Origin of the sequence: Pseudoalteromonas sp. SCSIO 43088 (genome assembly GCF_023650795.1) — a bacterium.
In the GTDB taxonomy this organism is placed as follows: Bacteria; Pseudomonadota; Gammaproteobacteria; order Enterobacterales; family Alteromonadaceae; genus Pseudoalteromonas; species Pseudoalteromonas shioyasakiensis.
Genome location: NZ_CP072675.1, coordinates 115,343 through 173,013, shown reverse-complemented (window position 1 = coordinate 173,013; position 57,671 = coordinate 115,343). Strand labels below are relative to the sequence as shown.

The 57,671-nt window shown below is 42.1% G+C and carries 39 protein-coding genes, 3 tRNA genes and 3 rRNA genes (2 of these 45 running past the window's edge); 19 read left to right on the top strand and 26 right to left on the bottom strand.

What is annotated here, in order from left to right; genetic code table 11:
* Positions 1-832, top strand: partial view of a hypothetical protein gene (locus J8Z28_RS00825; RefSeq protein WP_055199361.1) — the 3' portion only. It extends 200 nt beyond the left edge of the window; the window shows 832 of its 1,032 coding nt (coding positions 201-1,032); its start codon lies off the left edge, out of view; it ends in the stop codon at positions 830-832.
* A 26-nt stretch (positions 833-858) separates the two neighbouring features.
* Here J8Z28_RS00825 and J8Z28_RS00820 read toward each other — a convergent pair whose 3' ends face one another.
* Both J8Z28_RS00820 and J8Z28_RS00815 read right to left on the bottom strand, forming a co-directional pair.
* Positions 859-1,071: a hypothetical protein gene (locus J8Z28_RS00820; protein ID WP_054563926.1), complete on the bottom strand. Its 213-nt coding sequence runs from the start codon at positions 1,069-1,071 to the stop codon at positions 859-861.
* Positions 1,072-1,114: 43 nt separating this feature from the next.
* Positions 1,115-2,179, bottom strand: coding sequence for a potassium channel family protein (locus J8Z28_RS00815; RefSeq protein ID WP_054563927.1), 1,065 nt, complete (start codon positions 2,177-2,179; stop codon positions 1,115-1,117).
* A gap of 145 nt (positions 2,180-2,324) precedes the next feature.
* On the opposite strand from J8Z28_RS00815, the gene J8Z28_RS00810 reads away from it, so the two are divergent.
* Both J8Z28_RS00810 and J8Z28_RS00805 read left to right on the top strand, forming a co-directional pair.
* The gene (locus J8Z28_RS00810; RefSeq protein ID WP_062564690.1) at positions 2,325-3,278 is read left to right on the top strand and encodes a chemotaxis protein CheV; all 954 of its coding nucleotides are present in this window, start codon (positions 2,325-2,327) and stop codon (positions 3,276-3,278) included.
* Between the two features lie 115 nt (positions 3,279-3,393).
* Entirely contained in the window at positions 3,394-4,707 is a 1,314-nt protein-coding gene (locus J8Z28_RS00805; protein WP_062564689.1) for a short-chain fatty acid transporter, read from the top strand.
* Positions 4,708-5,369: 662 nt separating this feature from the next.
* On the opposite strand, the gene J8Z28_RS00800 is transcribed toward J8Z28_RS00805, so the two are convergent.
* Entirely contained in the window at positions 5,370-6,386 is a 1,017-nt protein-coding gene (locus tag J8Z28_RS00800; RefSeq protein WP_062564687.1) for a metalloprotease, read from the bottom strand.
* 175 nt (positions 6,387-6,561) lie between these two features.
* Between J8Z28_RS00800 and J8Z28_RS00795 the strand changes: the two genes are divergently transcribed.
* On the top strand, positions 6,562-7,782 hold the full coding sequence (locus J8Z28_RS00795) for an EAL domain-containing response regulator (protein WP_062564686.1): 1,221 nt from the start codon (positions 6,562-6,564) through the stop codon (positions 7,780-7,782).
* Here J8Z28_RS00795 and J8Z28_RS00790 read toward each other — a convergent pair.
* Positions 7,779-8,843, bottom strand: coding sequence for a hemolysin family protein (locus tag J8Z28_RS00790; protein ID WP_054563948.1), 1,065 nt, complete (start codon positions 8,841-8,843; stop codon positions 7,779-7,781). The genes J8Z28_RS00795 and J8Z28_RS00790 overlap by 4 nt on opposite strands.
* A gap of 144 nt (positions 8,844-8,987) precedes the next feature.
* Here J8Z28_RS00790 and J8Z28_RS00785 point away from each other — a divergent pair, with 144 nt between their 5' ends.
* Both J8Z28_RS00785 and J8Z28_RS00780 read left to right on the top strand, forming a co-directional pair.
* Positions 8,988-11,483, top strand: coding sequence for an alpha/beta hydrolase family protein (locus tag J8Z28_RS00785; protein ID WP_250659706.1), 2,496 nt, complete (start codon positions 8,988-8,990; stop codon positions 11,481-11,483).
* A gap of 165 nt (positions 11,484-11,648) precedes the next feature.
* Positions 11,649-12,353: a response regulator transcription factor gene (locus J8Z28_RS00780; protein ID WP_062564684.1), complete on the top strand. Its 705-nt coding sequence runs from the start codon at positions 11,649-11,651 to the stop codon at positions 12,351-12,353.
* An 8-nt stretch (positions 12,354-12,361) separates the two neighbouring features.
* Here the strand turns inward: J8Z28_RS00780 and J8Z28_RS00775 are convergent, their stop codons facing one another.
* The 10 genes from J8Z28_RS00775 to nudE all read right to left on the bottom strand — a co-directional run bounded on the left by J8Z28_RS00775 (position 12,362) and on the right by nudE (position 25,150).
* Positions 12,362-13,873 carry a YifB family Mg chelatase-like AAA ATPase gene (locus J8Z28_RS00775; RefSeq protein WP_062564683.1) on the bottom strand — a complete coding sequence of 504 codons (1,512 nt, stop codon included), beginning with the start codon at positions 13,871-13,873 and terminating at the stop codon, positions 12,362-12,364.
* Positions 13,874-13,911: 38 nt separating this feature from the next.
* Complete coding sequence (locus J8Z28_RS00770) at positions 13,912-14,526, bottom strand: trimeric intracellular cation channel family protein (RefSeq protein ID WP_054563935.1); 615 nt, start codon at positions 14,524-14,526, stop codon at positions 13,912-13,914.
* Positions 14,527-14,596: 70 nt separating this feature from the next.
* Positions 14,597-14,968, bottom strand: coding sequence for a hypothetical protein (locus J8Z28_RS00765; RefSeq protein WP_062564682.1), 372 nt, complete (start codon positions 14,966-14,968; stop codon positions 14,597-14,599).
* A 53-nt stretch (positions 14,969-15,021) separates the two neighbouring features.
* Complete coding sequence (locus J8Z28_RS00760) at positions 15,022-18,525, bottom strand: COG1470 family protein (protein ID WP_156426456.1); 3,504 nt, start codon at positions 18,523-18,525, stop codon at positions 15,022-15,024.
* Between the two features lie 296 nt (positions 18,526-18,821).
* Positions 18,822-22,808 carry a hybrid sensor histidine kinase/response regulator transcription factor gene (locus J8Z28_RS00755; protein WP_062564680.1) on the bottom strand — a complete coding sequence of 1,329 codons (3,987 nt, stop codon included), beginning with the start codon at positions 22,806-22,808 and terminating at the stop codon, positions 18,822-18,824.
* A gap of 409 nt (positions 22,809-23,217) precedes the next feature.
* Positions 23,218-23,294 (bottom strand) — tRNA-Met (locus J8Z28_RS00750).
* A 155-nt stretch (positions 23,295-23,449) separates the two neighbouring features.
* Positions 23,450-23,526: transfer RNA gene (locus tag J8Z28_RS00745), tRNA-Met, on the bottom strand.
* Positions 23,527-23,572: 46 nt separating this feature from the next.
* A tRNA-Met gene (locus J8Z28_RS00740) sits at positions 23,573-23,649 on the bottom strand.
* A gap of 138 nt (positions 23,650-23,787) precedes the next feature.
* Positions 23,788-24,585, bottom strand: a complete 798-nt coding sequence (gene cysQ, locus J8Z28_RS00735; protein WP_054563939.1) for a 3'(2'),5'-bisphosphate nucleotidase CysQ — start codon at positions 24,583-24,585, stop codon at positions 23,788-23,790.
* Complete coding sequence (nudE, locus tag J8Z28_RS00730) at positions 24,578-25,150, bottom strand: ADP compounds hydrolase NudE (RefSeq protein WP_171037179.1); 573 nt, start codon at positions 25,148-25,150, stop codon at positions 24,578-24,580. Before nudE ends, cysQ begins: the two co-directional genes overlap by 8 nt.
* Before the next feature lie 61 nt (positions 25,151-25,211).
* Between nudE and yrfG the strand changes: the two genes are divergently transcribed.
* Positions 25,212-25,868 (top strand): GMP/IMP nucleotidase, encoded by a 657-nt coding sequence (gene yrfG, locus J8Z28_RS00725; RefSeq protein WP_062564679.1) that lies wholly within the window; start codon positions 25,212-25,214, stop codon positions 25,866-25,868.
* On the opposite strand, the gene J8Z28_RS00720 is transcribed toward yrfG, so the two are convergent.
* Positions 25,869-26,489 (bottom strand): dUTP diphosphatase, encoded by a 621-nt coding sequence (locus J8Z28_RS00720; RefSeq protein ID WP_062564678.1) that lies wholly within the window; start codon positions 26,487-26,489, stop codon positions 25,869-25,871.
* A gap of 133 nt (positions 26,490-26,622) precedes the next feature.
* Here J8Z28_RS00720 and J8Z28_RS00715 point away from each other — a divergent pair, with 133 nt between their 5' ends.
* A complete protein-coding gene (locus J8Z28_RS00715; protein ID WP_062564677.1) occupies positions 26,623-27,252 on the top strand; it encodes a peroxiredoxin-like family protein in 630 nt (209 codons plus the stop codon).
* A gap of 32 nt (positions 27,253-27,284) precedes the next feature.
* Here the strand turns inward: J8Z28_RS00715 and J8Z28_RS00710 are convergent, their stop codons facing one another.
* On the bottom strand, positions 27,285-27,653 hold the full coding sequence (locus J8Z28_RS00710) for a YacL family protein (RefSeq protein WP_250659705.1): 369 nt from the start codon (positions 27,651-27,653) through the stop codon (positions 27,285-27,287).
* A gap of 122 nt (positions 27,654-27,775) precedes the next feature.
* Positions 27,776-28,000: a hypothetical protein gene (locus J8Z28_RS00705; protein ID WP_054554878.1), complete on the bottom strand. Its 225-nt coding sequence runs from the start codon at positions 27,998-28,000 to the stop codon at positions 27,776-27,778.
* Positions 28,001-28,259: 259 nt separating this feature from the next.
* Between J8Z28_RS00705 and uvrD the strand changes: the two genes are divergently transcribed.
* The 4 genes from uvrD (at position 28,260) to J8Z28_RS00685 (ending at position 34,475) form a co-directional block, all read left to right on the top strand.
* Positions 28,260-30,425 (top strand): DNA helicase II, encoded by a 2,166-nt coding sequence (uvrD, locus tag J8Z28_RS00700; protein ID WP_062564675.1) that lies wholly within the window; start codon positions 28,260-28,262, stop codon positions 30,423-30,425.
* Positions 30,403-32,472 (top strand): GNAT family N-acetyltransferase, encoded by a 2,070-nt coding sequence (locus J8Z28_RS00695; RefSeq protein ID WP_062564674.1) that lies wholly within the window; start codon positions 30,403-30,405, stop codon positions 32,470-32,472. Before uvrD ends, J8Z28_RS00695 begins: the two co-directional genes overlap by 23 nt.
* Entirely contained in the window at positions 32,435-33,559 is a 1,125-nt protein-coding gene (locus tag J8Z28_RS00690) for an ABC transporter substrate-binding protein (protein ID WP_156426455.1), read from the top strand. Before J8Z28_RS00695 ends, J8Z28_RS00690 begins: the two co-directional genes overlap by 38 nt.
* 67 nt (positions 33,560-33,626) lie before the next feature.
* On the top strand, positions 33,627-34,475 hold the full coding sequence (locus J8Z28_RS00685) for a CZB domain-containing protein (RefSeq protein WP_055199374.1): 849 nt from the start codon (positions 33,627-33,629) through the stop codon (positions 34,473-34,475).
* A gap of 697 nt (positions 34,476-35,172) precedes the next feature.
* On the opposite strand, the gene rrf is transcribed toward J8Z28_RS00685, so the two are convergent.
* The 5 genes from rrf to rhlB all read right to left on the bottom strand — a co-directional run bounded on the left by rrf (position 35,173) and on the right by rhlB (position 43,547).
* Positions 35,173-35,287 (bottom strand): 5S ribosomal RNA (gene rrf / locus J8Z28_RS00680).
* A gap of 220 nt (positions 35,288-35,507) precedes the next feature.
* Positions 35,508-38,390, bottom strand: a 23S ribosomal RNA gene (locus tag J8Z28_RS00675).
* Between the two features lie 278 nt (positions 38,391-38,668).
* A 16S ribosomal RNA gene (locus J8Z28_RS00670) occupies positions 38,669-40,209 on the bottom strand.
* The 16S, 23S and 5S rRNA genes sit together here, the layout of an rRNA operon.
* A gap of 521 nt (positions 40,210-40,730) precedes the next feature.
* Entirely contained in the window at positions 40,731-42,224 is a 1,494-nt protein-coding gene (gene gppA / locus J8Z28_RS00665; protein ID WP_062566225.1) for a guanosine-5'-triphosphate,3'-diphosphate diphosphatase, read from the bottom strand.
* Positions 42,225-42,272: 48 nt separating this feature from the next.
* Positions 42,273-43,547, bottom strand: a complete 1,275-nt coding sequence (rhlB, locus tag J8Z28_RS00660; RefSeq protein ID WP_054554680.1) for an ATP-dependent RNA helicase RhlB — start codon at positions 43,545-43,547, stop codon at positions 42,273-42,275.
* 90 nt (positions 43,548-43,637) lie between these two features.
* On the opposite strand from rhlB, the gene trxA reads away from it, so the two are divergent.
* From trxA to J8Z28_RS00645, 3 genes are all read left to right on the top strand, one after another.
* Complete coding sequence (gene trxA / locus J8Z28_RS00655; protein ID WP_054554679.1) at positions 43,638-43,964, top strand: thioredoxin TrxA; 327 nt, start codon at positions 43,638-43,640, stop codon at positions 43,962-43,964.
* Positions 43,965-44,143: 179 nt separating this feature from the next.
* Positions 44,144-45,403: a transcription termination factor Rho gene (gene rho, locus J8Z28_RS00650; RefSeq protein ID WP_062566226.1), complete on the top strand. Its 1,260-nt coding sequence runs from the start codon at positions 44,144-44,146 to the stop codon at positions 45,401-45,403.
* A gap of 164 nt (positions 45,404-45,567) precedes the next feature.
* The gene (locus J8Z28_RS00645) at positions 45,568-46,818 is read left to right on the top strand and encodes a methyl-accepting chemotaxis protein (protein ID WP_062566227.1); all 1,251 of its coding nucleotides are present in this window, start codon (positions 45,568-45,570) and stop codon (positions 46,816-46,818) included.
* Here the strand turns inward: J8Z28_RS00645 and J8Z28_RS00640 are convergent.
* Positions 46,791-49,625 carry a tetratricopeptide repeat protein gene (locus tag J8Z28_RS00640; RefSeq protein ID WP_082710957.1) on the bottom strand — a complete coding sequence of 945 codons (2,835 nt, stop codon included), beginning with the start codon at positions 49,623-49,625 and terminating at the stop codon, positions 46,791-46,793. The genes J8Z28_RS00645 and J8Z28_RS00640 overlap by 28 nt on opposite strands.
* 158 nt (positions 49,626-49,783) lie before the next feature.
* On the opposite strand from J8Z28_RS00640, the gene J8Z28_RS00635 reads away from it, so the two are divergent.
* Positions 49,784-50,365 carry a DNA-J related domain-containing protein gene (locus J8Z28_RS00635; protein WP_062566228.1) on the top strand — a complete coding sequence of 194 codons (582 nt, stop codon included), beginning with the start codon at positions 49,784-49,786 and terminating at the stop codon, positions 50,363-50,365.
* Between the two features lie 9 nt (positions 50,366-50,374).
* Here J8Z28_RS00635 and dbpA read toward each other — a convergent pair whose 3' ends face one another.
* Positions 50,375-51,763: an ATP-dependent RNA helicase DbpA gene (gene dbpA, locus J8Z28_RS00630; protein WP_055199234.1), complete on the bottom strand. Its 1,389-nt coding sequence runs from the start codon at positions 51,761-51,763 to the stop codon at positions 50,375-50,377.
* 187 nt (positions 51,764-51,950) lie between these two features.
* Here dbpA and J8Z28_RS00625 point away from each other — a divergent pair, with 187 nt between their 5' ends.
* Positions 51,951-52,907 carry a tetratricopeptide repeat protein gene (locus tag J8Z28_RS00625; RefSeq protein ID WP_062566229.1) on the top strand — a complete coding sequence of 319 codons (957 nt, stop codon included), beginning with the start codon at positions 51,951-51,953 and terminating at the stop codon, positions 52,905-52,907.
* Between the two features lie 278 nt (positions 52,908-53,185).
* On the opposite strand, the gene J8Z28_RS00620 is transcribed toward J8Z28_RS00625, so the two are convergent.
* Both J8Z28_RS00620 and J8Z28_RS00615 read right to left on the bottom strand, forming a co-directional pair.
* Positions 53,186-55,144, bottom strand: a complete 1,959-nt coding sequence (locus J8Z28_RS00620; protein WP_062566230.1) for an alpha/beta hydrolase family protein — start codon at positions 55,142-55,144, stop codon at positions 53,186-53,188.
* Between the two features lie 110 nt (positions 55,145-55,254).
* Positions 55,255-56,160 carry a DUF808 domain-containing protein gene (locus J8Z28_RS00615; protein WP_062566280.1) on the bottom strand — a complete coding sequence of 302 codons (906 nt, stop codon included), beginning with the start codon at positions 56,158-56,160 and terminating at the stop codon, positions 55,255-55,257.
* Between the two features lie 113 nt (positions 56,161-56,273).
* Between J8Z28_RS00615 and J8Z28_RS00610 the strand changes: the two genes are divergently transcribed.
* Both J8Z28_RS00610 and ubiD read left to right on the top strand, forming a co-directional pair.
* The gene (locus tag J8Z28_RS00610; RefSeq protein WP_062566231.1) at positions 56,274-56,561 is read left to right on the top strand and encodes an MliC family protein; all 288 of its coding nucleotides are present in this window, start codon (positions 56,274-56,276) and stop codon (positions 56,559-56,561) included.
* Between the two features lie 85 nt (positions 56,562-56,646).
* On the top strand, positions 56,647-57,671 hold the 5' portion of the coding sequence (ubiD, locus tag J8Z28_RS00605; protein WP_062566232.1) for a 4-hydroxy-3-polyprenylbenzoate decarboxylase. 442 nt of this gene lie beyond the right edge of the window; 1,025 of the gene's 1,467 nt are visible here — the first part of the coding sequence; its start codon is at positions 56,647-56,649; its stop codon lies beyond the right edge, outside the window.

Sequence of the window (57,671 nt, the reverse complement as noted above, 5' to 3'; positions counted from 1 at the left end):
GCCTTGGGCTTATAAGCTCGCGAAAAAGCAAGATGTGAATATCATCGCCTTTCAACATTTAGGCATTAGCAACTGGTTTAGGCACCGTAATCTGTTGTTTTTTATTGAACAGCTAGCACCACTGATTGGCGGGTTCAAAGAGCGGTTAGGTTATGGATTGAGTCGAGGAGGCTTTGCCGTTGGCGCCTTTGCCAATCTATTAAAGCTAGACAAGGTTTTACTCTTTCACCCAGTTAGCACAAAAAACAAAGAAAAAGCGCCATGGGATGACCGTTCAAGTACCGACATCGCGCAAAAATTTGATTGGAACGGTGACTACCACGATTTAGATTTAGGCCATGCAAAGGGTTATATTATTTACGACCCAACGAATCGCATCGACCGAGCTCATGCTAAACGTTACCCACAACTAACCCACTTACGCGTGTTTGGTATGGGCCATAGTGTTCATGCAACATATTTAAATAAGTTTGGCTTTTATAAAGATGTTGCTGTTGATTTTATTAGCCACCAGCAAGTTGATATAGCCCAATTCCGCCAGCAAACCAAAACGCTGCGCTTTAAAGAAGATTATTATCGTCGTCTAAACAAGGCAAACAAGAGTTCGCCACATCGTTTAGCCTTACTAAGCACCGCGCATACAATTTTAGCTGAAGAAAAAGCCGAGCACATGCAAGAGCAAAAAGATGCGATTGATGTGCAACCGCTGATTGATGTTGCAATCAAACATCAAGATGAGCACCCAAACGATGCAATTAAGGTCTTAGAAGTGGCTCAGCAACTCTCACCCGATGATCCTGTGATAGATCATAAACTAAAACAGTTGAAGTGACACAGCTGCTGTCAGCTTTAGGTCAGTTAACCCTTAGGTTTTACTTTGCGATGCTTTTTGACCCGCCCGTGTTTAGGGATGATTGTTAAGTACATTACCAAAGCTAACCACGAAAAGAAGATGATACCTATTAACCAAGCATTCTTTTCGTGGCCTTGAGTGCGTTTACTATTGAGCACAATGACCACAGGTAAAATGTAGGCACTGAGTACAATAATTAAAAACACAACTTCGTTCATAAATACCAATTCGCTTAATTAAAAGTATTATTGCGGATTGGTACTATACCAACGCTGACCAATCAACTTCGTCGCTCAAAACACGCTCCGCAGCTATATAATGCAAAATATCTCCCTCACTTACTACATAATCAAGTGGCGGGTTTAAGTCCATATTTTTTGCACTCAAATTATGTGCGACACCCAGTAATATAGCATCATGACTATATTTAAAGTGATGAAACAGCTTGCCAAACTCCATTGCTTGCACGCCTTTTGGAATTGGTAAACTAAATTGAGTATCCCCATGTAGTGTCGATAACAGCTCTTCTTGCACACGACTTGAACCAGGGTCTTGCATTGAGCGCACTAAGATCTCGGCTGACTTAGCACTGCTACATTCTACATTGTGGCAATGCTCATGTAGCATTTCGATTTTAGTTTCATCAGTAAAGTGCGCGCTAATGTGGCACTGTTCATTGACCAACTTGCTAATGCGCAGGGCTGTTGTAAACGTTTGGTCATCATCTTGGCCATCAATGATAATTTTGTCGGCGCGATCAATGGCAATTCTTTTCAACTCATCTAAGTCAGTAAAGCTACTTAGACGAGCAAAATCAACCATAGGATTTGCTAAAAACGGATGTTCCATTTGTTCAGTAACCGCCAATAAAATACGACGATCTAAGCGTTTATGATCGGCCAATATATAGTCAACCATCTTTTTAGTACGTGTATCGTGCCAACCAAAGATAATAATGTGATTGTTTATATGTGCGAAGCTTTTATCACCCGTCATAGCGCGCCTAATTAAATAAGTTACTGTTTGCCCTGTCTTTCCTAACAGAACGCCAAATAATGCTAAACCAAAAGGTATTTGCAGCAATGCGACAATCCAACGGCCAAGCTCGGTGCTTGCGCTAAAATCGCCATAACCAACTGTAGATGTAGTTACTACATAATAATAAAAATAAGTACTAAGTGGTGTGAGCGCTTGCTCTCCTGCAAGCATAAGCAGCCACCAAATAAGTAGCATATGCAAAAGCGTAGTAAATACCACAGCCTGCCAACTTACTTGATCAATGTGACTGCGAATAAGTACCACTAAACGATTAAATATATGATGCATGATCCTTGCGATTTATAGTGGAGGAAATTATCGATACGGTACTGTAATGCTTGCATTTTGGCAACTGATGGAAAATTACTAATGCATGTCGATGAAAAATGATAGTAGACTATACTATCTCTGTATTAGGTGTTTAGGGTGAAATATGTCAGGTGTTCTTGCTTCCGTCGATAAGCGTACGCAACTGGTCGGTGAAAACCGCTTAGAGCTTTTACTATTTTACCTACACAGTCGCCACTTATTCGCTCTCAATGTGTTTAAAGTTAAAGAAGTGGTGAAGTTACCGCAAATTAGCAAAATTCCCCACGCCCACCCTAAAGTTTCTGGGGTTGTAAATATTCGTGGTGAATCAATTCCGGTGATTGATTTGCGCAGAGCGATAAACATGCCTGAAGCTAAACACATCGAAGATACAAACCTCGTTATCACCGAGTACAATCGTACCGTGCAAGGCTTTTTAATTGGTAAAGTTGATCAAATCATCAATATGACATGGTCAGATATTATGCCGCCACCAACTGCAATTGGTAAAAATCATTACCTAACAGCCTTAACGAAAGTAAAACGCGATGGCCAAGAGCAGCTGGTTGAAATTATCGACGTAGAAAAAGTGCTCGCAGAAATCGTTGAGTACGAAGTCCAAATATCTGAAGACATTCTTGATAAAAGCATCGTGAACGAATTTGCAGGCCGCAAAATTCTTCACGCCGATGATTCGCCAACTGCTCGTAAGCAAGTAAGCGATACCTTGTCGCAACTTGGCATTGAAATCATACCTGCTCGTAACGGGCTTGAAGCACTCGAAATGCTAAAAGGCTGGGCTGATCAAGGTAAAGATGTAGAGAAAGAATTACTCATGGTGATCACCGATGCTGAAATGCCAGCAATGGATGGTTACCGTTTAACACACGAAATTCGTAACGACAGCCGCATGAAGAACCTACATATTGTGCTTAATACCTCTTTGAGTGGTAGCTTTAACCAAGCTTTAGTTGAGAAGGTTGGCTGTAATGCGTTCTTATCAAAGTTCCAGCCAATACTATTAGTAGAAGAAGTTCAAGCCCGCTTAAAAGCCGTGCTAGAGCAAGATTCACAGTAAGCGCATTTAGCATCAGTTTTTAAAGGCATAAGCTAAAGCAACGACGTCGCAATTTGCCAACCATCGTTATTCATGATTTATTGGCATTATCGATTCGACGACAACAATAAAAACTATGCTAAATCGCGTTGCTAAACCATTCACTAAACTAGTAGAGCGTTATCTACCCGACCCGTTTGTATTTGTTATATTACTCACCTTGCTGAGCTTTATCGTTGCGAGCCTCTTTACGCCGTCAACGCCCACGCAAGTGCTCGCGGCTTGGGGTGGTGGATTTTGGAACCTATTACAATTTGCCATGCAAATGCTGCTAGTGTTGCTAACGGGCTACATGCTAGCGAGTACCCCAGTGATGCGCAGTATACTCAACAAACTCGCGACTCTTGCCAACAGCCCTGCCAAAGCGATTATACTCGTTACGCTCGTGTCTTTATTGGCAAGCTGGCTAAATTGGGGCTTTGGTTTAGTGATTGGCGCTTTATTCGCCAAAGTAATTGCGAAACATACCCGCGTTGATTACCGTTTGTTAGTGGCCAGTGCCTATTCAGGTTTTATTGTTTGGCATGGCGGCTTAGCCGGTTCAGTGCCGCTAACAATCGCAACCGATGGCCACTTTGCAGAGCAAAGTATTGGGGTAATAGGCACCGAAAACACAATTTTTTCGGCATTTAATATCGCTATTGTTGTGGGCTTATTTATTATCATGCCGCTGGTAAATCGCTATATGTTGCCGAGCGAAAAAGACAGTGTTTATGTTGACCCTGCAAAGCTTGAAGATGAATCGCAGCAAGCAGATATGCCTACCCGCCCTGCCGAAGTAATAGAGCATAGTCGTTTGCTTGGTATGGGGGTAGGTGCCTTTGGTCTTGCCTATTTATTCTATTATTTTGTGCTTAACGGAGGCGGCTTAAACTTAAATAGCGTGATCGCAATATTCTTATTTAGCGCAATTTTACTGCATCAAACACCGCATAATTTACTTAGCAGCTTACAGCAAGCAATCCCTAGTGGCGCTGGCATTGTGATTCAATTTCCATTTTATGCGGGGATCATGGCGATTATGGTAAAAACGGGACTTGCTCAACAAATTTCTGAAGGATTTATTGCCATTGCAACAGCCGAAACACTGCCTTTTTGGAGTTTTTTAAGTGCAGGGTTTGTGAATATATTTGTGCCATCAGGCGGCGGCCAATGGGCAGTGCAAGCGCCGATTGTTATTCCAGCCGCACAAACACTTGGCGCGGATATGCCACGGGTTGCTATGGCTGTCGCATGGGGCGATGCTTGGACTAACCTTATTCAGCCGTTCTGGGCACTCCCCGTACTTGCTATTGCCGGCTTAAAAGCAAAAGACATCATGGGCTTTTGCCTTGTGCAGCTGATCATCACCGGCGTGTTTATATCGTTAATGCTGAGTTTTTACCCTTAAAAGCTTTATAAACATCACCTATTAGAGAGGGGCAAAAGCTCATAGCGAGAGCCCCTCTTCAAAACGGTTTGTTAACCAAAGGTAACCAAAACTCTCATTCGGTCTTAAATCACCGCTGAATCAGTGCTTCATTCTACCAAAACTACAGTCTATCACTTAAAGTTAGAATCACTGCTCTCGCTTCTTTTATCTCTTTTTAATACAAAACAAACGATCTTAGAAACAACAAGGTACACTAAAATAAACGCAGATATATCGATAAAATAATCTACCAAGCTGCTACTTTTTGAAATAGAAAAATCAAAACTAAAAAAAGCAACTCTGGTTATGATGTAAGTGATAAAGAAACTAAATAAAAACTGCTTCATGAACAAAACAATCTCCATTTAATTTAATAGATAATGTCTGTGCTAAAGTGATTACACATACTAACTGCTCACTTTGTTGCACAGTCGCCTCCCTTCTGAACAAGCTCATGGCAAAGTCCTTTTAATGTTCCTCTTGGGTTTAAGATTAGCTAAATATTCTAGTTTCTATAAATCGGAACTTTCTCAAATAGTATCCTTATTTAAATTTAATGCTTAGTCATTTAAATAAGGATTTATATGCACTAACGTGAATTTAAGCACTAAGCTGAATATAACTTAGTACTTAAATGTTAATTAACTTGCTAATATCTTCATTGGCAAACTTAGGATTGGGCTTTGTGAGTCAGCAAAGTGCATCATCACCGCAACGTGCCCTGCAACAACCAGTGCGTACATTACCGCTGAAAAACCTTGTCCATAAGTATCGAGAGGGATGAGGTGTGAGTAGTGACGTCCGCGCCATTCAAAGATAATCTCAAGAGCCCCTACAAATAAGAAAAACACCAGTAGCATCAAGCCAAAGGTGTAACTTAACCACAAGCCAAATAACACACCTAATAAACACACACTAAGGCCTATCCATGAACGCATCGAAAAACTAATGCTTTTAAGTACATGGCCGCCATCTAGGGGCAGAATAGGTAACAAGTTAAATAGGTTTAACAGTGCACTGAGTACCGCCACCCCGGCGAATATTTCCATTTCAGTGGCGTAGTAAAGCACTACTCCCAGCACAGAGGTAATTAAGCCAAAAGCGGGCCCCATGAGTGAGATCACCACATCTTGCCATCTGGTGGTAATCTTATCATCAGAAACAGCCAAACCACCGACAAAGGGAATAAGGTAAATACCTTTAGTTTTAATGCCAAAATATTTCATAGCACGCACATGACCATATTCATGCACCACCAAGCAAGCAATTAGCATCAAGGCAAATTCAATGGAAAATAACCACGCATAGCCTGCCACCGAAGCCCCCGCTAAAGCCGCTTTCACGACTTTTGCACTTTTGAATAATTTAAAGCCCAGTGCCAGCAAACCAATAATGCCGCGTTTTGGTTCAGCTTCTTGTAACTCAGGTAAAGCAAGTTGGCTCACCTGCTGCTGGTTAACAAAGATTGCTAAGCTTTTTTCGTGCACTTTACTAGTATCAAGACCAATACGCTGCCCCTGAAAATCAAACTCATAAAGATCTGACTCTGGGTTATCGAAGGCGATTGCTTGTTGTTGATGAAAAAGCTGAATTAACTGTGAGCCGTTTAAATGCAAAATAAAGGTTTCGTCTGCGAGGCTCAGCTGAAGTCTGACCATAGTTCTTATAAATACGAATAAAAAGTGCGGCTATTATACTGAGGCCTTACAAAATTACGAATTTCCTTTAGGTACAAGGAGGTATATTTTTCGCACCACAAAACAAGCAAAAAACATGACGAAACACCGTTTACCTACTACTTTTAACTATAGCGTTCTTGTTCATGGAGTGAATATGGTGAAGTCAAATAGACACATTCTCGTAGTGGATGACTCAAAAGCCATCCTGATTGTTATGCATGCCATTTTGAATGAGCTTGAGGTTCCGCACATCACAACCTGCCTAAGTGCAGAAGAAGCTTTAGAAAAAATTAAAAAAGCACCTCGATTCTTTGATGCTATTTTTACCGACCTCAATATGCCAGATATGGATGGTATGGAGCTTATTCGCCACTTAGGTGCCATGAAGTACCAAGGTGCAATTGCCATTATTTCTGAGATGGATCCTAAAGTTATAGACCTTGCCGCAGACCTTGCTCGTAAGCATAACGCTCACTTAATTGGTAACGTCACTAAACCCGTGCAACTTAATCAAGTGTATTTACTACTGCAAAAGCTTGAGCACTTTGCTATTCATGTTGAGCGTACAAAAACCCCTATTTCTGAGTCGCTGTTACTACATGCCATCAGTCATAATGAAATTATTCCGTTTTATCAACCTAAGATAAATCGCCACGATAATCGGGTTGAAAGTATTGAGGTGCTTGCCCGTATCAACACAAGCCAAGAAGAGGAAATTATCTTACCGGAGCGCTTCATTTGTATCGCTGAAGACCTAGATTTAATAAACCTTATTACTTTTCAATTATTTGAAAAAGCCACTAACGATTTTGCAGAAATCAAAGAGCAGTTTGATCCCAACTTAAAACTGGCGTTTAACTTATCCCCTTCGCAACTCGAGGACTTAAGCTGCCCAGATAAACTGGCTTTAATACTGCACCTTAACAATCTAACACCCAGTGAAGTGATTTTAGAAATTACCGAACAGTATGCTCTTCGCAGCACTGCACAACTCGAAACACTCAACCGTTTACGAATGCGCGGTTTTGGTATTTCACTTGATGACTTTGGGACTGGCTTTACCAATGTTCAGCAGCTAAAAACGCTGCCGTTTACCGAAATTAAGATCGATCGCACCCTGATCAGTAATATTGAAACCGATCAGTTTTCCCAGGTGATTGTTAGTAGCTTGGTGAATATAGCGATACAAGAAGATCTCGCTATTGTGGCCGAAGGGATTGAGCGAGTTGAAGAGCTTGAATACCTCGACCGCTACAAAGAGTTTATTTTAATGCAGGGCTTTTTGCTGTGCCGCCCGAAAGCTAAAGAAGACTTTTTAAATTGGTCACTTTCATGGCGGCAAATGGTAAAAACTGCAGCAGGACATCGCCGCTAAGGTTTACGCTTATCGTCACTGACGATGGTATTACTCGATGCTAAACGTTGTCGCCAACGCTGTTTGGCGACTTTTTGCATATTGGCTGATTGATCATGTTCATCTACAATCTCGAGCCCCATTAATGCTTCAATTAAGTCTTCAAGGGTGACAATACCTTGTACATCACCGTATTCATCCACGACCAAACAAATATGCGTGCGCTCAGATAGTAAGGTTTCGAGTAAGGTCGGCACATGCAAGGTTTCTGGTACGGTGTAAATAGGCTTAACAAGCTTGCTAATTTTATAGTCTTCACCCAGGCGATGATAAGCCAGCATAATGTCATTTTTATGCACAAAACCAATAATATCATCACCATTTTTGTCATAAACCAATACTCGAGAGAACGATGAAGAACCATGCTCCGCCAAGTATTGGTTTACGGTTAAGTCTTTATGTACTTTAAAAAGCACCGTACGTGGTGTCATTAAGGTATCGAGTTTGGCATGACGAAAGTGCAGCAGGCTACGAATGATTTCAGATTCATCTTGCCCAAGCGCTCCAGACTCAGTACCAATATCAGCCATGGCTTCAATTTCTTGGCGAATATAGTAGGCTTCATCATAATTACGCCCTAAAAAGCGCGTTAAAATGTCTGCAAACCACACAAAGGGTTTTAGAATAAACACCAACCAAATTAGGCTCACACTAACAATGGGTGTTAACCCTCGCCAATAATTAGCTCCTAATGTTTTAGGAATAATTTCAGAAAGCACCAGTACCAATAACGTCATAATTGCAGAGGCAACGCCAACCGCAGCATCTGAAAACACCACCGCAGCTTGTGCGCCAACGCCAGCGGCACCAGCAGTGTGCGCTATGGTATTTAACGTAAGTATTGCCGCCAACGGTTGGTCTATATTGTCTTTAAGCTTACCAACACGTTTTGCCAATTGTGGTTGCTGTTTTCTGAGCATGGCAACATAACTTGGTGTAATACTTAACAGTACTGCCTCCATCACTGAGCACAAAAACGAAACCGCAATGGCAACAAACATATAAACAAGTAACAATGTCACTGTAAGCCCTCTTAAAAAGTTAACCTGCTCACCATAGCAATTGAAAACCACAAGCTCAAACCCGACTGCAATCTAACGCAGAGCACTTTTTGGGTAATTTGCAGCGTGCTATATTGGTTTAAATTACCTTCAACAGGCGAAACTATGACACTTTCAACTACTTGGCTAAGCCAATCAGCCAAGCTAAAAACAACATTCAGTGCCTTAGCGTTATGTGCGTTAAGTAATACAGCGATGGCCGCTGCCATTGATAAATCAGCGGTGCAATTTATTGGCCCTCTTGGCGCAGATATGCAACTTAAGCCATATCAAACGGATCATCGCGATGCCATTATTGCTAACCTATTACCTAGCTTGCAAAAAAGCACCGATAGCATACGCGTTTTTGGTAATGAGCTTGACTGGCAATCATTCGACAAAGTGAGTGCGCTAACACTTGGTGGTTTACAGGCACTCAAATTTACCGCCTCAACTGAACGTTTTAGCCAAGGCTCATTAACACTTAAAGGCATTGAGAACGCACAGCTATTTATTGATGGTGAAAAGCAAACAGAAAAAAATAAAAGCTATGAGCTAGCTTTAAGCCAAGGCGATCATCAGTTTGTTATCATCACTGAGCAAGTAGCCAACTGGAATGAGGTTGAACTTGATTTTACGGCTAAGTCAGAACTAGATACTGTGCAATTTAGCGCTAAACAACAACACGGTTTGTCTGCTAAGCAATTATTTGATGCGCCAACAGTCAGTTATATTTCAATGGCACCAAATGGTGATTACTTCATTACTAGCCAACGTCATTACGAAGATGCAACCGCTAATCAAGCGCAATATGTTACTGAACTTAAAGACGCAAAAAACAATACACTTTATCGCTTTGAGTCAGCCCAACCAAGTAACATTACTTGGAGCCCAGATAGCAAAAGTTTAGTGTATTTATTAAATGGCGAGCTTAAGCGTTTAAACCTAAAAACCATGCAACTTAGCGTCATTGCTAAAAACCTCTCTGGTGCGAATAGCTTTCAGTTTTTTGATAACAACAGCTTAATTTTTAGTTGGTCAAAGTCTCCAACAGACAATGGCAAGCTCACTAAGCATTACCAAGGCCTGCAAGACCGTTGGTCTTATGCTCGCACTACATCGCAAGTATATTTACTCGATATACCAACAGGTCTTAGCAAAATCTTAAGCCAAGGCCCACTTAGCCATTCACTTGAAGATTTTGACACTAAAAGCGGTCGCGTCTTAATGAGCCGCTCAGCACAAGCAATGCAGCTATCACCACAGCCAGCAACAGAACTTGTTGAGCTAAACCTAGCTACATCGGCTCTTACGGTACTTGGTCAATACAATACATTTAATCAGGCTAAATATACTGACGACGGAATTTATGTCACTGCCGGACCAGATTTTAATAATGGCTTAGGTCGTAACCTTCCTGAGGGGATGCTTGCTAATAACTATGATGGTCAACTTTATTTACTCAGCCGTGACGGTAAAAAAGTAACCCCTTTAAGTAAAGAGTTTAACCCGGCTATCGGCCAGTTAAACGTGCTTAAAAACGGTGATGCACTGATTAAAGTTACCGAGCAAGATACTGTACAACTTTATCAATTCGACTTAAGCAAAAAGCGTTTTAATAAAGTGAATACGGGCTTTGATGTTGTTGAGCAAGTTAGCTATTCACACGAACGCACCCCGCGCATTTTGGTTACCGGCACCACAGCGTCAACACCTCAGCAGTTAAAACAACTAAGCTTAGGTAAGAGCCGCGCTAAAGTAATGTGGGACTCTAAGCCAATTGGCTATGAAAATACGCAAGTAGCCTCATTGGAAGAGTTTAACTTTACTAATAAAGATGGCATTGAAATTAAGGGTCGCGTTTATTTACCGCATGATTTAGATAGCAATAAGCAATATCCTGCGCTGGTTTATTATTATGGCGGTACATCGCCAGTAACTCGTGGTTTTACCGGTCGCTACCCATTTAACCTATGGGCTGAGCATGGCTATGTTGTTTACGTTGTACAACCTACTGGCGCAACCGGCTTTGGCCAAGAATTTTCGGCTAAACACGTCAACGCATGGGGTGAATACACCGCCAACGACATCATCGACGGCACAAAAGCCTTTTTAGATAAATATAGCTTTGTAGATAGTAAGCGTGTAGGTAATTTAGGGGCCTCTTACGGTGGCTTTATGACCATGCTACTCGCAACTAAAACAGATATGTTCAGTGCATCGATTGCCCATGCAGGGATTTCAAATATCACCTCGTACTGGGGCCAAGGTTGGTGGGGTTACTTATACTCAGCTGAGGCATCTAAAAATAGCTACCCGTGGAACAATCCTACACTTTATAGCCAACACAGCCCGGTGTTTCATGCTGACAAAGTAACAACGCCGTTATTACTCCTTCATGGTGATTCGGATACCAACGTACCGGTTGGTGAAAGCCACAATATGTACACGGCATTAAAGTTATTAGGTAAAGATGTTGACCTGATTGAGTACAAAGGTGCAGATCACCAAATTTTTGCTCGTGATAAACGCTTCGACTGGTGGAATACCATGTTGGCTTATTTCGATAAAAACTTAAAAGATCAGCCACAATGGTGGCAATACCTTTATCCTGAAAAGTAGTTTAATCACTTGGCTGAGTACTGTGTGAGTGCTCAGCTTTCACCCTTTTCAACTATAGCTAAGCCATTAAATTGTAAGAAATAGTTACAAACCTCGCCAATACACTTCTCAGCCTTTGCCATACAGTGCTAACATAACAACAAATCAAGTGTGAAATTAAAGCGAATGACTATTCAAGTTTTATTGGTTGAAGACGACGAACTACTCGTTAAACGCATTCTTAATCATTTCAAAGAAACTGAGTTTAATATTGAGGTAGATTCAACGGGGGCCGATGCATTAAGCATTGTGCAATCGCGTGCTTCAACTAAAGAAGCAGTTTCTCTAGCCGTTATCGACATTGTGTTACCAAAACGCGATGGACTTTTGCTTGCCAAAGAACTTAATGCACTGACTGATATTGGCGTTATTGTGCTGTCTAGTCGTGACTCGCAAGCTGACCGTATTGCTGGTCTTGCACAAGGTGCCGATGACTATATTTGCAAGCCGGTTGACTTACTTGAACTTGAACTAAGAATGCGCGCTCTTTTTAAGCGCATAAAAGGCTCTCAGCAAGATGATGAGAGTGAAGAGTTTATTGAATATGCCGACTTTAAACTGCACCCAGATAACCGCACATTAGTGACCCCTAATGGTGAAGAGTCTCGTCTTACCGAAGCAGAGCACAAGGTACTTATTTGCCTTATTGCAAATGCGGGTAAAGCGACATCGCGTGAAAAAATTTCCGAAGAAATAGGTCAACCAGATTGGAGCCCAAGCGATCGAACCGTTGATGTGCTCATTGGCCGCTTACGTAAAAAATTAAGCGATGAAAAAGACCAAAAACGTATCGTTACCGTTCGCGGCAAAGGCTACATGCTCTCTATTTAGCAAGCTTACTAATACTGCGTTAATTGGCTAATTAACCGTTCAAAGGCGCGATAATTCAACGCCTCTTTTAATTCACTCAAGGTAATTGCTGGCTGTGCTTTCAAGTCGCTAATTGTGCGTGCAACTTTAATAACACGATGATACGAGCGTGGTGACAAAGCCAGTTTTTCGCTGGCTTTTGCTAAAAACTGCAGCTCAGCAGCTGCCAACTCACAATGAATGCTCATTTCTTTATTATTCAAGCGCGCATTCACTTTGCCTTGCCGATTAAGTTGAATTGCATAAGCTCTTTCAACTCTGGCTCTTACTTGTTCACTGCTTTCTTCTACTTGCGTGCTCTGTAATTGGCTACTGGTGAGTCTCGGCAGCTCAATTTGTAAATCAATCCTATCGATAAATGGTCCAGATACTCGAGATAAATACCGCAATACTTGATCTGGCGTTGCACGCTTATCTGTATGGCTTCCTGTGGGGCTAGGGTTTAATGCGGCGATCAGCTGGAATTGCGATGGAAATTCCATTTGTCGTGCCGCTCGCGATATAGTCACCACGCCCGTTTCCATTGGTTCACGCAGTGAATCGAGCACTTTTCTCTCAAATTCGGGCAACTCGTCTAAAAACAAGACGCCATTATGGGCAAGAGAAATTTCCCCCGGTTTAGGATTCGAAGAGCCACCAACAAGAGCCACAGCAGAGCAAGTATGATGTGGATTTCTGAAGGGTCGCTCACGCCAATTCGATAAATCAACCGATTGACCAATTATCGAATATAACGCGGCAGTGCTAATTGCTTCATCATCCGACATGGTTGGCATAATCGTAGGCATACGCTGGGCAAGCATTGACTTGCCAGTACCTGGAGGGCCAAGAAACAGTAAATTATGGCCACCAGCGGCTGCTATTTCGAGTACTCGTTTGGCACCAGGTTGGCCTTTCACATCACTTAAATCGAGTAGCGAGTCACGCTGCGACTGCTGCTCAGGATAGCTAATATTAAGTGGCAGGGGTTGCTGATTTAATAAGTCATTCCAAACATCTTGTAAGGAGTAAACGGCTTTTCGAGAAACGCCCGACACAAGACTTGCGAGATTGTCGTTTTCGGCGGGTAAGAAACAACAGCGACCCTGCTCTTTCGCTCCTAACACCGAAGGTAAAATAGCATTGACCCCTCTTACCTCACCATTTAAAGCCAACTCTCCGTAAAACTCATAACGATGAATATCAGGGCAGCTTATTTGCCCAGAGGCGACTAAAATACCCACAGCAATAGCCAAGTCAAAACGGCCACCTTCTTTAGGTAAATCAGCAGGCGCAAGGTTGACGGTTATTCGTTGATCTGGAAAACCAAACTGAGAGTTTTCGAGTGCGCTACGCACTCTATCTTTTGACTCTTTGACTGACGCTTCAGGTAAGCCAACGATATGAAAAGCTGGCAAGCCATTTCCTAAGTGTACTTCTACAATCACTTCAGGAGCTTGCACACCCACTTGTGCACGAGAAAATATTCTAGCTAAAGACACGATCCATGATGTCCCTATCATTCATCCTTAAATTAAGTTTAGTCGGGATATTTAAAAACGTGTAATGTCAGTTGCCATTTCATTGCAGCTAAACGCAGTGATAAGGTCATTAGCATGGCTAATATCATAGCTACTTCGGTCACTAAACCCAGCGAAATACTTAATGTATAAACAATGCCACCAGCGATACAAGCAATGGCATAGAGCTCGCCCTTTAATAGCATCGGCATATTTCCAGCCAGCACATCACGGATAACACCGCCAAAACAGGCTGTTATTACACCCATGATAATCGCGGTGGTATCTGGCATACCTGCTAGCATGGCTTTTTGTGTGCCCATCACCGCAAAAAATGCCAAACCGAAAGCATCTGCCACTTGCAGCGCATTAAGTGAAATAGAACGCTGCTTATTGATTAATCGAGTGGTGACAAATACAGACAATAAAATAGCCCAGAAATAGCTTTGATCATGTAGCCAAAATACAGGAACATCTAAAATAACGTCGCGTACAGTCCCACCGCCAATAGCAGTGACTGTGGCTAACACAACAACCCCAAAGCCATCCATTTTCTTGTTGTACGCCAGTAGCGTCCCAGAAACTGCAAACACGGCTACGCCGAATAAATCAAACCAATGGTAAAGTTCAGTCATGTTTGTAACTAAAAAGTAATGTTAGTGCCGTTGTAACATAAACTTTTCAATCTTTTAAGCGAAGTTTCGATTACTCGCCTTTTTCGACCAGCTCAATAAATTTTAAACTCTGCATCATAACGCTGTCTGCAAGTGTGGAGTCTGAAAAATAAGATTCCTTCTCAGTGGCTTTACTTGGCGCAGCTAATAAGATGTTGTAATCATCTTCTAACTCAACCCATAAGCTTCGTTCTTGAGCATTTAATTGCGCATGTTTCTTACGAACATTGTCGGCTTCATAAAATGCCTCTTGTGCTTTTAAGAATGCATCTTGTGATTCTTCGCTCATATCTTCACTTGAAAACAAGCTATTACTTAAATCACTAATGTCTTCTTGCATTGCATCCATCGTTTGGCACCCACTAAGGGTAAGAAGTAATACTGAGAAATATAACGCTTTCATAAACTAACTCCTCAAAAAAGCCCAGTAGCATTGCTGCTACTGGGCTCAGAAAATTACTGCTTAATTAAACTGCCCGATACAAAAGTGTGTAACTCGGGATCATCATTATCATCGTAGGTTTCAGGTACTTCGAAACCTAGCGTTGCTACACTAAAACCACCTTCAATGGTTATTACGGGTGTCATAGTCACACCATAGCCATAATTTTGCGTAGCTGTTGGTTCGCTATACATCATCAACGACCCAAGATCTAATACCCACTCTGCTGAGCGCACTTCACCATCTAACTCAAATGTTGCAGTACCATCATTACTTATAACAACATTAGAGGTTTCTAAACCACTGCCATCATCAGCCATAAAGGTAAATACATGTGAGCCAATAAGATCTGCTTCAGTGAAAGCTGCTTGATCAATAACTCGTGTAACGCGTTCGAAGAGGCCAAAATCATCGCCGTCTTTGAACTGTATAAAGTTACCTTGTGGCTTCACAATAAAGTAAGGGTCAGCAAATTCAATTGGGTCACCATAGGTTTTTACATAGAAATCAACCACTACCTTTTGAGTTTCTGCATCATAGGTGTAGTAACCACCTGATATACCTAACTCATCAAACTCAGTATCATGAGCAAGCTCTAAGAAAGTGCCATCCTCTTTAAATACAGCAATGAAGAAATCTCCATCGTAAGAGCCATATGTATAACCCCCTATTAGCGGGTTTGATTCACTGTAGATTCTACTTAGCGTAATAATACCCTCACCTTCGATATCGAATGTCAGCGTATCTCCATCAACACTGGCAACAATACTGCCAGCATCATCTATACCGAAACTACCATTGGTATCTTCCGTAATAGTGACATCAAAAGCGCCTGTTGTTTCATCCCAAGTAAAGTCACCAATTTCAAAACCAGGGAATGCGGTATCATCATCAGGGTCGTCCATTCCTTGAATTTGTAACCATTTTCCATCACGAATAATTACCGCGACATCAGGCTCATCAGCAAGCTGCCAAGCCCCATCTAATGGATGATCCGTTGCTGGACGCTCTACAACAACTTGCTCTTCAGCCATTGCCTTATCAAAGTACCACGCTTGTTTAGCATCTTCAGTACAACTACCTGCTTGCTCATACACGCAAATAGTTAAGAAGTTTCGATCAAAGTCACTCACTTCAGCCTTCATGCTATCAAATAGTAATTTCCCTGACGCTAAACTGTAGTCGTATTGATTGACCACTCCAAGGTAAGTGAAGGTGATTTGATGGCTATACTCAGCCGTCATCTCATCATAAATAGTCGCTATTTTAATGGTTTCTACACCTAACTCTCTTGGTGAATAAAGTTCAATGTAGTTAGTTGTAATTGGGTAGCCATTATTATCAAAACTTGCGTTTTCTTCTAACCAATAAGGTGCGAATTTAGTTACCCCATACTCATCTGACACAGAGAAGTTACGTAGATGAGATGAATAATCTTCGACACGCTCCGAACCATCATAGTTAAAAAAGCGATATTTACGATAGGTAAAGTTTTGACCATTGTTAGTGGCTAATAATCGCTGTGAGAACTCACTGTATACTTGGCAAACTTCCCCTTCAGGACAAATTGGCTGAACACCATTGCTCGTAAAATAGTTATATCTTAAGAACACTCCCTCACTGCTTACTTGCCAAGAACGGAAGTTTTGATTCAAGTTAAAGTTCATTAAACCATCATCATACACATCATAGTGGAGGTCTGTTTGAGGTGAGTTATAGCCTTGGTAAACAGTCCATTTACCCAATAGGTCTGGCTTAGTAAATGAAAGCTGATTATCTCTCACCATTAAACCTGTGACTGTACGCGAGCTATCGTCCGCTTTAGCTTCGAGTGATGCCGCAAATTGATAGCCCACTTGTACATTTTTAACGAGCCAAATAGCGATGTCGTAACTAATAGTTTCTGCATTATTGCTTATAAGCAGTCGATTCCCATCAACTTGCCAAGTCACACTAACAGGCGCGTTATCGTTATCAATGAGCGTTCCTGTTCCACCAGAAAGTAACTCAACACTTACTGCACTACTATATCCACCAAACTCGCTTAGGTTATCAATAACCCAATTACCAATAAGTTCATCAGCTGTCACAGCAAGTGTTTGCTGTTGTTCAATAAGGGTGGCGTTATAGTTCGATTCTGTAGTTCTATATACAACATCTGAACTGGTTATGCGTGTTTCGCTTTTACGGAAAAACTCAACCGTTCTGTTTGCATCGTTTTCAAGAAGAATAGTTAGGTCTAACTCAACTAAGTACTCACAAACATCTAGCTGTTCATCGTTTCCATCAGTAACCACAAAGCAACTCATTAATGCTGGCTCAGCCAAAGTAATTGTGATGTCTTGCTCTTGTTGAGACCAACTAAAGTCAGTATCAACATCCAGTAAACTGACATACCCGGTACCATCATTATTAAACTCAAACTGGCCAACTGAAGTTCGATAATATTGTGGCTGCATTAATAAATAGTTGCCGGTCAGATTATTGATTGTTTGATCAACTAATTCATCATCATCTTTAATCTCTTCTTTTGTAGAGTCAATTAATCCTGGGTCTTGGCTTTCAACTGTATTTATAAAGTCATCAATTTGTTCAGCGCTAGATATTAAATCAAGGGTCGAATCGACACCCTCAGGTAGTTCGTAGTCATCATTATCTACAATGATCTTGATTAACGCTGCAAGTAGCAGTTTTTCGTCAGCATCAACAGCGAGTAAAGCTTCATCTAATGCTTGTTCAGAATCGATGTTTGTACCGTCGCGGCTTAACAGTGCAAACTCTGCAGTACTGACATTAGTAATGTTTACGCCAAAGTTTTCATCTTTGCTTAATGTGCCATCGGCTCCTGCTTGTGAAACAAGCGTTGCGATAGACTTCAGTTGGGATACAAATTCAACGCCCGGATCAATGGAGTTATTACCCAACGCCACCAGCTTAACCAGTTCATCAGCATCTGAGTCATCAACCTCAATGTTTACGCTATAGCGGCCTTGTGCATCAGCGGTAATCTCAAATTGTTCATCACCAATCTGCACCACAATACTTGAGTTGATAATCGGCTCATCGGTTACAATACCGGTGATCGTTACGCTGAGCACTTTACGTTTAAGCTCAATCGTTACTGTTGCTGTGGCGGTTGCACCATCATCATCGGTGACTGTCAGTGAAACAACGACATCTGCATCATCTTCGATCTCAGGCGCGGTGATCGTAAGTGTACTTGTATCGCTGCCGGTAAGTGTTAGATCTGGACCTGATGTTTGCTGCCATGCGTAACTTGCAATTGTGCCATCACTGTCTGTTGCTGTCGCTTGTAGGACTAATTCACCACCTTCTGTTACGCTGCTATCACTACTAATAGATACCGTGGGATTTTTGTTTGTAGCGACGGGAGGGGTATCATCATCGTCATCACCACCTCCACCGCCTCCACCACAAGCGGTTAAAGCGACAAGACTTGTCGCTAGTAATAATTGCTTTAGATACTTTATGGAATGAAAATTAGGGGGGCTCATCATGCTAATCCTTACATTGTGTGTTGTATTCCCCTAAAAAGAGGCAACTGCATGCACAGTTGCCATAACTCAAGGGAAGCAAAACCTATTTTGAACATGAATAAAGGCGGGATCTCAGTGTCGTCCTTAACCATAATCTGAATTCAGTCATGTTTGCCCGTCAAATATGAACACCCGAGATCCCATCAAAGCGGTTCATTTTACGTTAAGGTTCAAGGGTAGATTAGTTACAAGAAATAAGTATGCTGAATGCCGACAAAAATGTACTCAAATACGACATTTCAATAACAAACAACGAGTTATACATAATGGCATTGGTATTCTTTCGCCGTCATACCATATTTTGCTTTGAAAAATTTAGAAAAATACGAGCGTGACGAAAAGCCCACATCGTCTATTACTAAGCTTATTTGTCGCCCTTGCCTTAGTAATTCAGCAGCTTTACTCAGTCGATAATTACGTAAATACTCACTGGGAGTAATGTTTAATAGAACTTTTAACTTACGTTGTAATTGACGCTCACTAAGCGCTAATTCTTTCGCACAATTCACCATAGAGAAGCCTTGTTGCTGGTAATGCTCAGCAACATACAACTCAAGCTTTTCAAGCAGCTGTTTGTCACGAGGGTCAACCACAACCGGTTGCTTTGTCTCAACATGATCAGGTGCATCCATAGTTTGCTGTTGAGAATATAAATTGACCCAATGTATCCAATTCTCAACCTTTAAAAAGAGCTCTTCTCTATCAAATGGTTTAGTGATCACATCTAGCGCATGCTGTTGCAAACTACTTACTCGGGTTTCATAGTCTCCCTTGGCGGTCAAAATAATCACCGGAATATGACAAGTAACGGGCGAATTATGTAATGAATCTAAAACAGTAAAGCCATCGACTTTTGGCATCATTAAATCAGTAATAATTAAATCTGGTACTTGGCTCAGCGCTATTTGCAAACCGACCTGACCATCTTCAGCTAATAATACTTGATAGCGGTGCTGTAACTCTGTTTTTAGGTAATGACGTAGCTCGTCATTATCTTCAATAATTAATACACTCGCTTTGTCATGACTCACTTTTGATTTTAGGCTTGTACTATCAACAGGAACTTGCTCTGCAAATTGTGCTGTTTTAAATGCGAGTTTAAAGTTAGTTCCTTCTCCTAAACGACTTGCCAACACAATATTGCCTTTGTATTTATCGACCAGACGTTTAACGATAGCTAAACCTACACCACTGCCTTCTACATTTGCATGACTACTTACTCTGTAGAAAGTATCAAACACCTTGTCTTTTTCAGCATCTGCGATGCCTTTACCTGTGTCTGTCACTTCTATGTAGGCAAGCTCACCTGATGCGCTTACGATTAAGCTGACTTGGCCTTGCTGAGTATATTTAAAAGCATTGCTTAATAGATTAGTAAGAATCGTGATCACCCCTTCTCGGGTGCTTTCAATAAATACAGCCTCTTCAATATCAACCTTAAAGTCGATAGGCTTTTCACCTAATACAGCAAACTGCCCCGCGACCTCTCTGGCTATTGCCGATAATGATACAACTTTAATAATCTCTTCATGGCGCTCATCATAGCGAGTCAAGGTTAGTAGCTTATCGACCAAGTTTTCTAAACGCCGACTATTACGCAATACCAAATTCAGTTGCTCACGCTTTTCAGTATTTCGCTCATCTGCTATGAGCTTTTGCAACGGCGCAATTAACAAACTCAAAGGAGTACGTAATTCATGGGATGCATGTGTGAAAAAACGCACTTTATTTTCGAGTGAATCACTCAGAGCGTCAGCTTGCTGTTCGATTAGCATTTTTTGCTCTGCGATTTCGTCAGTGCGTTCGCTAACAATTTGCTCCAGATAATATTTTTGTTTGCGTATACGGCGAGTCCAAAGCACTGTGAATAACCACACCGTCGCCAACATCAGCATGGCTGCTAGCAAATAAAACTCACTTGTTTGCCACCAAGGCGCAAGAACCGTTATGTTTAACAGTAATGGGGTGAGCGCATTTGCCCCATTTTCACTACTAGCATTAACTTTCAACTGATATTTACCAGCAGGAAGATTAGTGTAGTCAACAGATAAAAACGACCCTGTAGCTTTTCGCCATTGCTGTTCAAAGCCTGCTAACTGATAGGAGTACTGGTTAGTCTGTGGCTCAGAGTAGTGTAGGTAACCAATCTGAAAATGAACCCGTTTAATTCCCGCAGGAATAGTCACTGAACGGCTTTTTTCTATTTGGTATAAGCTGCCTAAACGGCTGACTCCCTGATTTACCACATCCTCATCATCAAACTGCAAACTAGTGAGTGCTAATTGCCCGCCAATAGTATTAACTTCAAGGTCAGCAGGATTAATGACACTAACCCCTTGAGTGCCACCAAACATCAAACGGCCATCACGGGTTTTTAAATAAGCACCGGCATTAAATTCATTACCTTGTAAGCCATGTCGAGCTTTATAATTTTTTATGCTCATGGTTGCAGGGTCTATTTTAGCGAGGCCGTTGTTAGTACTTAGCCAGACCCTATCTTCATTGTCTTTTAGCAACGCATAAACGACTTGATTAGGAAGGCCTTGAGCGACATTAAGCTGATGAACTTGCTGGTTGCTCAAATCAATAATATTTAAGCCGTTCGATGTTGCGAGCCACATTTGCTGATCAATTTTTAAAAACGCTCGCACTGTATTATCAGATAAAGCCAAGTCGCCTTTGCGATAATTAGTGAGGGTATCGGTTGCAGCGTTATAGTGATAAGCCCCATCACCATCTGTGCCTATCCACAGTTCTGCTTGCGAGCTTTTGTATAAACTCGTCACCCGCGCCGTTGGAATTACAAGTTGTGTATTCGCTACAGGCTGCGCAAAACTAATAAATTTGCCGCGCTGCCTATCAAAGCAAAACAACCCCCCTCCATTAGTGCCGACCCAAACATTATTTTTCTCATCGACTAAAAGGGCATATATACTGTTTTCAGTTAAGCCATGCCCGCCTTCATCTGCCCGAAAGTGACTGATGCTGCCATCGGTATGCAAAACATCAATCCCTTGCTGCCAGCTGCCAATCCATATATCGCCATTACCATCTTCGGCGATGGCTTTAATTGCATTGCTACTGATTGAATACGGTGAACTTTCGGTGGTTATGCGATCTAAACGATTTAATTGCTGATCAAGAATATCGATACCGCCACCCCAGCTGCCATACCAAATACGTTGCTTTGAGTCTTCAAATAACGCCCACGCATCGTTACTTGAAAGTGGCGTTGGCTTTTTTAACTTACTAAATTGCAATGATGCTGGGTCGAGCTTACTGATCCCATGTGCAGTACCAAACCACATAATGTCGCTACTGTCTCGGTAGATACTATATACCCGGTCATGAGCAAGACTATATTTATCAAACGGGTCATGCGCTAAAACGGTGAAGCTTGCATCAATAGGGTCGTAAACATTAATTCCGCCGCCTCGCGTTGCTAGCCAAACTCGGCCTTGGCTATCAAACTCAATATCACGAATTTCATTATTACTAAGCCCAGAATTATCATCATTAGAAGTCAACCACTGAGTTATTGTTTTGGTGCTTAGAGTAATCTTATATAAGCCGCCGCCCTGACTTGCCAACCAAATACTGCCATCGGCGGCCTGTTTGATAGCAAAGACACTAGCATGAATGTTTACTGGCTCAGCAAAGCCAGAAAAAACAGTATTAATTTGTTGTTTATTAATAAGATCATAATGAAGTAACCCAGCTCCATGCGTTCCTATCCAAAGTATGTCAGCGATTTTTGATAGCGCATAAATAGGCTTTTTTAACCCTGTTATTAAGGTTTCAAGTTGCTCTGTTCGCTTATCGTAACGAAACAGGCTGCCGTCGTAAGTGCCAATATAAACTTGCTGCTGCGCCACCAATAAACTGGTAATGCGGCGCTCTTTTAAAAGCGGCTCAGAAAATTGATAATTATGTAATGCGAGTTGGTTTACACCACTATTTCGAGTGCCTATAAACAGCGTTGACTCGTTGTCTATTGCCAATGGGTAAATATAGTTATTCGCTAGACTATTCGTCTCATCAGAGGCAGTGAATACAGTAAACTCATTACCATCAAAACGGTTTAAACCTGCCTGTGTTGAAATCCAGATAAAACCTTGCTGGTCTTGAACAATATCAAACACAACACTTTGCGATAGACCATCATCAATATCGTAGTTTTGAAATGCACACAAAGCTGAAGGTAAGAACAGAAGTGCTAACAGCACTATTAAAAAACGGATCATCCCTAAATCTACACATTTATTATTAGTTATTAATCAAGCGTAGTTCAGTTCAGCTAACATTCATAATCATTTCCCAATTTGGGGATGAATAACCAAGATAGATATCAAGGGGTTGGATTTAGGTGCGAGTTAGCGAGTTAGCGAGTTAGCGAGTTAGCGAGTTAGCGAGTTAGCGAGGGTAAAGGTTCTAGGTGCTAGGTCAAGCCTAATCGTGGGAGTGCTTTATGGTGGTTTGGGTTTACTAAAGAAAAGGCTTGCATGGATTGTGTTGGGTTTCGCTGCGCTCAAACCAACCTACCCGTAGAATTAACGGGTGAATTTTGAGGGCGAACCGACGACCTTCGGGCTCTGAACCTGAATTTCAGGCATAAAAAAACACGCTTTCGCGTGCCTATTATATAATTTCAGTTGGTTGCGGGAGCCGGATTTGAACCGACGACCTTCGGGTTATGAGCCCGACGAGCTACCAGGCTGCTCCATCCCGCGCCTGAAATTATTAAGTTTATTTTACTTCTTGCTTAATTTAAGAAGTCAGCCAATTCAGAGAATTGGTTGCGGGAGCTGTGAAGGTGAAGAGTGAATGCCTCACGCCGTGACGACGACCTTTATAGTTCCAACATTGCACCAATTTTTATAAAAATTGGTTGCGGGAGCCGGATTTGAACCGACGACCTTCGGGTTATGAGCCCGACGAGCTACCAGGCTGCTCCATCCCGCGCCTGAAATTATTAAGTTTATTTTACTTCTCACTTAATTTAAGAAGTTGGTTGCGGGAGCCGGATTTGAACCGACGACCTTCGGGTTATGAGCCCGACGAGCTACCAGGCTGCTCCATCCCGCGCCTGTAATCTCTAAGTAACATAAGCATGTTATTGCTGCCCTGTTTCAGAGAGAGCGCTATCATATAGCAATAAGATTAGAAATCAAGGGTTATAGTGACAAATTTAACTCAAACGAACAAAAAGCACCCAAAACAAAGCTAAAAAGCACGCTGATGGGGACTAATCATTTTTTGCCACTCCCAATCAGGGTGACCCATCACAATAAAGTCAGGGTTTTCTGTGCTTTCTCGTTGATTGTAAGTTAACGGGTTGAATTCGGCATCGGTAATACAGCCACCAGCTTCTTCTACAATCACTTGTGACGCCCCAGTATCCCACTCACCCGTTGGCCCGATACGTAAAAAACAATCAGCTTTACCCTCTGCGATGATACAAGCCTTTAATGAACATGAGCCTAATGCCACCGTCGCAAACTGAGTATTTAAATACTGGCTGACCGCTTCAATTTTTTGTCTGCGGCTTACAGCTAAGGTTAAATTATCGGGTGTTGCTACCGAAATTTGCTGATCTTGGCCATTTTCACGTTTAAATGCGCCATTTTGATAACTAGCAAAATAAGTCACTTGTTTCGCTGGCCAATGGATAACACCCAGTACTGGGCGATTATTTTCAACTAAAGCGATATTAACTGCAAAATCACCGCTTTCGAGAATAAACTCCCCGGTACCATCCATAGGATCAAGCAGCCAATAACGGTGCCAATCTTTTCTGTCTGCCAGCGCCGGAATAGGTGTTTCTTCTGACATAATTGGAATATCAGGGGCTAGGGTCTTCAAACCAGCCATTAATACATCGTTCGATGCTAAGTCAGCCTTGGTGACCGGAGTATGATCTGACTTTTGCTCAGCACCAATATCATCCTGCTGATAAATGGCCATAATGGCATCGCCTGCTTGCTCAGCTAACCGAATACACGGTTCTAAAAAATCATTCATTGCCCGCTCCCGACTCTAAGTACTTTGTTAATAATAGCAAAGCTGCGACACTTCGTGCTTCAGTAAAGTCTTCTTGTTGCAATAATGATTGCCAATCAGTTATTGGCCATTTTACAACGACAAGCGGTTCAGGCTCATCACCAGGTAAGGTTTCAGGGTAGAGATCTTCAGCATATAAAATATGCATAGTGGCATTAAAGTAACTCGGCGCCATGCTGACTTTTTTAAGTTCAGCGAAATGCTTAGCACCAAAACCAACTTCTTCTTTAAGCTCACGGTCTGCAGCTTGTTGTGGTGTTTCGCCTGGGTCAATTAAGCCCTTTGGAAAACCCAACTGATAATCATTGGTGCCTGCACAATATTCTCGCACTAATAACAGTTCGTTATCGGCCGTTACTGGCACAATCATAACTGCCCCTCTGCCACCGCCACGAATTCTTTCGTATTGCCTTTGCTCATCATTTGAGAACTTCAATTCGAGAGATTCAACAGTAAATAGTCGACTTTTAGCGACAACTTCATTAGACAAAATTTGCGGTGGTGTAGGATGCTTTTTCTGTGTCATTGGCATTAATTTGCTATCATGGCAGTTATGCTCATCATAAATCTTTTAAAGTGAATTGCCTATGTTAAATTGGTCAAAAATCGATACTGTGTTGTTAGATATGGATGGCACCCTACTCGATTTGCATTACGATAATTACTTTTGGCTAACTGTTATTCCCGAGCAATATGCGCGTAAACATAAAATCAGCTTAGACGAAGCAAAAGCTGACATTTTACATCGTTATCAACAAGTTCACGGACAAATTAATTGGTACTGCTTAGATTATTGGCAACAACAACTTGATTTACCAATTATGGCGCTGAAACGTGACATTCAACATTTAATCAGAATTCGTGAAGATGTTCCGCCATTCTTAACTGAACTGAGAAAAGCAGGCAAACAATTGATCATGCTTACTAACGCGCACCCAGATTGTGCCATGTTAAAGTTTGAACATACTGCTATCGATAATTATTTAGATGGTGTGATCTCAACTCATCAATATGGCGTGAGTAAAGAGCATCAACCATTATGGCAACAAGTACATCAAGAATGGCAGTTTGATAAGGAACGGACTTTATTTGTGGATGACAGCCCTGCCGTGCTAGATGCGGCAAAAGAGTTTGGTATTGGTCATATACTTGCGGTTGCCAACCCTGATAGTCAGCAACCGCATAAGCAGTTCGATGGCTTTTTATCAACCATCGACTTTCGCGAGCTTATACACGTTGAATGATTACTTCGGGTAACGCTGCTCTAAGCCTTGGTATACAAGTTTTGCAAAATCTGCATGCTCTGTATCGAGGCTTTTTACCACTTCAACTAAGTGCTCGTTATCTTCTTGGCCATTCCACACCTTGATATAGCTACCGTCTTTGTAGCCATGATCTTGGCGGAAGAAGTTCAAGGTGTTTTTACCAACGTAGCCACGGTATAAATCATCGATATCCATACCGATTTGCGCCATACAACCTGCAAATGCAGCTGCATTAAAACTCTTTTCAGCAACAGCTGATGCGGCTAATAATTCGAGTGTTTGTTTAAAATCATCGGCTTGAACTGGTGCACTTAACTCAGTTTCAAGTTGCGCAGCTAACTGCTCATAGCTGGTTTCACCATCAATGCGTAAAGATAAACCAAAATGGAAAATATCAACTAACTCTAAAATAACTTGTTCTGTATCTGGGGTTTGTTTCTTCCACCACTTCCAACCGTAGTGGTCAAGCATTTCAGCACACTCAACCCAAATTGCACGATACCATTCAAAACCTTGGCTAAACCATTGCTCATGAACTTTGGTATTCATCGCATTTTGCATCTCGAGCATAACAACGAGTTTTTGTAAATTAGCAGACATTCTTTATCCCAACTTGCATTTTTTATTTGCCTATATACTACAGTTAAATTTGAGTTTGATGTAGGTAAAGATGAAATAAATCCCGCAACAATCAGGTCATCTTTGCAGTTGATAAAAATAACCGAGGAAGCCCATGTTTAAATCTCTACTCATTAGTGCACTGTTTGTACTATCAAGCCAAGTTATCGCTGCAACTGCGACCAATATTGCGGAGTCAGCAGAGCAAGTTAGTCCGTTATTACCTGGCTTAACGGTGCCAAATGTTGAATTGAAAGACCAATACGGTAAAACCGTCTCGCTAGCTGAGCGCTTTAAAGAAAAAACTACCGTGCTGATTGTTTATCGTGGTGGCTGGTGCCCATATTGTTCAAAACAATTGGCCAGCGTGCAAAAAATAGAGAAAGAATTAGCAAGCTTAGACGCGCAACTAATTGCCGTTTCACCAGATAGCCCTGAAAAACTCGCTGAAACAAAAATTACAGCTCCTAGCTATCAATTGCTTTCTGACGACAGCCTTACTTTGGCGCAAACGTTAGGTTTAGCATTTTATTTAGATGACAAAACAGCAAAGATTTACCGTAATAAGCTTGGGGTTAACTTTGTCTCGTTAGAAGGTGAGCCAAAAGTAGCACTGCCAGTACCCGCAGTATTTGTGATAGATACAAATGGGTTAGTTCATTTTCAATACGCCAACCCAAATTACAAAGTACGCTTAACAGAAGATTTATTACTAGCCGCTGTTAAATCAGTGAGCGAGCAATAAATTAGCTACCGATAAGCAGGATATGCTTCTGCTTATCGGCTTTGTGTAAATTCTTGCCAAGATTCAATTAAATCAACAAAATCTTCAAAGCCACAGCCACTGCATAAGCCTTCTTCTTCAAGCATTAAATCATCATCTTGGTAGGCAACTAAGTCTTCGTTGTCTTGATGTAATGCATGCGCTTCGAATAGCGCTTCGTCTTTACTTAAGATCAAATCAATTTCTTGACCTTGTAAGGTTAAAGACTCATGACTGCTCTTAACAGCAGAGATCAACGCTTGCACCATCGCGATTTTTTCTTTTCCGACTTCTTCGTTTAGCCAACGGCCTACAATGGCGTGTTCAGAGGAAATTTTAATGCGTAAACCGCTAATAGGGTCGCGGATAAATTGATATTCCATGGAGGGTACTCTTAATACGTTATCTACTAATTATACCGTTTGCAGCTAAACGTGGCGAGTTTAGTCGCCTTAAAACAACTCGAGCGCCTAAGTGGCGCTCGAATTTGTGCTATTTAAAATAGCTAGAGTCGCGATTTGAAGCGCGCAGCATCAATAATCGCCCATAGGTATACGATTGGCAGTAAAATAAAACCAACTGCCACATAAATTAGTGCACCACTAATAACCCATGCTAAAAAGAATGCAATAGCCGCCATTAAACGACCTTGTACCAATTGCCCTAAACCGGGAAAAAAGATATTACATATTGCTGCGATTACATTACCGCCAGAACCTTGCTCTGCCATACTAACCTCTGTAGTTTTTAATGATTATACTTTTTATAATCACACTTTATGCCAACTTATTATGACTTACAAATCAAAGTGTTAAAAAGTAGCGTTATTTTGATTTTAGTTCTTTTAGCTAAAAATCGGTCAAATTCACAATTTTTATACTGCAATTTTAATAACTTGCCAAAATAGCTGTTTATAAAAACAGTATTTTATTTAGCCTTGCATAAACACCTGTTATACTCCACCCATTATAGATTGAAAAGGCGTAACGATGGACGTTTCTGAATTACTCGATGGCTTAAATGACAAACAACGGGATGCAGTCGCAGCCCCATTGCAAAATATGCTGGTACTTGCAGGTGCAGGTTCTGGTAAAACTCGAGTACTTGTTCATCGCATCGCATGGCTCATGCAAGTTGAGCAAGCTTCTGCATACAGCATCTTTGCGGTAACCTTTACTAACAAAGCCGCGAAAGAAATGCGCACTCGTGTAGAAGAAACGTTAAAAGCACCTGTTGGTGGTATGTGGATTGGCACTTTCCATGGCTTGTCTCACCGAATTTTACGCGCCCATCACCGTGAAGCAAACTTGCCTGAAAGCTTTCAAATCTTAGATTCTGACGATCAACAACGTATGATCAAACGCTTACTTAAAGCGATGAACATCGATGATAAAAAGTGGCCAGCAAAACAATTTGGTTGGTATATCAGCGCGAAAAAAGATGAAGGTCTACGTCCTAAAGACATTCAAGCCTACGATATTAATGAGCAAATGATGCTGAAAGTCTATGCTGCATATCAAGAGGCTTGTGACCGTGCAGGTTTAGTCGACTTTGCAGAAATACTGCTGCGCTGCTACGAAGTACTTAAGAATCACCCTACTCTTTTACGTCACTATCAACAGCGTTTTGCCCACATGCTGGTAGACGAGTTCCAGGATACCAATACAATCCAGTACGCTTGGTTAAAATTACTCGCAGGTAACACCAACAGTATTATGATCGTAGGCGATGATGACCAAAGTATCTATGGCTGGCGTGGCGCAAAAATTGAGAATATCAAACGCTTTTTAACTGACTTCGAAGCCGAAACCATTCGCCTTGAACAAAACTACCGTTCAACGGCAACAATATTAAAAGCGTCAAATGCGCTGATCAAAAACAATGCTGAACGCATGGGCAAAAGCCTGTGGACTGACGGCAATGATGGTGAGCCTATTTCTGTTTACGCTGCGTTTAATGAATTAGACGAAGCGCGCTTTGTTAGCAGCAAATTACGTAGCTGGCTAAATGCAGGTAATGCATTACAAGACGCCGCCATTTTATACCGTAACAATGCGCAATCTCGTGTACTCGAGGAAGCAATGCTACAAGAAGGCTTAAAATACCGTATTTACGGCGGTATGCGCTTCTTCGAACGTCAAGAGATCAAAGATGCACTGTCGTATTTACGTTTAGTGGGTAACCGTCAAGATGATGCTGCTTTCGAGCGCGTTATTAACACCCCAGCCCGCGGCATTGGTGATAAAACGCTAAGCCATATCCGTGATTGCGCGCGCAATGAATCATTGCCACTTTGGTATGCCGCAAAGGCTATTGTAGAGCAGCAGCATCTATCTGGCCGTGCAGCAAGTGCCGTCACTAAATTCTTAGAACTTGTTGAGCATATCGAAGATAAAATCAGCGATCTCACCTTAGAAGAGCAAGCGAAATACGCCATTCAAAGCTCGGGGTTAATGGCAATGTATCAAGCTGAAAAAGGTGAAAAAGGCCGTGCCCGCGTAGAAAACTTAGAAGAGCTTATTAGTGCCTGTGGTCAATATGAACTCCCTGAAGATGAAGAGTTCAGCTCACCACTACAGGGCTTTTTGGCATATACCTCACTAGAGTCTGGCGAAGGTCAAGCTGACGAGCACGAAGACGCGGTACAAATGATGACTCTGCACTCAGCAAAAGGCCTAGAATTCCCACTGGTATTTATGGTTGGTGTTGAAGAAGGCATGTTCCCATCACAACAAAGTAATGAAGAGTCTGGTCGTTTAGAAGAAGAACGCCGCCTCTGCTATGTTGGTATGACTCGCGCGATGGAAAAACTATATATTAGCCACGCAGAAAGTCGCCGTTTATACGGACAAGAAAAATACCATAGCCCATCACGCTTTTTACGTGAAATGCCTGAAGACTGTATCGAAGAAATCCGTATTAAAACACAGGTTTCAAGACCGCCTGCGGCAGGTCGTTTTAGTCCATCAGTAACACATGCCGCATTTGAAGATAGCGGCTTTAACTTAGGACAACGCGTATTACACGCCAAGTTCGGCGCAGGAACCGTACTCAATTACGAAGGCAGCGGCGCACAGTCACGTATTCAAGTGAACTTTGACGACCTAGGCAACAAATGGCTTGTAACACAGTATGCAAGACTTCAAGCCTTATAATGAGTATTTAACAGCACTGTGTAATGATCTGGTGATTGCAAAGCATCGCCAGCTTGTCATTGTGCAAGGCAGCCAAACTTGGTGCTACCAGTTTGCAAACCAATTAGCGCTTAAAAATAGCTATGTTTTCAGTAGCAGCTCATTATTAGCAAATAGTGAGTTTCCAAAACATGCTCACCAAATTCTTGGCCAAGAGTTTCATCACGCAATTTTTGATGGTTTTAGCGGCTTATATGCCGATAAACTAGCCGCGCTTGCAGGTACCGTAAAAGCAGGCGGTGTACTGATATTATTGCTGCCCGATGACGATAAGTGGCAAGACCCAGCACTCACAAGTATTACCTCTTATGGCGAAGAAATTAAACACAGCTTTTTTAATCAGCGTTTTTTCGCCAAGCTAAAATTGCAGCCACATTATTTTTCTGAGCACTCGCTTCCTATTTACCAATCAGTATCGTCAGCAACTGCAGAGATAAATTATCAGCAACAACAAGCATGTGTTGAGCAAATTATTAAAACCGCAACAGGGCGCGCTAATCGCCCTTTTGTGATCAGTGCAGACCGAGGTCGTGGTAAGTCAGCTGCTTTAGGACTTGCAGCAGCAAGTCTTCAAGATAAAAAAATCCTTATTTGTGCCACCCAAGCCAAAGCCGTACAAACAAGCTTTAAACATTTAGCCGCTGAGCTTGGTGTTAGCAAAGAGCAAAACTGTAAAGAACTAGCTAACCTTAGCTATATTGCGCCAGATATACTGCTACATGAAAAGCCTGATTGCGATCTGTTATTTGTCGACGAAGCTGCGGCGATTCCGGTTCCTATGCTATTAGAGATACTAAAAAGTTATCCACGAATCGTATTTGCGAGCACTATGGTTGGTTATGAAGGGAATGGGCGTGGTTACACGTTACGTTTTTTACATTACTTACGTAGCCAATATAAATCTCTAAAGACTATTACTTTGGATGAGCCAATTCGTTTTGCTAAACATGACCCTCTCGAAAATAGCCTACGCGAACTATTACTACTCGATGCAAAGTACCTAGATACGCAGAGTGGTAAGTCTTACCAATTTGAAAACATAAGCAAGGATCAACTCGTTGAAGATGAGCAGCTACTTAGCCAAATTATGGCGATACTGGCGCTGGCTCATTACCAAACCACGGTAAACGACTTACGCCAATTGCTTGATGCCCCAGAGTTACAGCTATCGATCTGCAAACAAGAAAATGCATTAAAAGCCGTTTGCTTAATCGCTATTGAGGGTGGCTTAGCACCAGAAATCGCAGAGCAAGTAATAAAAGGAAAGCGCAGGCCTCATGGTCATTTAATGGCGCAAACTCTGACTCAATTGAGCCGAAATACAGAAGACTTGTGTAAACGCTCAGCGAGAGTTGTGAGAATAGCTGTTGCACCTGAATGTCATCAACAAGGTATTGGCTCAGCCCTGTTAAACTACTGCGAAAGCCAAATAAATAATTGCAGTTATTTTGGTGCCAGCTTTGGCGCAAATGCAGCGTTAGTTAAGTTTTGGCAAAGTAATGGCTTTAATATTGTTAAGCTTGGATTTAGTCATGACAAAGCAACGGCCGAACATGCTGCTTTAGTGATTAAAGCGTTAGATAAGCAAAGCACAGATAGCACAGCACTCTTAATAGAGGAATTTAAACAAGACCTGTCTTTGCAACTCCTTGGTCACTTTAGCTCACTTCCTTGGCAGCTTATTGCAGAACTATTCAAAGGCTTACCAAAAACTGACTATTCTACTGCCTTAAATACAAGAGCTGAGCGACTGTTAACCGGTGACATTAGCCTCTTCCAAGTACAGCCATTGCTATGGAAAATGATTTGGAGCACACCAATTAGTCTAAATTTATTAGATGAACATACAAAATTCATCCTTATTCGACTAGTATTACAGCAAACCTCTGTAAATAGCTTAATCGAAGAAGCCGGTTTTACAGGTAAAAAAGACTTAGACTCACAGTTCAAAACCGCAGTGCAAGGTTGGTATGCTCACTATAAATCACTTCAAAATAACAGCCATTAAGTGTTTATGTATTTGTACCTTGCTGCTACCTCAGATAGCTTTAGCTGAACACGCACAGCCTACCATTAAACTCGGGATGTCCACTGCGCTCACCGGACCTGCTAAGCAAATAGGCGAACAACTGGCGCTTGGCAGTAATATTTACTTTAATAAAATCAACAAAGAAAACGGTATTAATGGGCAAAATATCGATCTGATATTAGCTGATGATGGCTACGAGCCAAAAAATACCGTAGTGAATACACGCGAGTTTTTATTTGATCAAAAGATCCATGCGATTTTTGGCTCTATGGGCACACCAACAGCCCATGCAATTAAGCCCCTGCTAGATAGACACCGTATTCCATTTCTCATGCCATTTACAGGCGCTGACTTTTTACATAACAGCTCAATGCCGAATGTATTTAATCTTCGTGCGAGCTACCAAGATGAAGCCATAGAGCAAATTAACTACCTAGTTAAGGAGCGTAAGCATGAAAAAATTGGCTTAATGATCCAAGCCGATGAGTTTGGTTATATGGTAGAGAGCAATCTCGTTAACGCCCTAAAAATACATGGTATTAAACCTGTAGAAGTCACGCGATTTAAGCGCAATAGTGATGATATTTCAAAAGCTTTAGCGCTTCTAAAAGAAAGTAAGGCAACCGCAATTTGTTTAGTCGGCACCTACGAGCCTCTCGCTGAATTTGTTAATGCAGCGAACAAACAAAGCTTCAACCCAGACTATACTTCAGTATCTTTCGTATCGAGTCATGACTTATATCAGCGAGTTAAACAGCCAGCCAGCATTATGGTCACTGAAGTGGTTCCCGACCCTAATAACTGTAAAAATCCTTGGTGTAAGCAGTTTATTGAAGATATCGAGCCTTATCACACGAGTGCGAATAGAATTATATTTGAAGGTTATTTGAATGCCGTTGCATTGGTTAGCGCTGCCCAAAAATGTCCAACGCCTCTAAACAATCAATGTCTGCTGACTGAGCTAAATCGCCTCTTTACCGACACATCAGATTTCGCTGATCTATTTAACACTCACACTTCTGGAAATAACAAAAAAATCTACCGCTCATATTTTAAAAGTAATTAGGTTAAACTACGACTAAATTACAATAATGTTCTATGCTATAGAGACTTAACAAGGCTTTGAGGGAAATATGGATCTGATTAATTTTCGAGTTGGCCAAAAGACCATTTCACTAAAAATTCTCGATATTCTTCTAACTGAGCGTTACGAAGGAAATTTAACGTCGTTGCCAAATGAAAATAAAAGCTTCATTGGGGTTAAAGATTATATGGAAACCCCAACGCCTATCTTTGATTTAGGAATTGTATTAAACAATCACTCAACCAAAGAGACCAATGCCGAATTATCCGACCTTTTAGTCGAAAGAGAAAAAGACCATTTAGATTGGCTAGATGCCTTAGAAAATAGCTTAGTGACAGGTGCACCTTTTACAAAAGCCACAGATCCAGACAAATGTGCATTCGGTCGTTGGTATAACAACTTTGAAACCGATAACGAAGACTTACAAAGTATCTTAGCCAAGTTTGATAAGCCACACCGTGAATTACATGCTATGGCCGGTGAGTTATTAGAATTGCAAAAAAGCCAACCTCACGACAAGGTGATTAGCCTATTTGCAGAGAAAAAGCGCCAAACATTCAACCAGCTTATTAGATTGTTTGAATCGGCACGTGAGCAGATCATTCTTGATTACAAGCCAATCATCATCTTCACCACAAAAGACGGCGTAACACCTCATATAGGCCTTCTAGTCGACAAAGTAGAAGACAATATCAACGTAAAAAAAGAAGACATCAAACCGTTAGACCAACTTACCTCGGTTGGTTTTGATGTTGATCCGCAAACTAAAAACATGATGCGCGGACTAATCAAAATGAAGCATAAACACAGCTTATTATTAGACCCAAGTGCCATCTTCCGCCCAGAGCACCTCATGCGCCACGAAGCAGAAGAAACCGAAGAGTATGGGCTTTTTTAGTCCCTAGTTAGCGAGTTAGAAAGAGTAAAGTTAGTGAGGGGAAAGTTGAAAGGTCTGGCGTAGGTTGGGTAGAGCGCAGCGAAACCCAAGGCAGAGCTATCAGCTTTCAGCCGTCAGCGATCAGCCGCGAGGTGTGGGTGTTTGGTGCTGCGTCTTCCTCTAACGAAGGTTCTAGGTTCTAGGCAAAGTGTACTTGTAGGAATGGCTTTAGCCATGAATATATTTTTTGGTCTAGATTCGGCACTGAAGTGCCTCCTACGGGGGTTGTTGCTGAGGGTGACTCAGTTACATAACAACCCGGAAGATCAACTAACATCTATTATCTGACGTCTCTTGTCTATTTGGCACTGAAGTCCCCCTACGGAGTTTGTTGCTGAGGGTGACTCTGTACTAAACAAACCAACAGTTCAACTTTACCCTTGCTAACTAACAACTCGCTAACTATTTAGCCGTGAATGTGTTTGTTATGGTCTGATTCGGCACTGAAGTGCCTCCTACGGGGTTTGTTGCTGAGGGTGACTCTGTACTAAACAACACCACAGTTCAACTTTACCCTTGCTAACTAGCAACTCGCTAACTCGTTGGGTTTCGCTGCGCTCTACCCAACCTACCTGAAGAATGAATAGGGCACGTTGTATGGATAGCTCTAGACGCAAAAAAGCCCGACTCTTTCGAATCGGGCTTTCTCTTATTTGGAGCCTGGCGATGACCTACTTTCACATAGCAGCTGCTACACTATCATCGGCGCTGTTTCGTTTCACTACTGAGTTCGGCATGGGGTCAGGTGGGTCCAAAACGCTATTGTCACCAAGCAAAAGGCGTGGAAAGGATTCTCGACAAAGCGCGTAGCGCTTACGAGTCCTTTGCGCAAGGTGAACTGATTTCGCGTTAAGCGTTGCGGTTCACCCTACATAAATCTGGAAATCTGATATTTTCTTACAGCTTAAAGCTTATGGCTTACAGCTTCGTAAAATCTACTTTAGTTTCTTAACTTCTGTCTGTTACGCTGTCATAAAACGCGTTTGGCGTTGTATGGTTAAGCCTCACGGGTAATTAGTACAGGTTAGCTTAATGGCTCGCACCACTTCCACATCCTGCCTATCAACGTTGTAGTCTTCAACGGCCCTTCAGAGACTTTAAAAGTCTAGTGAGAACTCATCTCGAGGCCTGCTTCGCGCTTAGATGCTTTCAGCGCTTATCAGTTCCGAACGTAGCTACCGGGCAGTGCCATTGGCATGACAACCCGAACACCAGCGGTTCGTTCACTCCGGTCCTCTCGTACTAGGAGCAACCCCTCTCAATTCTCAAACGCCCACGGCAGATAGGGACCGAACTGTCTCACGACGTTCTAAACCCAGCTCGCGTACCACTTTAAATGGCGAACAGCCATACCCTTGGGACCGACTTCAGCCCCAGGATGTGATGAGCCGACATCGAGGTGCCAAACACCGCCGTCGATATGAACTCTTGGGCGGTATCAGCCTGTTATCCCCGGAGTACCTTTTATCCGTTGAGCGATGGCCCTTCCATTCAGAACCACCGGATCACTATGACCTACTTTCGTACCTGCTCGACGTGTCTGTCTCGCAGTTAAGCTGGCTTCTACCATTACACTAACCGTACGATGTCCGACCGTACTTAGCCAACCTTCGTGCTCCTCCGTTACTCTTTGGGAGGAGACCGCCCCAGTCAAACTACCCACCAGGCACTGTCCGTAATCCCGATTAGGGACCAACGTTAGAACATCAACACTACAAGGGTGGTATTTCAAGGACGGCTCCACAAAGACTAGCGTCTCTGCTTCAAAGCCTCCCACCTATCCTACACATGTAGGGTCAATGTTCAGTGCCAAGCTGTAGTAAAGGTTCACGGGGTCTTTCCGTCTAGCCGCGGGTACACAGCATCTTCACTGCGATTTCAATTTCACTGAGTCTCGGGTGGAGACAGCGTGGCCATGGTTACACCATTCGTGCAGGTCGGAACTTACCCGACAAGGAATTTCGCTACCTTAGGACCGTTATAGTTACGGCCGCCGTTTACCGGGGCTTCGATCAAGAGCTTCGTCCGAAAACTAACCCCATCAATTAACCTTCCGGCACCGGGCAGGTGTCACACCGTATACGTCATCTTGCGATTTTGCACAGTGCTGTGTTTTTAATAAACAGTCCCAGCCACCTGGTCACTGCGGCTCCCGTCCGCTTAGAGAGCAAGTCTCATCACAGATAGGAGCGTACCTTCTCCCGAAGTTACGGTACAATTTTGCCTAGTTCCTTCACCCGAGTTCTCTCAAGCGCCTTAGTATTCTCTACCTGACCACCTGTGTCGGTTTGGGGTACGATTCGGTATAATCTGAAGCTTAGAGGCTTTTCCTGGAAGTATGGCATCAACAACTTCACACCCTTGGGTGCTCGTCTCGTGTCTCAGTCTTAAGAGTCCGGATTTTCCTAAACTCTCAACCTACTCACTTTCACATGGACAACCAACGCCATGCTTGTTTAGCCTGCTCCGTCCCCCCATCGCAATTATACCAAGTACGGGAATATTAACCCGTTTCCCATCGACTACGCCTTTCGGCCTCGCCTTAGGGGTCGACTTACCCTACCCTGATTAACATGGGATAGGAACCCTTGGTCTTCCGGCGTGCGGGTTTTTCACCCGCATTATCGTTACTCATGTCAGCATTCGCACTTCTGATACCTCCAGCATACCTCCCGGTACACCTTCAACGGCTTACAGAACGCTCCCCTACCACTCATACAAAGTATGAATCCGCAGCTTCGGTGCATAGTTTAGCCCCGTTACATCTTCCGCGCAGACCGACTCGACCAGTGAGCTATTACGCTTTCTTTAAAGGATGGCTGCTTCTAAGCCAACCTCCTGGCTGTCTGGGCCTTTCCACATCGTTTCCCACTTAACTATGACTTTGGGACCTTAGCTGGCGGTCTGGGTTGTTTCCCTCTTCACGACGGACGTTAGCACCCGCCGTGTGTCTCCCGGATAGTACTTTACGGTATTCGGAGTTTGCAAAGGGTTGGTAAGTCGGGATGACCCCCTAGCCTTAACAGTGCTCTACCCCCGTAAGTATTCGTCCGAGGCTCTACCTAAATAGATTTCGGGGAGAACCAGCTATCTCCCGGTTTGATTAGCCTTTCACTCCTAGCCACAGGTCATCCCCTAACTTTTCAACGTTAGTGGGTTCGGTCCTCCAGTTGATGTTACTCAACCTTCAACCTGCCCATGGCTAGATCACCGGGTTTCGGGTCTATACCTTGCAACTATACGCCCAGTTAAGACTCGGTTTCCCTACGGCTACCCTAATCGGTTAACCTCGCTACAAAATATAAGTCGCTGACCCATTATACAAAAGGTACGCAGTCACCCTCGAAGGGCTCCTACTGCTTGTACGTACACGGTTTCAGGTTCTATTTCACTCCCCTCACAGGGGTTCTTTTCGCCTTTCCCTCACGGTACTGGTTCACTATCGGTCAGTTGGGAGTATTTAGCCTTAGATGATGGTCCACCTATATTCAGTCAAAGTTTCACGTGCTCCGACCTACTCGATTTCACTTAAGATGCATTTTCGTGTACGGGACTATCACCCTGTATCGTCAAACTTTCCAGAATGTTCCACTAACACATAATAAGCTTAAGGGCTGGTCCGGTTTCGCTCGCCGCTACTTCCGGAATCTCGGTTGATTTCTGTTCCTACGGGTACTTAGATGTTTCAGTTCTCCGCGTTCGCCTCTTACACCTATGTATTCAGTGCAAGATACCTGCAAGCAGGTGGGTTTCCCCATTCGGAAATCCTAGTCTCAAGCGCTTTTTACTAGCTTGACTAGGCTTATCGCAAGTTAATACGTCCTTCATCGCCTCCAACTGCCAAGGCATCCACCGTGTACGCTTAGTCACTTAACCATACAACCCAAACGGGTCTTTGTTAGTGACAGCTGTTAACTTCGCCAGAAGTTAATTCATCAAATAATGATGAGAATACTAAAGTAGATACCAATTAATCTTTCGATTAATGGCATATTTTTTACTTTTGAAAACTCTTTATAGATACGAATATCTATAAGAATTTTAATATCAGCTTTCCAAATTTTTAAAGAGCATATTAATTAGTTAAACCAAACGGTTTAGCTAACTAACAATCATCTGTGTGGACACTACGAACAAATAAGTTCTAAATCGTATAAGGAGGTGATCCAGCCCCAGGTTCCCCTAGGGCTACCTTGTTACGACTTCACCCCAGTCATGAATCACTCCGTGGTGAACGTCCTCCCGAAGGTTAGACTATCCACTTCTGGAGCAACCCACTCCCATGGTGTGACGGGCGGTGTGTACAAGGCCCGGGAACGTATTCACCGCGTCATTCTGATACGCGATTACTAGCGATTCCGACTTCATGGAGTCGAGTTGCAGACTCCAATCCGGACTACGACGCACTTTAAGTGATTCGCTTACCCTCGCAGGTTCGCAGCACTCTGTATGCGCCATTGTAGCACGTGTGTAGCCCTACACGTAAGGGCCATGATGACTTGACGTCGTCCCCACCTTCCTCCGGTTTATCACCGGCAGTCTCCTTAGAGTTCCCGACCGAATCGCTGGCAACTAAGGATAGGGGTTGCGCTCGTTGCGGGACTTAACCCAACATCTCACAACACGAGCTGACGACAGCCATGCAGCACCTGTATCAGAGTTCCCGAAGGCACCAAACCATCTCTGGTAAGCTCTCTGTATGTCAAGTGTAGGTAAGGTTCTTCGCGTTGCATCGAATTAAACCACATGCTCCACCGCTTGTGCGGGCCCCCGTCAATTCATTTGAGTTTTAACCTTGCGGCCGTACTCCCCAGGCGGTCTACTTAATGCGTTAGCTTTGAAAAACAAGTCCGAAGACCCGAGCTTCTAGTAGACATCGTTTACGGCGTGGACTACCAGGGTATCTAATCCTGTTTGCTCCCCACGCTTTCGTACATGAGCGTCAGTGTTGACCCAGGTGGCTGCCTTCGCCATCGGTATTCCTTCAGATCTCTACGCATTTCACCGCTACACCTGAAATTCTACCACCCTCTATCACACTCTAGTTTGCCAGTTCGAAATGCAGTTCCCAGGTTGAGCCCGGGGCTTTCACATCTCGCTTAACAAACCGCCTGCGTACGCTTTACGCCCAGTAATTCCGATTAACGCTCGCACCCTCCGTATTACCGCGGCTGCTGGCACGGAGTTAGCCGGTGCTTCTTCTGTAAGTAACGTCACAGCTAAGCGCTATTAACACTTAACCTTTCCTCCTTACTGAAAGTGCTTTACAACCCGAAGGCCTTCTTCACACACGCGGCATGGCTGCATCAGGCTTGCGCCCATTGTGCAATATTCCCCACTGCTGCCTCCCGTAGGAGTCTGGGCCGTGTCTCAGTCCCAGTGTGGCTGATCATCCTCTCAAACCAGCTAGGGATCGTCGCCTTGGTGAGCCATTACCTCACCAACTAGCTAATCCCACTTGGGCTAATCTTATGGCGTGAGGCCCGAAGGTCCCCCACTTTGGTCCGTAGACATCATGCGGTATTAGCAGTCGTTTCCAACTGTTGTCCCCCACCATAAGGCATATTCCCAAGCATTACTCACCCGTCCGCCGCTCGTCAGCAAAGTAGCAAGCTACTCTCTGTTACCGCTCGACTTGCATGTGTTAGGCCTGCCGCCAGCGTTCAATCTGAGCCATGATCAAACTCTTCAATTAAAAGTTTTTTTTGAAACCGAAGTTTCGTGCTCAATGAATTCTGAATTTTGATATCTTTCGATATCGAATTGACTGTGCTGAAACAAGTAAACTTGTTTCCGTTGGTCACTCAGTTAAATTGAGGCTCTAAATTTGTTTGCGTTACTTAGTAAACTAAGCTTCGCTGTTAGAACTCAATCTGTACGAGTGCCCACACAGATGATTGCTTTATATTGTTAAAGAACGTTTGAGATACTTTCGCGTCTCAAGGGCTGTGCATTCTACGCAAGCCGTTAATTTTGTCAACACTTAATTTTGAGAAAAGTTTATTTTTTCAAAACTCAGTCTTACTTGACTCAACCAACTCGTCGTTTTGCTTTTTTGTAAGCAGTCCGCCGTGTCGGTGGATGTGCATTATAGGGAGATCCGAATTGAGATCAACTGTTTTTTGAAGTTTTTATGAAAAAAATGACTGTTCGCGCAAATTACGAACGAAACGGGTAAAAATAGCACTAAAAAAGGCCCTAAAGGGCCTTTTAACGTTATTTTACTATGAGCTTCCAACCTACTTTTGCTTGTAGCTTGGACTCTAGTTGCAGTTCACTGGCCATTAATGGGTGATATTTTAACCAATCACCATCAAATGTCAGTGTGAGGGTGTTTTCATTAACACTGAGATCAATCGCTGGTAGTACATCATCTTGGCGACGCATTGATAAGATCACAGCGATCCGCACTACCCTTGTTAAGCATTCAGCGAGTACTTGATGACAGCCCAAGTGAGCAAAACTGTTTTTAACAAGATCAGCGCGATGCTCACAAGCAACAGCGGTAATTAGTTTATGCTCAGATTGCGAGAAACCTGGCATATCAGTGTTTTCTATAATGTAAGCTGTGTGCTTATGATAAAGCTTGTACTCTATTAGTAAGCCAATCTCGTGCAATTTTGCTACTGTTCTTAGCAATGCAATTGCATTTTCATCGATTGATTGCCATTGCCCCATCACGCTTTTTGCCAACTGCTCTGCAAGTTGCGCAACCCGACAAGCCTGTTTTTGATCTACATGATAGCGATTCATTAAACCATCAACTGTACGCTTGCGGATGTCGTGGTTATGAAGCTCTGGCACCATGCTATATAAAACACCTTCACGCAATGCACCGCGAGCAAGACCCATTTGTTTTATATCTAGAGATTCAAACAAGGCGATCAATATAGCGAGGCCAGAAACAAACACTAGACGACGCTCTTCACTCAAGCCTGGAAGCTCAAGATCAGCAATCGTTTCAAATTGCACTGATTGCTCTTTAATAGCGATAAGTTTATCAAGCGTTAAAAGCTCATCTTGGTTTTGTGCAACCATTATCTCTTGAATCGCTTGCACTGTGCCTGACGCACCGCTCGCAATTTGCCATCCGGTTGCTTGGTATTCATCGACAATTTCTGCAACCACTTCACTTGCCGCTTTAATTGCAGCAGCAAAGTTTTCGTTACTGAGCTTTTGATCTTTGAAGTAGCGTTCTAGGAAGGTAACACAGCCCATATGCAGGCTTTTATAATGAAGTGCATCAAAGCCCTGACCGATAACAACTTCGGTACTGGCTCCGCCAATATCGATAACCAGTTGTTTACCGCTGCAAGCTGAGGTGTGCGCCACGCCTTTATAGATTGTCTTAGCTTCTAGCTCACCGCTGATAACATTGATTTTATGACCAAGGATCTGTTCAGCTTTATGCTTGAATACATCAGCATTGCTAGCAAGACGTAAAGTTGCGGTCGCAACAATTGTGATGTTTTTCTGTGGTATGTCTTGCAGACGTTCAGCAAACAAGGCTAGGCATTCCCAACCTCGTTGCATGGCTTCAGTGCTAAGGACGTTGTTTTCATCAAGCCCTGCAGCAAGCCTTACTTTACGTTTGACTCGACCGATCGTTTGTAGACCGCCAGCAATCGATTTAGCGATCAGCATATGAAAGCTATTTGATCCTAAGTCGATTACTGCATACACATTTTTTTGCGGTTGAAGTTGCCCCACCGTTCAAAAACCTCTAGTTACTACTAAGTCTTCAACAACGGTCGTTTATTACGACCGTGATTTCTGGTAACTATTATTTGGTCGACGTCCGTTGTTATTACGATTACGTGGGCCTGTAGAATAGTTCCGCTTTTTCTGAATAGTAGGCTTAGTTAAATCATCAAGCAATGCACTTTTATCATAATGTGATAATGGAATGCTGTGTTCTATATATTGCTCAATTTCGTGGAGATTATAGGCATACTGTTCACAGGCAAAGCTAATAGCGTGTCCTGATGCACCAGCACGTCCGGTACGACCAATACGGTGTACATAGTCTTCACAATCATCTGGCAAATCAAAATTAAATACATGACTTACTTCTGGGATATGTAAACCACGAGCTGCAACGTCTGTTGCTACTAAAAAGTCTAAATCGCCTTTGGTAAATTGAGCCAAAATTGATTGACGCTTTTTCTGGTTTACATCACCGGTTAATAATCCAACTCGGTGACCATCGGCTTTCATCCATGCATAAACATTTTCACAACTGTGTTTCGTATTTGCAAACACAATCGCTTTATCTGGCCATTCTTCTTCAATTAAAGTTAACAGTAACTTAATTTTGTCATCTTGTGATGGATGGAATAGCTCTTCTTGAATACGCTTACCTGTTTTTACATCAGGTTCAACTTGTACGTGCTCTGGGTTAGTCATATGTTCAAACGCTAATTCCTGCACACGATATGACAAGGTTGCAGAAAATAATAGGTTTAGTCGCTCAGAGGTTTCTGGCATACGTCTAAACATATAACGAATATCTTTTATAAAGCCTAAATCGAACATACGATCTGCTTCATCAAGTACTACAACCTCGATTTCATTGAGGGTATAACAGCCCTGTTTATATAAATCGATTAGGCGTCCAGTAGTACCAATTAAAATATCAACGCCTTTTTCTAGTTGTGCACGTTGTTTTTCGTAATCTTCGCCACCATATACTAATCCTAAGTTAAGATTACAGTGTGGCGCTAAAATTTTTGCATCTTTGTGTATCTGAATCGCCAGCTCCCTTGTTGGGGCCATGATCAGGGCTCTTGGATGTTTACTAGATGCTTTGCTAGATTGTAATAACCGATGGCACGTGGCAGTTAAAAACGCCAACGTTTTGCCCGTACCTGTTTGCGCTTGGCCCGCAATATCGCGGCCTTCACAAATAAAAGGTAGGCATTTAGCTTGAATGGGTGTGCAATATTCAAACCCATTTTCGGTTAAACCGGCAACCACTTCCGGTGCGATAGCAAAGTCTGAAAACTTTTTATCGGTCAAATGTGTCTTAGTCATAGCGTTTAAGCATAACGTTTAAACTTGCAATAAGAAACAAGAGTGTTTAAATACGCATTAAATATTTCGCCTAACTAATCGGAGATCGCAATGAGCGAGAAAATTATTCAATTAACTGACGATAGCTTTGAAGCTGACGTACTACAATCAGACAAACCTGTACTTGTTGATTTTTGGGCTGAATGGTGCGGACCTTGTAAAATGATCGCCCCTATTCTTGACGAAGTAGCTGGCGAGTTTGATGGCCGAGTTACCGTTGGTAAACTTAACATCGACCAAAATGCAGGCACACCACCAAAGTTTGGTATCCGTGGTATCCCTACATTACTTCTTTTCAAAGATGGTCAAGTTGCAGCAACTAAAGTTGGGGCACTTTCTAAAACTCAATTAGTAGAGTTTTTAGAAAACAACATCTAATGAAAATATAAAAAGGGCTTTTTGCCCTTTTTTTAGCTTTATTTTGTTTAAAGACTGGACGCCTTGCTAGTGACCTGCTAGTTTATAAAGCCAACTAATCCTTAGTTATACCAACAAACCTCACTCATGTATCAAACGATGATTTTGAGTATGACAATTGTAATAAAGAACCCACCAATATGCATTTACGCGAATTAAAAGACAAGTCTATCAAAGAGCTTGTAAACTTAGCTGAGTCCATGGGGCTCGAAAACGTAGCCCGTTTAAGAAAACAAGACATTATTTTCGCCATCCTTAAAGCGCACGCTAAAAGCGGTGAAAACATCTATGGCGGCGGTGTACTAGAGATCTTACAAGATGGTTTTGGTTTCTTAAGATCATCAGAAGCATCTTACTTAGCCGGTCCAGATGATATTTATGTATCACCGAGTCAAATCCGTCGATTCAGCATGCGTACTGGTGACTCAATTTCAGGCCTTATTCGTCCACCTAAAGACGGTGAACGTTACTTCGCACTATTAAAAGTAAATGAAGTAAACTTCGACAAACCTGAAAATTCTCGCACAAAAATCCTATTTGAAAACCTTACCCCACTACACGCAAACGAACGTTTACGTATGGAGCGTGGTAACGGTAGTACTGAAGACATCACAGCACGTGTACTTGATTTAGCTTCACCAATTGGTAAAGGCCAGCGTGCGCTTATCGTTGCTCCGCCAAAAGCGGGTAAAACGATGCTACTGCAAAACATTGCGCAATCAATCAGCTATAACCAGCCTGATTGTGAGCTTATGGTTCTTCTAATCGACGAACGTCCAGAAGAAGTTACAGAAATGCAGCGCCTTGTTAAAGGTGAAGTAATTGCATCAACGTTTGATGAGCCGGCAAGCCGTCACGTTCAAGTTGCTGAAATGGTAATTGAAAAAGCGAAGCGCCTAGTTGAGCACAAAAAAGACGTGGTTATCTTACTTGATTCAATCACACGTCTTGCCCGTGCCTACAATACCGTAATCCCATCATCAGGTAAGGTATTAACCGGTGGTGTTGATGCAAACGCATTACATAAACCTAAGCGTTTCTTTGGTGCAGCTCGTAACGTAGAAGAAGGCGGTAGCTTAACAATTATCGCAACGGCTCTTATCGATACTGGTTCGAAGATGGACGAAGTTATCTACGAAGAGTTCAAAGGTACTGGTAACATGGAATTACACTTAAATCGTAAGATTGCTGAAAAGCGTGTATTCCCAGCGATTGATTTTAACCGCTCAGGTACGCGTCGCGAAGAGTTACTCACTAAACCTGATGAACTTCAGAAGATGTGGATCTTACGTAAGATCGTTCATGAGATGTCAGAAATTGATGCCATGGAATTCTTAATTGATAAGCTTTCAATGAGCAAAACCAATGATGAATTCTTTGACTCAATGAAACGTCAGTAACTATTACTAGTTTTTAAAAAATGCCTGTTTAATACAGGCATTTTTTTTGCGTAAAACTAAGGACATAACACCTTAAAAGTTATACTTTTACAGAATAAGTTTATTGGTAATAAATAGAAATTTGTTCTATACATTATAGGATTAAAAGGTAAGGACTCCCCTCAATGACTCGCATTAAAGTAGCTGTAGCTCTATTCTTAGTAAGCTTACTTAGTTGTATTGCTAGTTTTACTGTATTTGATATTTCTACTACTGCTATGGCTGTGCTTACACTTGTTGTAATCATTCCATGGCTAGCTTTGATTGCTTTTGTTTATACAACGGATAAAAAGCAACAAGATCATTTAAGCTACTTTGTTAAGCAGATTACTTCTGAAAAGGGCATCGATTTCACTTTCCGTTTTGACGAAAATGATCGTCAATTACCACAAGCTTGTCATGCCCTCAATGCAAGCCTGACGATGGTTGAGCACATGCTTGGCGAAATATACTCGTCATCTGCCCGCTTATTACCTATGGCTGACGCACTTCGTGATACCTATGCATCGATGACTCAAAAAGCCACCATACAAGATGCTCATGGTATTGATTTAGCAGATACCATTACCCGCACCATTGAAGTATCGAAAGAGCTAGATAGAAGTTTAGAACAAATTTTTAATTCAGTATCTGATGCCACCAAATCAGTACAACAAACCCGTTTAGACACAGATAAAAGCCAGGCGAGTCTTATCAAGCTTGCCGATAATATTAACCTGACGAGTGAGCAGATTATTTTACTTAAGCAAGATAGTGATGCGATTGGCTCAGTTATTGATGTTATCAATAGTATTGCCGAACAAACTAATTTACTTGCGCTAAATGCTGCTATTGAAGCTGCGCGTGCTGGCGAGCAAGGGCGTGGCTTTGCGGTAGTCGCTGATGAAGTAAGAAACCTGGCTGCCCGCACCAGTAAATCAACACAAGAAGTGCGTGAGATGGTAGCTAAAATTCAGCACAGTACAGAGCAAGCATATCAATTAATGCAAACCGCACTGAAAGAAACCGAGCGCACGGTTGAGCTATCTGAGGCATCAACTAAAGAAACCAATAAAATTGAACAAGCGATGCTAGAAATTAATGCGTTTTCTGAGAGTGTTCATGAGCAGGTGGCGATGCAAAGCCAAATGTCAGATGAAGCACAAACCAGTATTGATGCAATGGTTGAGCTCAATTCCGATGCACTTTCAAGTTCACAAATACAAGCTGTATCGAGTAAAGACTTGGTTCGCCTTGCCCATACCTTAGACGATAAGCTTTCGATGTTTCATATTACACCACCAGAAACCGATCACGAACAGCGCATCGATCGCTCACGCTTCGATACCAATCAAGAAATTGAAAAAATTCAAGACGGTGATATTGAACTGTTTTGATCAACCGAAGCATTATGTAGTTGCTCAAGTAGTTGAGCAACTAAGCTTGTTAAATCAGTCAGTTTATCTTGCTTTAACGCCGACTCAAGTGCCATGGCACTCATCGCAACGTCATCTAACTCAAACATTTTAGCCGCGCCACCTATACGGTGAGCATCCTGCTGTAAATTAAACAATTCATAAGCTGCAAGGTGCTGTTGTATTAATGCGCTTTCATGCTCAAAGCTATTGATAAAGCTTGCCACTAAGTCACTCATATCATGCTGGGACTTAGTTGTGGCACTGTCTTTTTTGCAATGCTTAGCAAGTTGCGTGTAAAACACTTTTTTATCAATCGGTTTAGCAAGGTAACCTGTAAAACCAGCTTCAAGGTAACTGTCGATTTCGTGGCTAATTGCATTGGCAGTTAATGCATATACAGGCTGGGTAAAGCCACACTCTTGTAGTAGCTTGAGTGCATTTAAGCCATCTAACACTGGCATTTGAATATCGAGCAGCACCACATCAGGGAATTCCTTTAGACAATGCTCTACAGCTTGCTCACCATTTTCTACCGCAATAACCTCAAGGCCCATTGACTCTAAATAACGAGAAATTAAACGGCGGTTATCGGGATGATCTTCAGCAAGTAGCACTTTTCCAGACAAGCCTTTTGTTGCTGGCTGGACATACTTTGCAAGCTCAACTGTTTCCGTGCTTGGTGTATGCTCTTTACACGGCAAGTAAAACGAAAATATGCTGCCTTTATTTAGCTCACTTTCAACACTGATATAGCCGCCCATCATCATCGCAAGCTGTTGCGATAGGCTTAAACCAAGCCCGGTGCCCCCAAAGCGACGGCTGATGCTATTGTCGCCTTGTCTAAAACATTCAAAGATTTGCTTAAGCTGCTCAGCGTTCATACCAATACCGGTGTCAGTTACACGAAACCATACGCCTTGCTCAACTTTATAGACTTTTAACTCTACTTCACCTTGATTAGTGAACTTAATTGCATTGGCACATAGGTTGATAAGAATCTGTTTAATGCGGGTAAAGTCGAGCTGACTGTAAAACTGTTCGCCAAGCTCATTATGAAATGAAAAGTTAAGCCCTTTATCTTTAGCTTGACCACTAAGCATAGAATGAACATCAGTAAGTAATCGAACTAAATCACCTTCCTTTAGGCTTAACTCTAGCTTGTTAGCTTCGATTTTACTGATATCAAGTACGTCATTAATCAGCTCTTTTAAGTGATCGCTTTGTTTTTGAATAACAGCCAGCTCATCGTTTAACTGCTCTGGTTTATAATAACCATTCATAAGATTATCGGTTTGGCCTAGGATTGCAGTTAAAGGTGTACGAATTTCATGGCTAATATTTGCTAAAAACTGACTTTTAATTTCATTAGCGCTGCGTAGTTGATCTGCGGTTTCTTCAAGCTCTTTGGTGCGTTTAGCAACCATTAACGAAAGTTGCTCTTTTGCCCCTTTTTCAATATTACGGCGATAAATAGTAATACCCGTCACCACTATCATCACAAACAAGATAAATAGCATAATGCCCAACTGACGTTGTTTAGACATTTCGAGCTCTTGCACATTCTGTAGCTGCTTTAATTCAACAATTTCTTGATTAAGCTGACTTGCTTGGATTTGGCTTTGCAGCTCACCCATAGACTTTAATAATTTTAGGCTTTGCTCGCTTTTGAAAGCGCGAACAAACTCATCAAAACTAGCAACGGCTGCTGCATAGTCACCCTTACCTGACTTAATTAGGGCCATCATTCCGGCGCCGTCTTGTACTCTCAAATCATCTTTATATTGTTTAGCCATAAAAACTGAGGTAGTCAGAGTGGCCTCAGCTTCAGTGAGCTTTCCTTGTAATAACTCGATTTTTGCTTGTGACAATAAGCCAGCCAGCTCTAATGTTTTATTATCAATTTTTTTTGCAAACTCAACTGCTTTTTCTGCATGACTTAAGGCAAGCTCTAAATCACCGGTGCGAAGATACACATTAGCGATATTAGTGTGGCGTGAAGAGAGAAAGTAAGCGTTATTCGTTTCTTGGTAGTAGCGCAAGGCACGCTGATAGTAGTGTAAAGAAAGTTGATACTGGCCAAGCTCTGAGTAAGCCACTCCCATATTGCCATACGACTGAGCGACGCCATCTTCATCACCTAATTTTTGGAAAATCTCTAGCGTTTCTCTATACATATCAAGCGCAATATCATAGCTCGACAAACGAATATAAATACCCGCTATATTGTGTAAAATATCGGCTTTATCTTGCTCGCTACCATACTCTTCATATATTTCTTTCGCTTCTTTGTAATATTTAAGTGCTTGATCCATATTGAACATGTCAAAGTAAGCAAGGCCAATATTACTGAGTAGGTTTGCTTCGGCAATTGGCTCTGGTAGTTTTTCTGCAACACTTAATGCCTTGCTATAAGCAAGCACCGCTTGTTGCATCAAGCCTTGATAATAATAAGTGACGCCTTGCATTTTTAGGCTACGAAAGTAGCGATTTGGCGTTGCTGTAAAACTAGTTGCTTGCTCTGCCAATTGGTAGTTTTTTACCGCCGCAGAGAAATTACCTTTATCTAAAGCAAAGTCGGCAAGCTGCATGTATATATCGAGGCTTAGTTCTTGATTTGTCGTACTTTGATTAAGCAGCTTTTTGGCAAGCTGTTGCTTTTCTTGCCATTGCTCGGATTGACTAAATTGCTCAAGTAGCGAAGTGGATGCAAAGCTAGACTGCGAACCAAACAAACTACAGCTGAACAATAAAGCAGTGAGCAAGCTTACACGCAGTGATGTGAACATATGGCGAAATCCCTTAAAATCAACTTAGCCTGAAAATGAAGTTATTTAAGCTCGGCTAAATGCATTCCCTAGTATCTAAAAACATTAGCGTAGTTTCAAAAAAGCAGCTGTGATAGCGTATACCACTGTAGATTACACTAAAGATAGGCTTGCGAACAATGGTTAACCCACTGATTGATGAGATTTTTTACCTTCTTTTGGAACAGCCTATTTGGAAGGTTCATACGCTTGCCAGCGCACTTAGTGAATCAGGAAAAATAGAGCAATTAGACAATGACCCACAAAAAGATCTGTTTAAACGCAACTTTTTAGTTATGAATGGTCTTTATCAACTACAAGCACAACTTGCACCTGAGCAACATCTACAGATTGCGTCACTTCACATTGAACTTGTTAGTAAGCAAACGGGTAACGCATTAGAAAGTCATGATCCACTACGGGATTACTATTTAGATTGGCAAAACTTTGATACAACGAGCGATGAAATAGATGCGTTGTTAACTGATTTTTGGCAGCGTTTTTCGTCATTTAGCCCAAACAAGGGCATTCACTCATTACCTCAGCAGCAGCTATTAGAATTACAACAGGCGTGGCAGCTACCTACTGATTTTTCGGAAAAACAGTTACAAAAGCGTTGGCGACAACTGGCGCTAAAGCACCACCCAGACCGCCAAGGCTGTGCAATTGAGTTTAAGAAAATACAACTCGAATATGAGCAACTTAAAGCAAGCTGCTCATAACTCAACAATTTATCTGCTCAAACGTCGCGCACGGATCTTGCGCTTTTTAATATTACCTTCAGTCAATTTACGTAATGCAGGTTTTGCAGCAGCTCGCTCCACAGCAATAAAGGCCACATTATCAAGTACGTTAATTTTACCTACCTGATGACCGGCAATTCCCTCTTTACCAGTTAATGCTCCTAAAATATCACCGGCACGAATTTTTTGCTTCTTGCCAGCATCAATCATAATGGTTGCCATGGTTGGCTTATAAGCGGGTTTTTCTAGCAAGCTAAATGGCGGAATTGGTTCAGGGTCAAAGTCGCGCTCGTAGTGGTCGCCAATTTGTGCCACTTTAAATTGCTCAGCTTCACCATAAATAGAACATGCAATACCCTTTTTACCTGCTCGACCAGTACGGCCAACACGGTGTACATGGGTTTGAGGGTCATGCGCTAGATGGTAGTTCACTACCATGTCCATGTCGTTGATATCTAAGCCGCGTGCGGCAACATCCGTTGCAACAAGAATACAGGCGCTTTTATTAGCAAAGCGGATTAAAGTACGCTCACGTTCACGTTGGTCTAAATCACCATGTAAAGCAACAGCACTAAACCCTTCAGCATAAAGATCATCACAAATCTGTTGTGTTTCAACCTTGGTGTTACAAAAAACCACACAGCTTTCTGGTTGGAACTTCAATAACAACAGCTTCAATGTATTAAAGCGCTGTTTATTATTATCTAGCTTGTAAAAGTATTGCTTGATTGTGCTTTTTGTTTGCTCTTCTTCTACCTTAATCATTTCTGGGTTGCTAAGCACTCGCTCAGCTATCGCAGCAATTGATTTTGGATAAGTCGCACTAAACAATAATGTTTGGCGTTGGTTAGGAATGCACTCAACAATAGCATCAAGGGTATCTTGGAAGCCCATATCTAACATTTGATCAGCTTCGTCTAACACTAGGGTCTCAACATCATCTAAACGCAATGTGCCTTTGCGAATATGGTCATCAACACGACCAGGAGTACCAACGATGATATGTGCGCCATGTTCTAATGAGCCAATTTGTGGACCAATAGAGACACCACCACACAAAGTTAAAACTTTAATGTTATGAATACCACGGGCAAGCTTACGAACTTCTTCAGCTACTTGCTCTGCTAACTCTCGGGTTGGACATAAAATGAGAGACTGAATACGAAAGCGTTTCACATTTAACTTAGCCAGCACACCTAAACTAAATGCAGCCGTTTTACCCGACCCCGTTTTGGCTTGGGCAATAATATCTTTGCCTTGCAAGATCACTGGCAAACTTTGCGCTTGCACTGGCGTCATTTGCGTATAACCTAAAGTTGATAAGTTATCGGTTAACTCTCGCGGCAAAGCCAAAGATGAAAAAGCAGTAGCAGTCACAGTAATATTCCAAACTTGATAATTGAGGGACATCCTCGAAGATGCTGTGGATCATAGCAGAGAATGTGCTGTTTCTCTAAACGAAAACACTGTTCAGCATATTTAATTCATATTTGCTTACAGTTTGCTGCTTTCTAACTCTCTGCATTTGTTCTAGTTTATTGATAGCAACCTTCAGGAAGAAACTATGCTTCTATTTAATACTGCTGCAGCTGATGTTTTCTATAAAAAACAAAAAACGTGCCCTCACTGTCATAGTGAACATTATTCTTTAAGCAATCACAGTAAAGTTTTGCGCTTTACTATTTTGCCCATCATGCCACTTTCTATTAATTATCAAAGACAATGTGATGACTGTGGCTATGTTACTCCTGCACCTTGGTATTCATTGCCCGCCTTAGAGTTAGCGTCGTTTATAAAATACTTTATTGGTCTATTCATTATCGTTTACCTATTAATAAATGCATTAATCGGTGCGAATGAACAAACTGAAAATGAGCAAAATTACTTAAACGAGCCAAAGTTATTTGATACCTATTTTGTCTATTCAGATAAGTTTACTGGCAAACCAAAACGTATTAACAACTTAAAAGTAGCTCAGCTCGTTGAATTTGATGACAAGAACATGACTTTTAGAGTTGCTAACTACACTTACAAGTACAATAAAGACATCGAGATTGCGATGCGTACCAGCATGCTAGTTCAAGATGATTACTTTTCTAGTAAAACCCTGACTTTCAGTAAGTCACAAATAAAGCAGCTTTATGATGAAGGCAGCATTTATAAAATTATGCGACCTGAGCTTTATAGTTTATTTGGTGGTTTTGTTATGCACCCGCCTAGACCTAAGCCTTTATATACGGGCGTTAAGCTCGATAAACATAATCAGGAAGGGATTACTTACTTCAAAGATGGCCTATACGAGGAAGCGTTGAAAAGTTTTACGCTGTCTGCGGAAGATGGTTATGCATGGGGGCAATTAAACTTGGGTCAGATGTATCGTGATGGTCAAGGGACAGAAGTGAATAACGAAAAAGCAGCTTACTGGCTCAACAAAGCTACCTTACAAGGGAATCCTAAAGCAAAGATTGAGCTCGCAGAGCTATGCTTGAGTTACGATTGTAGTAAATTGAATACTCAATAATCTATTACCCATAAATATCACACATACGAAACCAGCCTAATTATATGGTTCTCACTATTTACTTTGAATTTGTTATGTTATAACATCTTTGTAGTGGCGTAGTATTTATACTCTTTTAAAGCCGAGTTACTCTCCCTGCTCTGCTTTTGAGATTACGCAGCCTGATGAAAGAATCATCTTTTGAGTTTGTATAACTTGAAGGAAGACCTTGCACACTAGCACGCTTACGTTCCCGTGCTAAATCCTTGCCGGCGAGCTTGCTCGCCGGCACTTTTCTTTTAAAGCTTTAAATGTTCATCTAAGAAAGCCAATACTTTTTTATAGTAAAGAGTACGGTGCTCTTCTTTATAAAAACCGTGGCCTTCATCATCTAGAATAGTGATTTCATATGGGTGCTTAGCTTTTTTCAACGCTGCTTCTAATGATTCTGCTTGCTCAATTGGCGCACGCTCGTCTTCACCACCATGCACAATAAGAACAGGTGCTTTTAGCTTATCGACATTATAAGCAGGCGAGAATGCTTTTAACTCGGCTTCATCAGTACCAATCACTGTTTTAAGGTAATTAACACCATAGCTTCGGGCTTGCGTATCACCTTCTTCATACATAAGAGGCAAGTCGTAAACCCCCATCAGGCCTATTGCACATTTGAACATATCCGGCTCGATAATCGCGCTTTGTAGTGCAGAGTAACCACCGAAGCTGGCTCCCATAATACAAATATTATCTTTATCAACTGTGCCGTCATTAATTAATAGTTTCACACCATCAATAATGTCGTGTTGAATATTTTGTCCCCACTGGCGATAGCCTGCTTCTTGGAAGTTCATACCAAACCCGTCCGAGCCTCGAAAGTTAACCTTTAATACCGCCATACCTTTATTGGCTAACATTTGTACTTCTGGATCATAGCCCCAGTAATCACGTGCAATTGGACCACCATGTGGCATAACAACCAAAGGTAAGTTTTTCTCAGCTTTGCCATTTGGCACAGTTAAATAAGCAAGAATTGTTAAACCATCGCGGCTTTTAAAACGCAGTGGTGTGGTTTGCGCCATATCATTTTGGTTTATCCAGCCACGCGCAGAGAATAGCGCTCGTAATTTATTGGTATTTGCGTCATATAGATAATATTGCCCAGGGTTTATATCGCTCGATGCGAAAATAATATTTTTTGAATCATCTTCTGTACTGCTGACTAGCTGTACTTGACTGCCTGGCAGTGCGCCCAATAAATCTTTAAGACGCTGTGATTTAGGCGAATTGCTATCAACAAACGCATAGCTTGGGTAATCAGCCTGGGTTTCTATGGCAAATAACTCTTTAGAGATTTCATCAACCCAAATATGTGACGGTGAAACATGCTTATCTTGGAAGATTTTCGTTACTTCTTTGGTTTTTAGGTTAATCTTAATAAGGCTCTCAGCTTCTCCACCCTTTGATGCAGTGGCATATACAGACTCGCCAGATTTATCAAATGCCTTTAATGAAATATCGGTGTAATTAATACCTTTTAGATCGAGCTCTTTCCAAAAACCGCCTTCGGGCTCTCGTACATGAAGTGTCGCATTGAGGTAATCGTCACTTGATACAGCGATACGAACGTTACCATCATGGTCCGTTAGAAATTCACCCATAGGTGCTGGTGAACGAGTAATTAAAGTACGAAGGCCGCGATAAACATCGACTTCATATACAACGGTAGTTGGTTCATTGGTTGCAGTCCACGGGTATGTGACAACCAAAACTTTTTTATCATCATGAAGTAAGGGATCTAAAAGGTATGACGTTCCTTGAACTGGTGTTTGTTTTTTTAACCGAGTACCAGTTTGCTGTTCACCATGATAACCAATTACGTATGCGCCACGGCTACCATCGACGTTCACGGCAAATAACTCACCATAATAAATAGGGGTATCTTGCCAACCTTTTAAATACTCTTTTTCAAGAATAACTCGTTCATTGTTAACCCAATGGTATTCGCCAACCTGTGCATTACCCGGAAAAGCAACCGCATGGGTTACTGCAAACTTGGTTGTATCAACAATGATGAGTGAATTTTTACCTTCGTGTTTTTTTATAGCTGCGACGTAGTTGCCATCAGGGGAGATAGTTACACGACTAAAGTCATTACCTTTACTAAAGTCTTCTACTGATAATTTTGCAGGTTTAGCGAAGCTGGTAAATGATAGCGTAAATAACGCTAGTCCCAGCACAAAAGTGAGATATCGAGACATGATTAACTCCATTTAACGATTTAATTGTTATTTTTAGCTGAGCAATAATAAAGCAAAGACCCTATATTTGCTACAAAAATTTAACAAAACAACCCAATAATGGATGCTATTTAGCGACGAATTTTGTGCCAAAGTTCAACCACTAACACAACGATAACCCCGGCAACAACGCCTAATAAACCATCAAATATAATCGGCGTAGCCAGCTCACCCGTTTTACCAACTAAATCCGTAACAAACTCAGTGCTACCTTGCTGGGCGTGATGTAAAACGGGGATCCCATGTACCAATATGCCTCCGCCAACTAAAAACATAGCAACCGTTCCTGCAAAGGCTAAAAAGCGCATTAACTTAGGTGCTGCAGCAAGTAAAAACTTACCTACTAGCTCTTTAAACTTACCGCCACTTTGCTGCGCTTTTTGCAGTAAATACAAACCAGCATCATCTAGTTTAACAATGCCTGCAACTAACCCATACACGCCAATGGTCATAATAATTGCTATTACACTAAGCACTAAAGCTTGATTCACCAGTGTTGCGCCAGCAACCGTGCCTAGCGTTATCACGATAATTTCTGCAGAAAGGATAAAATCAGTGCGGATCGCCCCTTTCACTTTTTGCTTTTCGTATTCTTGTAAGTCTTGTTGTTCAGCCAGTGTTTCATCTTCTTGTTGAGCATGACCAAACAGCTTTTCGATAATTTTCTCTGCACCTTCAAAGCACAAAAACAGCCCGCCAACCATTAACAGCGGAGTAATTAACCAAGGCAACCAAACACTAATCAATAACGCTGCGGGCACTAAGATGGCTTTGTTAATAAACGAGCCTTTTGCCACAGCCCAAACTACAGGCAACTCTCTATCGGCAGTTACCCCTGTGACTTGCTGAGCATTAAGAGCTAGGTCATCACCTAACACCCCTGCTGTTTTTTTTGTTGCGACTTTACTCATCGTCGCAATATCGTCTAAAAGTGTTGTAATATCATCAAGTAAGGTTAGTAAATTAGTGCCTGCCATGGTGGTTCCTTGCCCATTAAATACACTATCAACATAACTTATCCTGCCATTTTCACCAACGGTTAATTTTTCTTTGTTAGGCTTATAGCTCATTCAAAAATAGAGGTGTTTCTATGATTAAACCACTTCTCTCAGGGCTCGCTTTAGTTACCTTGTGCGCGTGTGCTGAGCAAAGTGCACCAAGCAATTATCTGTGCGATGAAACCCTTAGCGCCAGTATTGTTGAATACAGTGATGAGGAAGCAAGACTGACATTTAAGGACTCTGAATTTTTACTCAATCGCCAAGTAAGCGGCTCAGGGGTTAAATACAGTGCCGATAATGTGCTGTTTTGGTCTAAAGGCGATGAAGCCATGCTGATTTTAAAAGGTAAAAAGTACCAATGTAGCTTAACTCAGTAATAGCAAAAGCTTTGCTCGCTAAATTAGCTTAATCAGTGGTTTTGAGTATAATAGCGACAGTTTATTCAGCGTTTAAGCGGCTATAATGAAATACAAAGATCTTCGCGAATTTATCGAGTTATTAGAACAAAAAGGTGAATTAAAACGGATCAAACAAGAAATTGATCCTTACCTTGAAATGACCGAAATTGCCGACCGTACTTTACGTGCCGAAGGCCCAGCTCTGTTATTCGAAAACCCTAAAGGCCACACTATTCCCGTTCTTGCCAACCTTTTTGGTACGCCTAAGCGTGTTGCAATGGGCATGGGGCAAGATGATGTTAGTGAACTGCGCGAAGTTGGTAAGTTATTAGCTTTTCTAAAAGAGCCTGAGCCACCGAAAGGCATTAAAGAGGCACTAGGGCAAATCCCAGTATTCAAACAAGTACTGAATATGCCAGCTAAAGAAGTAAAAAAAGCGCCTTGTCAGCAAGTTATTCTTGAAGGCGATGATGTTGACTTAACTAAGCTGCCTATTCAACATTGCTGGCCGGGTGATGCTGCTCCCTTGATCACATGGGGTCTAACGGTTACTAAAGGGCCTTATAAAAAGCGCCAAAACTTAGGCATTTACCGTCAGCAGCTATTGGGTAAAAACAAAATTATTATGCGTTGGCTATCGCACCGCGGTGGCGCATTAGATTTTCGTGAATGGTGTAAAGAGCACCCAGGCGAACCTTACCCTGTGTCTGTCGCATTAGGTGCCGATCCTGCGACTATCCTAGGCGCTGTAACACCAGTACCAGACACCCTAAGCGAATATGCATTTGCTGGTTTACTACGCGGTAGTAAGACTGAAGTTGTTAAATCGGTTTCAAATGACCTACAAGTGCCTGCTACCGCAGAGTTCGTACTTGAAGGTTATATTATGCCGGGTGAAACAGCACCAGAAGGCCCTTATGGCGATCACACAGGTTACTATAACGAAGTAGACGAGTTCCCGGTGATGACGGTCACTCACATTACACATCGTGAAAACCCAATTTATCACAGCACTTACACAGGCCGTCCACCAGATGAGCCAGCAGTACTCGGGGTTGCTTTGAACGAAGTGTTCGTGCCAATTCTGCA

Bases quoted from the DNA above. Each gene is read 5' to 3' on its own strand.
- J8Z28_RS00625 (WP_062566229.1), top strand. From the start codon at position 51,951: ATGCTTCTATTTAATACTGCTGCAGCTGATGTTTTCTATAAAAAACAA.
- J8Z28_RS00640 (WP_082710957.1), bottom strand. From the start codon at position 49,625: ATGTTCACATCACTGCGTGTAAGCTTGCTCACTGCTTTATTGTTCAGC.
- J8Z28_RS00755 (WP_062564680.1), bottom strand. From the start codon at position 22,808: ATGATCCGTTTTTTAATAGTGCTGTTAGCACTTCTGTTCTTACCTTCA.
- trxA (WP_054554679.1), top strand. From the start codon at position 43,638: ATGAGCGAGAAAATTATTCAATTAACTGACGATAGCTTTGAAGCTGAC.
- J8Z28_RS00685 (WP_055199374.1), top strand. From the start codon at position 33,627: ATGGATCTGATTAATTTTCGAGTTGGCCAAAAGACCATTTCACTAAAA.
- J8Z28_RS00770 (WP_054563935.1), bottom strand. From the start codon at position 14,526: ATGACTGAACTTTACCATTGGTTTGATTTATTCGGCGTAGCCGTGTTT.
- J8Z28_RS00820 (WP_054563926.1), bottom strand. From the start codon at position 1,071: ATGAACGAAGTTGTGTTTTTAATTATTGTACTCAGTGCCTACATTTTA.
- J8Z28_RS00695 (WP_062564674.1), top strand. From the start codon at position 30,403: ATGCAAGACTTCAAGCCTTATAATGAGTATTTAACAGCACTGTGTAAT.
- J8Z28_RS00765 (WP_062564682.1), bottom strand. From the start codon at position 14,968: ATGAAAGCGTTATATTTCTCAGTATTACTTCTTACCCTTAGTGGGTGC.
- cysQ (WP_054563939.1), bottom strand. From the start codon at position 24,585: ATGAATGATTTTTTAGAACCGTGTATTCGGTTAGCTGAGCAAGCAGGC.
- J8Z28_RS00810 (WP_062564690.1), top strand. From the start codon at position 2,325: ATGTCAGGTGTTCTTGCTTCCGTCGATAAGCGTACGCAACTGGTCGGT.
- J8Z28_RS00795 (WP_062564686.1), top strand. From the start codon at position 6,562: ATGGTGAAGTCAAATAGACACATTCTCGTAGTGGATGACTCAAAAGCC.
- uvrD (WP_062564675.1), top strand. From the start codon at position 28,260: ATGGACGTTTCTGAATTACTCGATGGCTTAAATGACAAACAACGGGAT.
- nudE (WP_171037179.1), bottom strand. From the start codon at position 25,150: ATGACACAGAAAAAGCATCCTACACCACCGCAAATTTTGTCTAATGAA.
- J8Z28_RS00705 (WP_054554878.1), bottom strand. From the start codon at position 28,000: ATGGCAGAGCAAGGTTCTGGCGGTAATGTAATCGCAGCAATATGTAAT.
- J8Z28_RS00645 (WP_062566227.1), top strand. From the start codon at position 45,568: ATGACTCGCATTAAAGTAGCTGTAGCTCTATTCTTAGTAAGCTTACTT.
- J8Z28_RS00615 (WP_062566280.1), bottom strand. From the start codon at position 56,160: ATGGCAGGCACTAATTTACTAACCTTACTTGATGATATTACAACACTT.
- J8Z28_RS00690 (WP_156426455.1), top strand. From the start codon at position 32,435: ATGCTCACTATAAATCACTTCAAAATAACAGCCATTAAGTGTTTATGT.
- J8Z28_RS00815 (WP_054563927.1), bottom strand. From the start codon at position 2,179: ATGCATCATATATTTAATCGTTTAGTGGTACTTATTCGCAGTCACATT.
- J8Z28_RS00780 (WP_062564684.1), top strand. From the start codon at position 11,649: ATGACTATTCAAGTTTTATTGGTTGAAGACGACGAACTACTCGTTAAA.
- J8Z28_RS00710 (WP_250659705.1), bottom strand. From the start codon at position 27,653: ATGGAATATCAATTTATCCGCGACCCTATTAGCGGTTTACGCATTAAA.
- rho (WP_062566226.1), top strand. From the start codon at position 44,144: ATGCATTTACGCGAATTAAAAGACAAGTCTATCAAAGAGCTTGTAAAC.
- J8Z28_RS00610 (WP_062566231.1), top strand. From the start codon at position 56,274: ATGATTAAACCACTTCTCTCAGGGCTCGCTTTAGTTACCTTGTGCGCG.
- J8Z28_RS00785 (WP_250659706.1), top strand. From the start codon at position 8,988: ATGACACTTTCAACTACTTGGCTAAGCCAATCAGCCAAGCTAAAAACA.
- J8Z28_RS00800 (WP_062564687.1), bottom strand. From the start codon at position 6,386: ATGGTCAGACTTCAGCTGAGCCTCGCAGACGAAACCTTTATTTTGCAT.
- J8Z28_RS00760 (WP_156426456.1), bottom strand. From the start codon at position 18,525: ATGATGAGCCCCCCTAATTTTCATTCCATAAAGTATCTAAAGCAATTA.
- J8Z28_RS00805 (WP_062564689.1), top strand. From the start codon at position 3,394: ATGCTAAATCGCGTTGCTAAACCATTCACTAAACTAGTAGAGCGTTAT.
- J8Z28_RS00635 (WP_062566228.1), top strand. From the start codon at position 49,784: ATGGTTAACCCACTGATTGATGAGATTTTTTACCTTCTTTTGGAACAG.
- J8Z28_RS00715 (WP_062564677.1), top strand. From the start codon at position 26,623: ATGTTTAAATCTCTACTCATTAGTGCACTGTTTGTACTATCAAGCCAA.
- J8Z28_RS00620 (WP_062566230.1), bottom strand. From the start codon at position 55,144: ATGTCTCGATATCTCACTTTTGTGCTGGGACTAGCGTTATTTACGCTA.
- yrfG (WP_062564679.1), top strand. From the start codon at position 25,212: ATGTTAAATTGGTCAAAAATCGATACTGTGTTGTTAGATATGGATGGC.
- rhlB (WP_054554680.1), bottom strand. From the start codon at position 43,547: ATGACTAAGACACATTTGACCGATAAAAAGTTTTCAGACTTTGCTATC.
- J8Z28_RS00720 (WP_062564678.1), bottom strand. From the start codon at position 26,489: ATGTCTGCTAATTTACAAAAACTCGTTGTTATGCTCGAGATGCAAAAT.